This window comes from Elizabethkingia miricola (genome assembly GCF_001675285.1).
In the GTDB taxonomy this organism is placed as follows: domain Bacteria; phylum Bacteroidota; class Bacteroidia; order Flavobacteriales; family Weeksellaceae; genus Elizabethkingia; species Elizabethkingia miricola.
Map to the genome: position 1 here is coordinate 288,356 of NZ_LSGQ01000007.1, position 43,714 is coordinate 332,069.

Below are 43,714 nucleotides of genomic sequence, written 5' to 3' on the forward strand. Positions count from 1 at the left end.
TATTTGCTCTTAATCAGGGTGAAATCTGTACCTGTCCGTCCAGATTACTGGTTCAGGAGGATATCTATGATGCATTTATTGAAAGAGTAATAGACCGTGTGAACAAAATTAAAGTGGGAAATCCGTTGGATCCGACTGTAATGATGGGAGCACAGGCTTCTCAGATTCAGAAAGATAAGATATTGTCTTATATCAACCTTGGAAAAGAAGAGGGAGCAGAAGTATTAACAGGCGGAGATGTGAATAATGTGGGTGAAGGTCTGGAAGATGGATTCTATATCCAGCCAACACTATTCAGAGGAAATAATAAGATGAGAATTTTCCAGGAAGAGATCTTTGGACCGGTACTGGCGGTTACAACTTTTAAAGATGAAGAAGAGGCTATTGCTATTGCAAACGATACCATCTATGGACTAGGAGCAGGTGTATGGACACGGGATGCTCATCAGTTATACCGTATTCCGAGAGCTGTTGAAGCTGGTAGGGTATGGGTGAATCAGTATCATTCTTATCCGGCAGGAGCACCGTTTGGAGGATATAAACAATCCGGAATCGGAAGAGAAAATCATAAAATGATGCTAGATCATTATCGCCAGACCAAAAATATGCTGATCTCTTATAATAAAAACAAATTAGGCTTTTTTTAAATAGTGTGTTTGAGCAACTAAACCCGGAAGATATAAATATTCTGAAAGGTTTAGTTGTTTATTATCCGTTAGTATAATCCGAGTATGATGTAAGAATTTCGGTGCTTTAAAAACAGTATTATACAAATGAATATTTTGTGTTCTTGTATTGATTATGAATTTTTGAATTTTATATAGAATTCAAACTAAAATAAAAGTAAATATGATTCCAAAAACAATGAAAGCAGCGGTTGTCCAGGGTTATGGAGAACCATTAAAGATTCAGGAAGTACCGGTAAGAGAACCCGGCCGTTATGAAGTATTGGTAAAAGTAATGGCGTGCGGAGTCTGTCATACCGATCTACATGCTGTGGACGGAGACTGGCCTGCTAAACCCAAAATGCCATTGATTCCGGGACATGAAGGTGTTGGTATCGTCGTTGCTTGTGGTCCGGATGCTATGGTAAAAGAAGGTGATGCTGTTGGAGTTCCTTGGTTATATAGCGCTTGTGGATGTTGTGATTATTGTATAACAGGCTGGGAAACGCTTTGTGAAGCCCAACAGAATGGAGGATATAGTGTAGATGGTGGATTTGCTGAATATGTAATTGCTGATTCCCGATATGTAGGACATCTGAAATCTAATGTCAATTTTCTAGAGATTGCACCAATTTTGTGTGCTGGTGTTACCGTATATAAAGGATTAAAAGAAACAGAAACCAAACCTGGTGAATGGGTTGCTATTTCCGGAATTGGCGGATTGGGTCATGTTGCCGTACAATATGCAAAGGCAATGGGAATGCATGTCGCAGCTATAGATGTTGCAGATGATAAACTGGAACTTGCAAAAAAGTTAGGTGCAGATCTTACGATAAATGCAAAAACAACCGATCCGGGTACCTACTTGCATAAAGAAGTGGGGGGAATGCATGGTGCTTTGATAACAGCTGTTTCCCCGATTGCCTTTAAACAAGGAATCGATGTGCTTAGAAGAAAAGGAACTATTGCGCTGAATGGGCTTCCTCCGGGATCATTTGAATTGCCAATTTTTGAAACGGTACTAAAGAGGATTACAGTAAGAGGCTCTATTGTAGGGACAAGAAAAGATTTGCAGGAGGCATTGGACTTTGCGAATGAAGGTTTAGTAAAAGCTACAGTAACCTCAGCAAAATTGGAAGATATTAATGATGTTTTTGACAAAATGAAAAAAGGCCAGATCGACGGAAGAATAGTTCTGGATATTGCAGGAAGTCAAAATTAACAGATAAGTATTTAGATTTTTTAATGAGGTAAAAATAGGTTATGATTTCCAGACTGGATATAACAGATAAAGCATTGTCTGTAGTAAATGAGTTAGAAGAAAAATATGGCCCGTTAATGTTTTATCAGGCTGGCGGGTGCTGTGAAGGAACTCAGCCTCAGTGTTTTGAAAAAGGAGGTTTTTTTCCACGGATGAATGATGTTCTGCTTGGTCATATTAAAGAATATGAATTCTGGGTAGACAGAGATTTATTTGAATATTGGCAGTATTCACATTTTACGCTGGATGTTCTGGATGGCTTTGGCCCGGGAGGATTTTCTCTGGAAACACCATTGGGGAAAACTTTTAAAATACATTACAGGTTATTTACTCCTGAAGAACTTGAAAATCTGGAGCCTGTAAAAAGAAATGATGCTTAGATATAAAAAAAAGTGAACCACTTGGTTCACTTTTTTTTATAGTATTAGTTAGTTCCTTTGCGTTTAGGTTCCTTTACCTCAGGCCAGGTTTGTCCTGCAGGCATAGTACGTTTCTGTCTGCTTACCAGTTCGGGTTCTTCCGAAGCCATATAAGCCATAACTGCAGCTGCAATTACATTGTTCTTTACCTCATCAAACATAATTTTGTCGTAAGTATCTCTGTTGGTATGCCATGTATAGCCAAAATAACCCCAGTTAAGAGAACTTAATGAAATCCCCGGTACACCAGCTGCTACAAAAGAAGCATGGTCGGATCCACCGCCACCAGGCATTCCCGGAAACGAAGTTTCAATATGTTTACCCACATTTTTAGGAAGAGCTGTCATCCAACGGGTAAGGTAATCATATGAATCTACAAAACCTTGTCCCTGAATATTAACAACACGGCCTGTTCCGTTATCCTGATTAAATGCTACCTGTGTATTTTTGATAATTTCAGGATTATCTACTACAAATGCTCTTGAACCGTTTAGTCCCTGTTCTTCACTTCCCCAATGCCCTATAATAATAGTTCTTTTGTTGTTAGGGTAGTATTTTTTTAGGATTCTTGCAGCCTCCATCATGGTAATAGTACCTGTTCCGTTGTCTGTAGCTCCCTGTGCTCCGTCCCACGAATCGAAGTGAGCAGAAAGGATTACATATTCGTTTGGTTTTTCTTTTCCTTCAATTCTTGCAATGGTATTGAAAGACTTGGCTGTTCCAAGATTTTTAGATTGTGCATTTACTTTGATTGTCGGTTTTTTACCATTCAAAGCAAGACGATAAAGCATTCCGTAATCTTCAACAGCAATATCTATCATCGGAATGTTTTTGGTTTTAGCTCCAAAAATTCTGTTAGCTCCCATAATACCAGTCCAGTTAGAAATAGCAATACCAGCTGCACCTGCTTTTTCTAATGCTTCGGGAAGAGTATTGTTATCGTAGCCTGTATTTTTAATTAAAGCCCTGAAATCTTCAGCATCTTTATCTCTTTGTGCTTTAAACTTTTCGTACAATTCCGGAGTAGCAAATTCTTTTAGTTGATAGTCAGGGCGGCCAGATCTTTGGTATTGTGCCATCAATACAAATTTGCCCTTAATTCCTTTTAACCATTCCGTGAATTCGGAGGGATTATTCACTTTAGGAAGTATGACCACCTCAGCATCTATTGCTTTTTTGGTGGCAGGAGACCATGCCAACTGCATCGATTCCAGGCTTTTTACACGCGGCGAAGTCATTTCTACCTGTGTAATTCCTCTTTGCCAAGAAGCCCATTCACCAAACTGTTGGTTTTGTGCATCGATTCCCCAGCCTTTATATTTTTCTACAGCCCAGTCGTTAGCTTGCTTCATTGCAGGCGAGCCAACCAAACGTGGACCAATAACATCTAATAATTCAAAAGCCAAATTTTCTAACTGAGAATTATTATTAGCTTCATTTACAATGTTTTGAACTACAGGATTTAACTTTTCCTGTGAGGTTTGCTGGGCCGACCAGAATTGCGCCGAAATAACTAACGCAGAAAGCGTAATTTTTTTGTACATATTCATACTCTTTTCATTTATATATTTCGGAGTCTAAATTAACGAATAATAAAAGTTTTACCAAGTTTATGATGTTTTGTTTTAAAATTATTTTTGATATGGTTAATAAATTATAGTTATTTTTGTTTAAACTTTATAAAATAGATAAAAATAGTAGTGGTTTATGTTTCCAATATTAGTTACCAACAGGTTATTGCTTAATCAGCTTGAAGACACAGATGCAAAAAGCGTTTTATTTCTTCGGTCTAATGAAGAAGTAATACGCTATATCAAAAGAGAGCCCGATCAGAATATTCAGCAGGCTTATGATTTTATCCGGTTGATCAGAGATCGATATGAAAATAAAAGCGCAATAAACTGGGCTATCCGTAAAAAAGAAAACCCTGAGTTAATCGGAGGAATATGTCTGTGGAAAATATCCGCAGATCGTAAGACGGCTGAGGTTGGCTATGATTTAAAGCCCCATTACCATGGTAAAGGAATTATGTCAGAAGCCCTGGTTGCAGTAATTGAATATGGTTTTTCAATACTTGGTCTGGATAACATCGAAGCTTTTACAAGCCGGTACAATGAGGCTTCCAAAAGCTTATTGTTAAAACATAATTTTATACTGAATCCTGAACGTACTGACGAGGATAATCTGGATAATCTTATTTTTGAGCTTCAAAGAAATACTACTCTTCAACAGGCGGATTAAATTTTTCTCCGACTAGCCGGGTAACAACCATTGCTGCTACAGTATCTCCGGTTGAGTTAAGTATTGTAGCCAATGGATCTACAAGTGTACCAATAATAATAACTGCCGGAATAGCTTCTTGCGGAAGGTTATAAGCGGATATCATCAGCATTTCTCCAATGTAGCCTCCGTTGGGAATGCCTCCGGCAACAACACTTACAAAGACTGTGATTCCTAAGGCTATAATAAGGTTATTGAAATCGAAAAAATCCCATCCCAACAAGAGAAAAGCAACATATATTTTTACAATAGAAGAAATAGATGATCCGTTTTTATGAATGGTTGTTCCGATAGGAATAACAACATTGGCAACCGAATCGGGGATTCCAATTTTTCTGGCAGCATCCAGATTGGCTGGCATAGTTGCCAGACTGCTGCAGGTACTGATGGCTGTAAATGAAGGCACAATATTATTCTTCCAGAAAAGCTTAATGCCTTTGGTTCCGTTAGCTACGAAAGCATACAAACTGAAAAATACAAAGAAGTAAACAATTCCAGCTCCATAATAAACACCCAAGGGTTTTGCATAGAATCCAAAAAGCTGAGGTCCTAATGTACCGACTTGGTATGCGATATAAGCGCCGAGTCCTATAGGTGCAGCTTTCATAATTAATATTAGTAATTCCTTCATTACTTCGTTTCCGCCTGCCATAAACTTGCGGAAAGTATCTGTTTTTTCCGGAGCCGACTTACGGATAGCAATACCCAAAAGGAAAGAAAATATCAACATAGCCAGCATGTTCTGCCGGGAAAGCAACATGTAAAATTCTCCAACAGTAAAGAAACGTACAATCCGGTCACTCCAGGTTTCGGTACTGGTAATGTTTTCTGCAATTGTTACGGCTGCATCGGTTGAAGGTCTCGCAGTAGGAAAAAGATATACAGCTCCGATACTAAAAATAGCAGCAATAATGACAAAACACAGAAAGGTAAACATCATGGCGAAAAGTATCTTACCCAGTTTCCCTTTTTGCTCAATAGCCGATACCGAAGTTACAATGGCAAAGAATACCAAAGGAATAACGGTAACGAAAAGCAGGTTAAGAAAAATATCTCCGACAGGCTTAAGATAGTTTACAACATTTGGAAAAAAAATACCGATTATGCTGCCAACAGTAATACCTATCAGAAGGAGAATAATATTGGAATAACTCTGCCAGAAAGAGTGTTGAGTTGTTGTCATCCGAAAAAATATAAAAGTAAAAATACAAATTAATAGGATTGTTTTTTAACAAATAATTGGCCATACTTTTCTTTCATATTCATTAAATTTGAGAAAACATATGTTCTATGGCATTTATTGATTATTATAAAACTCTGGGAGTCAATAAAAATGCGACCCAGGATGACATAAAAAAAGCTTATCGGAAACTTGCCCGAAAAATGCATCCGGATCTTAATCCGGATGATAAAGAGGCACATCATAAATTTCAGGAACTGAATGAAGCTAATGAAGTGCTGAGTGATCCTGAGAAACGTGCAAAGTATGACAAGTATGGTGAGCACTGGAAAAATGGTGAGGAATATGAGAAGTATGAACAAGCCAGACAACAACAGCAAAACTCACAACGGGCTTATTCATCGGGAGGCTTTTCAGGTTCTGATTTTGGTGAGGGAGAAGATTTCTCGGATTTCTTCCAGTCAATGTTTGGAGGTGGCGGCGGTGGATTTAGCTCATCTTCCAGAGGGAGAAGCTCAGGTAAATTCAAAGGTCAGGATCTGCATGCAGAATTACAGCTTTCTTTACATGAAGCAGCCGAAACACACCAGCGTACACTGGATGTAAATAATAAGAAAGTAAGAATTACAATTCCGGCAGGAGTCTATGACGGTCAACAGATAAAACTGAAAGGCTATGGAATGGAAGGACATAATGGAGGGCCAAACGGAGATCTGTATATTACGTTTATTATTCCTGAAGACAGTCATCTTAAACGATCTGGTGATGATCTGAAAACAACTGTAAATATTGATATGTATACTGCTTTACTGGGGGGAGATGTTGAGGTGAAGACCTTAAATGGAAGCGTAAAACTGAAAGTAAAACCGGAAACGGCTAGTGCTTCAACGGTAAGGTTGAAAGGAAAGGGATTCCCAGTGTATAAAAAGGAAGGACAGTCCGGAGATTTGTATGTTACTTTTAATGTACAGTTGCCAAAGAATCTTACAGACAGACAAAAAGAATTACTAAAAGAAATGCAAAAATCCTAAGTTATGGAAGAGAGAATTTCACGCGAAGAACTGATTAAGCTTTACAATATAGAAATGTCATTTTTAGAGTCTTTGGAAGATTCAGGTTTACTACATATCCAGATAGAAAATGAGGTTAAATATGTTTCATACAGCGATCTTCCTGATTTGGAGCGCTTTACCAACTGGCACTATGATTTGGATGTTAATCTGCCGGGGATAGAGATTATCAGCAATCTGCTTCAGAAAATAGAAATGATGCAGCAGGAAAGAAAGAAAATGATTGAACAGTTCCATTTCAGAGGAATTGTATGGGAGGATATTGAATTGTAAATATACCTTCTGAAATATTTTTTTAGAGTTTTACATTAAGTGATATTTCGTGAAACCCTTGTCAAGGTTAATTCAGCACTCATCATTAACCTTGACAAGGATTGTAAACTAAATCTAAATTCATATTATATTAATGTGTTAACAGATAAAATTAATAAGAATCACTGCAGGGTAGACCGGGCTTTACCTTAATTTTGCTTTATGAATATTTATGACCTTGTAATTATTGGTGGTGGGCCTATAGGATTGGCATGTGCACTGGAAGCAGAGAAAAAGAAACTTTCCTATGTTATTCTGGAAAAAGGCACAATAGCCAACAGTCTTTATCACTATCCATTGTATATGCGTTTCTTTTCGTCGGCAGACAGACTGGAAATAGACGGAGTTCCGTTTATTACCACGGCTCCAAAACCTGGAAGACAGGAAGCTCTGGAATACTATCAGGGAATTACAAGACAAAGAAATATCAATATCCGTCTTTACGAAAAAGTAACGGATGTAGTGAAGGAAGGTACATTATTTAAAGTCACTTCTTCTAAATATGAATATATAGCAAGTAACGTTATTCTGGCAACCGGCTTTTATGATATACCTAACCGAATCCATGTGAAAGGAGAGGAACTGTCTAAAGTGAAACACTATTACTCTGAACCTTATCCCTATGCAAAACAGAAAGTTGTCGTAGTAGGAGCGAGTAATTCTTCTGTTGATGCTGCATTAGAAATTTATCGAAAGGGAGGAGATGTTACCATGATTGTCAGAGGTCCGGAAATCGGAAAGAGAGTAAAATATTGGGTACGTCCCGATATTGAAAACCGAATTGCTGAAGGCAGCATCAAAGCTTATTTTAATGCTGAGCTAACCGAAATTAAAGAGGGAAGTATAATCTTCAGAGATGGTAATGGGAACATTAATGAAATAGAAAATGATTTTGTACTGGCTTTAACTGGTTATTTGCCGGATTTTGAATTCCTTGGTAAGGCGGGTGTTTTATTAGAAGGAGAAAGTCTGGTTCCGCATCATAATGATCACACAATGGAAACCAATGTGCCAGGACTTTATCTGGCGGGCGTGGTCTGTGGTGGGAAAAATACCCATTTGTGGTTTATAGAAAATTCCAGAATTCACGCCCAAATAATAATGAATGCTATTGTTGCTAAGAAATTGGGTGTTGCCTGAAAAATAAAAACTTAATTCTTCTGTGGAGAAGAGATAAAATAAAAGACTGACCGGAAAACCCGATCAGTCTTTTTTCGTTATTTTAATTAACCAGATCTAAGGTAAATAAACGTTCGAAATTTTTAGCCTGTGTGGATTTAGGTGTTTTGCGCAGCATAAGATTTCTTATTCGCATCAGGAGTTTGTTTTCTAATTGCGAGATCTTTCCGATTTTCCAGCTGGTATTTACAACATGATGGGCTTTTTCTCTTCTTATAGAAGGGTAGTTTTCAAAAGCCTGCTCCAGATTGTACCTTTCCATTAATCTGAATAAAACATAAGCATCCTCTATTGCCTGGCAGGCACCTTGTCCCATATTCGGCGTAGTAGCATGGGCTGCATCACCCAGTAATATAACCTGGTCTTTCTGCCATTCTGTAATGGGTTTCAGATCCTGTAAATTTGCGGTAAACCAGTTATCTTTTGGCGTATTTATAATCATTTCTCTTACAAATTCCGGCGCATCCTGAAGGTAAACCCTTAAGTCATTCTGCTTTTGATATAGATTCTGATTAACCAGAAAATACCAATAGACATTAGCCTCTGAAATTTCGACAAAGCCAAATCTTTTTCCTTGTCCCCATCCCTCTATTAGCTCATTCTTATATATCGGTGGTAAATTAAAATGGGTAACACCGCGAAAACAAATCTGATGCGCAGCTCTAAGTTGTGTATCGGGAAAAAATATTTTTCTGACTTTCGAATTAATGCCATCGGCTCCGATTATAAAAGTATGATTTGCTTTATTTCCGTTTTCAAAGCTTAGCTCATAGTGTTTATTCTCAATTTTTACAGCGTTCGAAAGTTTGCTGTTTAAAACTATATTTTCTTTGCCTACTTCGTCTGTCAGGATGTGATGTAATTCAGCACGGTGTACGGCAATACTTTTGTGACCAAATTTTTGTTCAAAAGGCAGTAATAGCGTTTCAGTGATTGGAGATAATTTAAAATCGGTTACATTAATACTGTCTACTTTCTTTCCGGCAGCCAATATCTTATTTTCTATCTGTAACTGATGGTATACCTGCATGGCATTAATGCCCAGAATAATCCCTGTTCCAACAGGTTTTAATTCTTCAGCAGCTTCATAAACTTTAAACGGTATATTTCTTCTTTTTAGAGCCAAAGCGGTTGTTAATCCACCAATCCCTGCTCCTATAATAGCGATATCCATAATGCTTTTGTATTAAATTAATACAGCAAATTTCGCTGCTATAGATAGCAAAAACGTTCACTTATGTTAACAAAATGCGGCTTTTTATCCGGGACAAAGATTGTGTTGTCACACCAAGATAGCTGGCTATATATTTTTGAGGTATTTTTTCAATAACTTTAGGTCTGTTGGTAAGTAAATTCAGGTAGCGTTGTTCGTACGTGTAGAATAAAAGCTCCTCAATTCTGCGTTTAGCTTCCAGAAAGCATATATCTGCAACTTGCTTATAGAAACCAATCCAAAAAGGATCTCTTTCCATAAGAAAATGCAAATGCTGTTTTTCTATCAAAACAACTTCTGTTCTCGTTGTTGTCTGTAATTGCCAGTTTGATTTCGTGCCGCTAAGAAAACACTCATAGTCACCAAAAAAATCACTGTCAACTTGTAACAGGAAGCTGATATCTTCTCCTTCCTGATTAATGGTAAAGGTCCTCAGTGCTCCTTTAATAATAAACCCCAGCTGATGAGAGAGTTCACCGTTCTGCATTAAGAAACTTCCTTTTTTGTATTTAACAATCGAAGAATCCTGCATTAATTCCTGCAGACGCTCGGTAGATAAATTGAGTTTTGTTGCCAGTACCTGCAATTTTTCGTTCATATAGTTTCCCTGTTAATTGACTAAAAGAAAGGATTAATCAGTATTTATTGACGAAGATAAGACAGAAAAACAGATAATTCTTTTTCTAATGTAAAAAAGGCTACCCCACGGGTAGCCTTTTTTATTATTCTTTATTCTGGTTCTTATGGTTTGTAAGAATCTTTTAAAGTTACTGTTCTGTTGAAAACAAGTTTTTCATCTGAAGAATCACGATCTTTAGTGAAATAACCAATTCTCTGGAATTGTAAAGGTTCTCCGATTTCTACATCTTTCAGGCTTGGTTCAGCAAAACCATGAGCTGTATTTAATGACTCAGGGTTAATGTATTGTAAGAAATCTGCATCCTTTTCTGCATCCGGCTGTTCCACAGTAAACAAGCGTTCATATAAACGAGCTTCTACAGGAATAGCATGAGGTGCAGATACCCAGTGTAGCGTACCTTTTACTTTTCTAAGGCTTTCTTCAGTACCACTGCCAGATTTACTCTTATCATCGTAAGTTGCATAGATTGTAGTGATTTCGCCATTATCATCCTTCTCTACACGCTCCGCTTTAATAATGTAAGCAGACTTTAGACGAACCTCTCCACCTAGTTTCAGACGGAAGAATTTATTATTAGCTTCTTCTTTAAAATCTTCTCTTTCAATATATATTTCTCTGGAGAAAGGAATTTGTCTGGTTCCTGCATTTTCATCCTCCGGATTATTTTCAGTCTCCACCCATTCTTCCTGTCCTTCCGGATAGTTTTCAATGATCAGTTTTACGGGATCTACAACAGCCATTACTCTTTTAGCCTTTTTGTTCAGATCTTCACGTACGAAGAATTCCAGTAACTGAATATCGATAAGGTTTTCGCGCTTTGCAACACCAATACGCTCGATAAAGTTACGGATAGCTTCCGCAGTATAACCTTTTCTTCTCAATCCGGAAACAGTAGGCATTCTTGGGTCATCCCATCCAGTGACTACATTTTCTGCGATAAGCTTCTGTAGTTTTCTTTTAGAGGTAATCATATAAGTAACGTTCATTCTGGCAAATTCTCTTTGCTTTGGTGCTACTTTATTTTCATCTCTTACCTGTTCAAGATACCAGTTGTATAATGGTCTGTGATTTTCGAATTCCAATGAACAAAGTGAGTGTGATACCTGCTCCAGATAATCGGATTCACCATGTGCCCAGTCGTACATCGGATAAATTTTCCATGTAGTTCCTGTTCTATGGTGTGGTTTATTCAGAATACGATACATAACAGGGTCACGCATGTTCATATTTGGCGAAATCATATCGATTTTAGCACGAAGTGACATTGATCCGCTTTCGAATTCTCCGTTTTTCATTTTTTCAAATAAATCCAGAGACTCTTCTACAGGTCTGTTTCTATATGGTGATTCCACTCCTGGTTCAGCAGGATTTTTACGTTGTTCAGTGATTACCTCAGAAGGCTGCTCGTCTACATAAGCTTTTCCTTCTTTAATCATTTGTACAGCCCAGTCATATAACTGTTGGAAATAGTCGGACGCATAAAGTTCCTTGTCCCACTTAAAGCCAAGCCACTCTACATCCTTCTTAATAGAATCTACAAATTCCTGCTCTTCCTTTTCAGGGTTCGTGTCATCAAAACGCAGGTTAACCGGAGCATTATATTTTTCACCCAAACCAAAGTTGATACAAATAGCCTTTGTGTGGCCAATGTGTAAATAACCATTCGGTTCTGGCGGGAAACGGAAACGGATTTTATCTTTTTCAAGACCGTTTGCCAGATCTTCCTCTATAATTTGCTCAATAAAATTGAGAGATTTTTTTTCTTCTTCCATTGAGATATATTCTAAGAGTGCAAATTTAACCATTTTAATCGGTTCTTCCGAATCTTTATAAAGTGTCCGATTCTGAACAAAGCGTGTCTGATACCGAACACTTATTTTCTGTGTCTTATTTTATAACAAGCTGTTAATTAGCGGTTTATGTATTGTTTGTTTTTTGGTACTCCTTAGGATAGTGTATAAGCAAGAAAATAGAGCTGAAAAATTTTTATCACTAATATTTTAGTTTTAAAAGGATTTTTAGAATATATTTGTATTACTAAATTTTTAGTTATAAAAAGTTACAAGTAAAACTAATTCAATATGAAAAATAGATCAGGCATTTGGGCAGTTGTGATTCTGAGCACATTATGTTCAATAGTACACGCACAGAATACATCGGGCAAAAATTCCGAGAAAGAAATACAAACCGTAAATCTTAACGGTAAAAAGAAGCTTGTAGAAAGGAAGATAGACCGTATGGTATTTAATGTGGAAAACTCAATTGCATCACAAGGAATGGATGGAGTAGAAGCGCTAAGAAATACACCGCTTGTAAAAGTAGATGAAACCAGCGGTATATCTATTGTTGGTAAAAGTAACGTATCAGTAATGATTAATGACAGAATTGTACAGATGTCCGGTTCTGAACTATTGAATTATTTGAAGTCGGTAAGATCCGAGAATATTGCCAAAATAGAAGTAATAACAACACCTCCGGCTAAATATGATGCCCAGGGAAATAGTGGTATCATTAATATCGTTCTGAAGAAAAATTCCAATCTGGGCTGGAGTGGAAATCTGACTACGGCATATATAAGAAAGTCACGGGATGGGTTTGTAAATAACATTGGCTTGAATTATCAGTCCGGTAAGATCAGCAGCTCACTAAAGCTAAGGCATTATGATACCAAAAAGAATTCTACAGAGCAGAATGAGATTATTGCAAATAAAGGACTGAAAAGCCTTGACAGAAGAGTAGACATGCCTAATGGTCTTGGATTGAATTATAGTCTGGATTATAAAATATCAGAAAAGTCTAATGCCGGTGTTGTATACGACTTTGGTTCCGGACATATGAACATGGATATTAATAATAGCTCAGAATATTTTACCGGAAATAAGCAGGATTCGCTTCTGACGACTTATGCTGAACATCGCCAGAAAATTCCTACCCATACCCTGAATGTTTATTACGATCTGAAACTGGATACTCTTGGAAAAAAAATGTCGATAGGGGGAAATTATTTTTCTAATATTCCTGTGAATAATATTGGTTTCAGAACTATTAATCATAATATCAACAAAACAGAAGATTACAGAAGCTATAGTAAAATCAATTATAGTATATGGTCCGGACAGCTTGACTTTACTTTACCTTATAAATTTGCCAATATAGAAACAGGGGCTAAAATGGCTTATTTTCAGAATACTTCAGATTTGGAGTATTTCAGAATAGCGAATGGTAACTCTTTTTTGATGCCCGATGGAAAGAATCTTTTTGAATACAAAGAACAAAATTATGCCAGTTATTTTAGTATTGATAAGAAAATAGATGAACAGTGGTCTGTAAAAGCAGGTATACGTTACGAGTATTCTGTAATAGATGGTTTTAATCCTGTTTCAGGGGGAAGGAACAAGTATAATTATGGCAGATTTTTTCCTACAGCATATGTGGCTTATAAAGCTGATGATGAAAATACTTTTACAGCTAATTATTCAAGAAGGATCAACAGACCTTTCTTCAGAGCTATCAATCCTTACAGATGGTATATTAATCCATATTCTTTTGCGAAGGGAAATCCTTATCTGAGACCTTCTTATAATGATAATATAGAATTGGGATATTCTTACAAAAATAAATTTACGGCTACATTATATTATCAACAGATTAAAGACTCTTATTCACAGTTAGTAACTTTTAATGATGGGATTAAGATTATTGATTATGCTAATATGTTTGATCAGACAAACTATGGAATGAATCTGGGGTATAATGATATTTTATTTAAATTCTGGGAACTAAGCGCAAGTGCTAATCTGTATTATTCCAAAAGTAACGGAATTATTCCGGAAGTGGTAGGACAAAAAGCATTCAATATGTATTACAATATCAATAATACCTTTACCCTGAACACGCAAAAGACTATCGCTTTGTTTGCCAATTTTACCCAACAACTTCCGGGAAGTTCCGGAAATTTCAGATCGGATGGTTATTCTTTTCTGAGCCTGGGAGCCAAGCTGTTTTTAATGGATAAAAAGTTGCAGATCAATGCTTCGGTGGACGATGTTTTCAAAAAAGCCTTCAGCAAAGGCGAATCGATTTTTACAGATTCTGTTATGAAGTATAGAAACTATTATGATTACAGAGGGCTTAATCTTAGTGTGAGTTATACGTTTGGAAATAATAAAGTAAAAGGAGCCAGCCGCAGTGTGAAATTCGATGATAAAAGCAGGGCTAATTAAAAATATAAGTTAAATAAAAGTTAAAAATCTCCAGTATGTGATTTAAAAATGTAATTTAACTAACACTAAATAAATCAAAATATTATGAAAAAATTACTTAAGAAAGACTTGAAAAAAGTCAATGGTGGCGGCCCGCCTTTAGGAGGAATGGCATGTGTTTATTACGATCCGTATCTGAATAAGACAGTGGAAGGTATAACAGACAGCAATGGTGTTTGTCAATGCGTAGTATGTGAATATTAAATAATTTGTCATGAAAAAACTTCAAAGATCACATTTAAAAACAGTAAAAGGTGGCGGGAATGTTTGTGATGAATTTCCAAAAAAATATCAGCACGTTTCATGTAGCGAATATTTTAATATTCCACCTAAGTATTCACATTGTGTACTTGTTGATGTAGAATGCTTTCCTGAATAATCAACCCAAATCTTAATTATTATGAAAAAATTAAATCGTAGCTTACTCAAGCATGTAAGTGGCGGCGGCCGTGTTGCATATGCGTTCTGTCTAATTGATCAACCTTGTCCACGTCCTCCAGGCTTAAGAAATGTAGGTTATTGTGAAGGTGATTATTGTTATTATAATACTCCAGATGGTCCTGGTAATCCAGGTGGCGGATGCAATGAGCCTACAAGATTCTGTACAGATGGAGAGGTGGGTTGTGGATGTGTTTATGTATAAATCTTATAATCTAAATCATTATGAAAAAACTAAATCGTAGTTTATTAAAATATATTAGCGGTGGGCAACGTATTAGTTATGCAATTTGTCTGGAAGGCTATTGTCCGCCACCTCCTGTACCAGGTAAAAAGAGCTATTGTGTTGGACGAAATTGTTATTACGAGTTGCTACCAGGGAACGGAAATGGCGGTGGTGGTGGAACTTGTAATGAACCTACAAGGATCTGTGCAGAAGGAGAAACAGGTTGCGGATGTGTCTACTCCTAACCTATTTTCCAATTTTTAAATGAAAACCAAATAAAAAATATCATTATGAAAAAGTTAGAAAGAAGCTCATTAAAAGCATTAAAAGGAGGTAATCCAAGACCTTCACCAGACGGAAACTGCCCTCCGGGATGGGGATACTGTAGTAACGGGATGTGCTATAGTGCTTCACAATACTGGATGTGCAAAGATAATTAGTATTATCTTTGAAAACAGATAGTTATTAAATCAATTTTTAGAATAAGATCAGTCTGCAAACCACAGCTGGTCGCCTTCTAGTATCAGGCTGGATGGTGTATTATTCGTATATAAAGCTCCGGTGCCCAAACCTTGAGGCATCGGATTTTTTTTTGTGTAGGTATACTGTGCAATAGCATTAAGCCCGATATTGCTTTCCAGAGCCGAGGTAATCCACCAGCCAATATTTTGCTTTTCGGCTAAAGCTATCCACTCATCGGAACCAGATATTCCACCAACCAATGAAGGTTTCAGAATAATATACTGCGGCTTTATGGCTTTCAAAAGTTTTTGTTTTTCTTCCAATTCAGTAATTCCGATAAGTTCTTCATCCAATGCTATCGGGGTAGGAGCGCTGGCACACAGTAAAGCCATTTCTTCAGGATTTCCGGCTTTTATAGGCTGCTCAATAGAATGTATACCCAAGGCAGCTAATTCTTTCAGTACAATTTTGGCTTTTTCAATAGAAAATGCGCCGTTGGCATCTACACGAAGTTCAAGCTGATTTTTAGGGAATGTTTTGCGGAGTTCTTCCAGTACTTTTTTTTCTTCATCCCAGCTAACACCAATCTTTAGTTTTATACAATGGAATTTTTCCTGGAGTTTTAAAGCAATCTGCTCTTTCATAAAATCTACATTCCCCATCCATATTAATCCATTGATGGTAATGCTCTTTTTCCCTTTTGTAAATTCTCCCGGAAAATAAATATGACCACCATATTTCAGATTCAGTATCGCTTGTTCGTAACCGAACCATATAGAAGGGTAGTGCAATAATTGTTGCTGCAGAAAATTGTATTCAGCATTAATATTATCACAAAGCCATTTTAGCTTTTCCTCATAATCCGGAACATCATCATAACTTAAACCCCGAAAAATTCCGCATTCCCCTGTTCCTTTCTTTTCTCCGTCAGAGATATGTAAAAAGTAAGTTTCTTTTTCGGTTAATACACCTCTGGAAGTCCCGCCGGGGCGTTTGAAAATAAGATTGTAACGCTGATATTCTGCCTGCATGATGATAGATTAATGAAAACCTCAGCTTTACTCAGTTGATTCTGATAAAGCTGAGGTTATATGTTTAAAGAAATTAATGTCTTATATATTTACTTCAATAGCATTTTTCATAAACTCTTCCGCCTTTGTTACCATAGCTGCACTACCGCAGAAGAATGGTACACGCTGATGAAGCTCAGTCGGTTCTATTTCCATAATTCTTTTGAATCCATCAGAAGCTTTTCCTCCAGCTTGTTCTGCTAAAAATGCCATTGGATTACATTCATAAAGCAAACGTAGTTTTCCCTGTGGAGATTGTGATGTTGAAGGGTAGATGTAAATGCCGCCTTTCAGCATGTTTCTGTGGAAATCGGCTACAAGCGAACCTATATAACGGGAAGTATAAGGACGGTCGTCTTCTTCTTTCTGACAATATTTAAGATAATCTTTCACACCTTGAGGGAACTTGACATAATTTCCTTCATTGATGGAATATATTTTTCCTTTTGTTGGGAACTTAATATTAGGATGAGACAGATAATAAGTTCCTAATGAAGGATCCAATGTAAATCCGTTAACTCCGTTTCCGGTTGTATAAACAATCATAGTGGAAGATCCGTAGATAACATAACCTGCTGCAATTTGATTAACTCCTTTTTGCAAGAAATCTTTTGGCTGAACAGGCGTTCCCGGTTCGGTTACTCTTCTGTATATAGAGAAAATAGTTCCGACAGAAACATTTACATCTATATTGGAAGAACCATCTAAAGGATCAATAAGTACCACATATTTGCTCATATGTGCATTTTCGCTGGCTTTGATTTCTATGAAATCATCGTTTTCTTCGGATGCAATACCACAAACGACTTCACGTTGTGACAAAGAGTTGATAAAAATATCATTTGCCAGTACATCTAGTTTTTGCTGATCTTCGCCTTGTACATTTGTATTCCCGGCATGTCCTATAATATTGGCAATTCCGGCTTTATTTACTTCACGGTTTACCATTTTAGAGGCCAGTCTTATGGCACTTAACAGACGGGACAATTCACCTGTAGAGTATCTGAAATCCTCCTGTTTTTCAATAATAAACTCTCCAAGTGTACGAAATGATTGTTCAGACATTATATATTGGGTTTAGATTTTTCCAAATTTCGGAAAAATATAGCACATATACATTTTTTTTATTTTTGATTGATTTTTAATACTTTTGACAAATTTTACAGCAAAAAATAAACAGAAAAATATTCAATAATTTATTAATACCTGAGAGTCAATGAAAGTTTTCAAATTTGGAGGTGCTTCGGTTAAGGATGCCGAGGGTGTAATGAATGTTGCCAGAGTTTTGAAAAACCAAGGTTTTGAGCAATGTATGCTTATCGTTTCGGCAATGGGGAAAACAACAAATGCATTAGAAGTTGTTGTGGAAAACTATTTTGCAAAGGAAGATTATAAAGCAGAAACTGCAAAGATAAAACAGAACCATATTGACATCGCCAAGGGACTTTTTAAAGAAGATCATAAAATTTATGAAGAAATTGAAGAATTTTTCTACGATATAGAATCTTTCCTCAGAAGAAATAAATCGCCTAACTATAGCTTTGTTTATGATCAGGTAGTAAGCTGTGGTGAGATGATCTCTTCTAAAATATTATCAGAGTATCTGGTACAGGAAAAACTGGCCAATACATGGTTAGATGCAAGGGATTATATCAAAACTGATGCAAGCTACAGAGAGGGTAATGTAGACTGGAAGCTTACAGAAGAAAATTTTAAGAAATTAAATTCCAATGAATCTTTTGTTACACAGGGTTTCATTGGTTCCGATGATAATAATTTTACAGTAACACTAGGTCGTGAAGGTTCCGACTATTCAGCGGCTATTTTTGCTTATTGTCTGAATGCTGAACAAATGACGATCTGGAAAGATGTACCTGGTGTAATGACAGGGGATCCACGTAAGTTTGAAGATGTGGAGCTGCTGGATAATATTTCATATGAGGAGGCTATAGAAATGGCTTATTACGGAGCTTCGGTTATTCACCCGAAAACTCTGCAGCCACTAAAACAAAAATCTATTCCTTTCTTCGTAAAATCATTCGTAGAAGATGATAAACCCGGAACAAAGGTTTCCGGAGATGAAAACTATCCGAGAAAGGAAAGTTACATTCTGAAAGAAAACCAGACTCTAATGACTATTGCGACACGTGACTTCTCCTTTATAGCGGAAGATCACATGAGTTATATTTTTGCAGAGCTGGCTAAATTCAAAATTAAAGTATCTTTAATTCAGAATACTGCAATCTCTCTGGCTTTATGTCTGGAAGATAAATTTAAAAATAGTGAGAAACTGAATGTAACATTAAACGAAAAATTCGACACATCATTAATAACAGATGTTGCGCTCTTTACAATAAGAAATGCAAACATGAATGATGCTGAGAAATTTTACAAAGACAAAAATGTATTAATGGAGCAGCTTGCTGCTAATACATTGCAAATGGTAACGAAATAAAAAAGAATGAGCTTAGTAAGCAGGGAAGACCTTATTAAGGCCGTCGGACTGGATAAAATCGGATTTCTGAAGAAACCGGTGGCATCCACTATGATGAATATTGTCCAAATCAATAAACTGAATAAACTATACGATAAATTAAAAGACAAGGAAGGAAAAGATTTTTTTGAATCTTATCTGAATGAACTGAATGTAAAATATCTGGTGTTTGCTGAAGATTTGGCTAAAGTACCAAAAACAGGACCTTTTATACTAGTGTCGAACCACCCGCTGGGAGCACTGGATGGAATCCTGATGACTAAGATTATTTCCGAAATCAGACCTGATTTCAAAATTATGGGGAACTTCCTGCTGTCTAAAATTCAGCCGATGAGTCCTTTTGTAATTCCTGTTAACCCTTTTGAAGGCCGTAAAGAAGCTTTCAGCAGTTTAAACGGAATGCGTGCAGCGATGAAGCATCTGGAAGAAGGTGGCTGTTTTGGTGTATTTCCTGCAGGTGAGGTTTCCAACAGAAACAACAGATACAATGAAATTTTGGATAAGGACTGGGAGTCTCCAATCCTTAAACTGATTCAGCGAATGAATGTACCGGTAATTCCGATGTACTTTCATGCTAAAAACAGCCGTATGTTCTATAATATGGCGAAAATTCATCCTGATCTGCAGACTGTAATGCTGCCGTCAGAGATGATGAATAAAAGAGAAAAACCTATTAAAATAAGAATAGGGAAACCTATTTTGTCGAAGATACTGAAGGAGTATGATACACCCGAAGAATTGGGTGAGTTTCTGAAAAATAAGGTTTACATGATGAAATCTTATTTTGATAAGAGAAAACGTGTAACAGATTATCTGAAAATACCTAATCTAAGCAGTAAATTCCAATTGAACCAGGATGAACATGTTGTTCATAATATTATCTCTGAAACGAGCAAAGAACATCTGGTAGACGAGATAAAGCATCTGAGGAATATTGACGGAAAGTTGCTTTTTGCTAATGGTGATTATGAAATCTACTTTGCCAATGCCGATGAGATTCCTTTTGTAATGAGAGAGATTGGCCGACAAAGAGAACTTACCTTCCGTGATGTCGGTGAGGGAACTAATATGCCATTTGACCTGGACGAATATGACAAACATTACCACCATTTATTCCTTTGGGATAAAGGAGAGGAAAAACTTGCGGGTGCTTACCGTATGGCACTGGGAGTTGAGGTAATGAAGAAATATGGGATAAACGGATTCTATACCAGCTCACTTTTCGATTTTGATCAGGAATTACAGCCTTTCTTCCGTAAGGTAATTGAAATGGGAAGGGCTTATGTAATGAAAGATTACCAACAAAAACCTTTACCACTTTTCTTATTATGGCGTGGTATTGTCCATGTATGTCTTAGAAATCCTGAACATAAATTTTTGATGGGAGGTGTAAGTATCAGTAATAAATTCTCTGATTTCAGTAAAACACTGATGATAGAATTTATGCGTTCCCATTATTATGACTCTGTAGTAGCGCAATATATTCATCCTAAAAACGAGTATAAGGTAAGACTTAAAGAGCGTGATAAGCTAATGTTCTTTGAGGGTCTGGATAATGACCTGAACAAGTTCGATAAGCTTATGGACGATTTTGAACCGGAAATGCGTATGCCTGTATTAATCAAGAAATACATCAAGCAGAATGCGAAGGTTATATCTTTCAATGTAGACCCTAACTTCAATGATGCTATAGATGGGCTAATGTATATCCGAATCAGCGATCTTCCGGAAAGCACGATTAAGCCTGTTTTGGAGGAAATGAGTGAATATTATAAAAATTTGGGAGAAAAAAAATGTACTGATAATCAGTAATGTCATACATCTCTTCAAAAAAAGTAATAAAAAAACTTGCATGGTATATATAATGTATGTACTTTTGCAACACTAAAAAACAACGATATAATCGGGGTTTTAAAGTGAATGGTTTCTTAGCTCAGTTGGTAGAGCAATGGATTGAAAATCCATGTGTCCCTGGTTCGATTCCTGGAGAAACCACAAAACCATCTGAAAAGGTGGTTTTTTTGTTTTTAATAGTACATACTCCATTCGGGTAATTTTATTAAAAATATTCCATGAATATTTTCGGTTATATATTGCTAATGTTTTCACTTACAGTTGAATATTGGAAATTCGATAAATATTTAAAGCTTATTTGATTAATTTAGATCAACTAATTGAAATAAAAGCTTGCGTAATATGGATAATATGTGTATTTTTGCACCACTTTAAAAACGAAATTATACGTTTTTGTAGTAATGGTTTCTTAGCTCAGTTGGTAGAGCAATGGATTGAAAATCCATGTGTCCCTGGTTCGATTCCTGGAGAAACCACAAAACCACCTAAAAAGGTGGTTTTTTTGTTTTTATGTAATTTGCATTTGGTGAATGCAAAAAGATGGTTAAATAGAGATGGATAGTAATATGTTTGTTATTTAAAATAGTTCTAAATAAATTACTTTTATTTCACTTTTGTATCTTAAAAATTAATACCTTAGCACTTAAATTAAATTAAATGGGAATAATCCTCAAGCCGATTGATGTTGTAGACGACATTTCTCAGGAAGATTTTCGTGAAAAATACCTGAAGCCGCGTAAGCCTGTGGTTATAAAAAATATGGCTAAAAAATGGCCCGCATACCAAAAGTGGACCATGGATTATGTAAAAGAAGTAGTAGGGGATGTAACAGTTCCTTTATATGATAGCTCTAAAGCGGATCCTGCAGCTCCAATCAATGCATCTGCTGCAGAAATGAAGTTTGGTGATTATATAGATCTTATTCAGCGTGAACCAACAGATCTTAGAATCTTCTTCTTTGATCCTATAAAATTTGCCCCGAAACTACTGAACGATTATATCTCTCCTAAAGATCTTATGGGAGGTTTTCTGGATAAATATCCGAGCATGTTCTTCGGTGGTAAAGGATCGGTAACTTTCCTGCATTATGATATTGATATGCCGCATATTTTCCATACGCATTTTAACGGAAGAAAACATGTGATGCTTTTTGAATACAAATGGAAAGATCGTTTGTATCAGATTCCGTATGCAACTTATGCATTGGAAGATTATGATATAGAAAATCCTGATTTTGAAAAATTCCCGGCATTAGATGGTATTGAAGGAATAGAGTGTTTCCTGGAACATGGTGATACCTTATTTATGCCAACCGGATGGTGGCATTGGATGAAATATCTGGATGGATCTTTCTCTATTTCACTTCGTGCATGGGATAAGAGTTGGGCTATAAAAGCGCATTCTCTGTGGAATCTTACCGTACAGCGTAAATTTGATAACTTTATGAAGTCCCGCTACAAAAAGAGGTATATGGACTGGAAAGAAAAGAAAGCAGTTAAAAGAGCTAATGAGGCACTGAGAAAAGGATTGCCAAAATAGAAAAAAATAATAAATAAACAGACCGGAAGAATTTCTTCCGGTCTGTTTATTTATATTCCTTATTAAGTTTATTTTATCGAAATTAGACAAACAAAAAGACAATAAATGAAAACTAGCCGACCGGAAGAAATAGTTGCCCAATTCAATCAGCTTATTCAAAATAATCTGAATGAATTAATAAATGGTGTTACTGATGAATACCTGGATATTCATAAAATAGCAGACAAAATACACATCAATGCAACTCATTTGAGTAATACAGTTAAAGAAACTACCGGAAAATCGCCATGTGATATATGCAATGAAAAAACCATAGATCTTATAAAAGAATTGCTGGCAACAACTGATTTGTCAATTGCTGACATTGCATTCAAACTTACCTATGAGCCTACAAATTTTACAAAATATTTTAAAAAGCACACCGGAATGCTGCCATCGGTATATCGTTCCAAGTTTAGACAGAAAAATACTTAAACGTTCACCATATCACGAGGTATATACTTCTGTAATTTTGTTTCACTAATCAAAAAATATAAAAATGGCACAAAGTAAAATAGCTTTAATAACAGGCGGAAGCAGAGGCTTAGGGCGTAATGCTGCTATAAAAATTGCACAAAAAGGTATTGATGTAATTATCACTTATATCCACAATGAAGAGAAGGCTAATGAAGTTGTTGAAGAGATACAAAAACTTGGAAGAAAAGCAAAGGCATTAAAAATTGATACAGGAAATACAAAAGAGTTTGATGCTTTTGTAACTGAATTAACCACATATCTTCAAAATGAATATGGTCTTGCTAAATTTGATTTCCTGATAAATAATGCCGGGACAGGCGGACATACTGCATTTGTAGATGCTACAGAAGATGAGTTTGACACAATGGTAAATATTCATTTTAAGGGTGTTTATTTCCTTACACAGAAACTTTTGCCATATCTGAATGATGGTGGCAGTATTATCAATATCTCATCGGGGCTTGCACGTTTCTCTCATCCAAATACATCTATGTATGCAAGTGTGAAAGGTGCTATGGAAGTGGTTACCAGAATTTGGGCCCTGGAACTTGGGCAAAGACAAATAAGAGTGAATATCGTTGCTCCGGGTGCTGTGGGAACAGATTTTAATGGCGGAACTGTTCGCGATAATGAGAAAGTTAATGAGGTTGTTGCAGGACTTACAGCTTTGGGAAGAGCCGGAGTTCCGGATGATATTGGCGGTGTTATAGCATTTCTATGTACAGAAGACGCACGCTGGATCAATGGACAAAGAATCGAAGTCTCAGGAGGAATGCATCTGTAAAAGAATTTGAAAGTAAAAATATTAGAATAAATAAACAGCTATCATATTGATGATAGCTGTTTATTCTTTTTTAGAAATATAAGATTCTGATTCTTAAAAATATATTTATATGCCTTTCATAAATTTAATTAAATTGCATAATAAACTTTTTAATATTTGGTGTAAATGTTTGAAAAACTAATCGACAGCTTCGAGAAACTTTGTTTACAGATTATTATTGAAATATTACTGGTTCCGGTAACTATTTTTAAATTGTTTCAGAAGTCTGCCCGATGTTATGATCTTTCAGTACACGAAATGGAAAAGGAAGAAACAGAGCGTTTCAAGGATTATCTGTCTCCAATAAAATTATCGGTTTATACATCTGTTATCGTTTCCATATTGTTAATGGATTATGGCGGTGAACAGAATTTTGTTTCCAGAATTAAAGGAGTGAGTATGGTGGAGAAGGCACTATTTATTTTTCTGATCAATAATTTTACGGCTGTCCTCTTTAGTGTTGTTTTGCTTTGGTATAAAAGAGAGAAAGTTAATACCATAACATTCCGGACGCTTTTATTTTCTTTTATATATACCACTGTTTATACTTCAACACCAGCTTTTTTATTTACTTTCTCAATGATGTTTCTGGGGCAGACCGTAAATGTGGATGATTATATACAGCATTTTAATCTGGCTGGCAGTGTAGGGATAAAGGAATACTTATTTCTTGTAATTTGCTTAATAACTATAGCGATTGGAGGGCTTGGCGTGATTAAGTTAGTCAGAGCGCTGCATCATATTCTTAAGGAGAACTTCCGGTATCACCCATATATCGTCTGGTTCTTTACATTATTGTTCTTTGCAATACAAGTATTGTATACGATGGAGTTTGTAGGGTAGCTCTGAAGTATAGGAATCATTATATTTCATTCATACAACACCGTAAAAATGCCATAAATAATCAGAAATTGTATTTTTGTAAAGAATATACAAGTACGAAGTGATCTGAAATGATGGAATCTATGTGTTTTAGCTGAAAAAATTATAAGATTAAATTCTGTATTTTTTTGCTGAAACATTTTTCTTTTTATACCTACAAAAGATATATAATTGCAGATGAGGAGCTAGCTGCTCCAAAGAAGAAATATACTGCAAAAAACAGATCATATAACTTGTATTTCAGAAGACGATTAAAAATAAAATACAAATTAAATGATTGAAAAACTACTTGTGAAATCTGTAATAACTGGTTGTGTATTGTTGTCTGTGCTTTCATGCAGAAGTTCGGGCGATGCAGTAAACACAGGAGAAACCAGCGTCAGAATTAATCTTTTAGGCAGTGGCTTTATTCAGGAAGGAATTTTAGGTCCACAGGCCACAGCGAATAATCTGAAAATAAATAATACAAAAGAACAACAGCAGGTTTTAGCACTAAATGAGGACTATAAATTGGTTGCTGTTCTGTCTCCGGATAATTCTCAGTCATTCGACGCTTCTCAGGCTTCCCTGAAAGCTGCTTTACCTCCTTTAAAAGAATCGAATAATTTAGGGTATGGCATTAAATACAAAGTTGTTGTATACGATGGAAATGGTCTGTATATAACCGAAAAAGATTATGTAAGCGGGGAGGAACGGAATGCGTCTCCAATTACAGGGCTAAATGGAGGCTATACTTATACATTTGTAGTCTATTCAATTGGTTCAAAATCGGTATTGCCTTCTGTTACATACTTGGATCAGGCCAATAAAACACTATCCTCGGCTTCTGTAGAAGAAATACCGGGAAGCAGTGATCTGATGTATTTTTCCAAAACAATGGAGATCACTGGAAACAATACCAATTATCTGGACGTTGTTTTTTCTCATCAGTTTAGTCAGATCACCGTTTACCTGGATGCAACACCAACCCAATGGTATAATATTACTAATCTTCAGGGAGTCAGTATATCTCCGCATCATAATAAAGCAAAAATGCTAATGAACAACGGTAGTATAGTACCCGAGCAGCAGGCTGCAGATGGAGGAGTTGTTAATTTTCCGGTACTTAATTCAAAAAGTGTAAAGGCTGATCCTGTATATATTAACACTAACAAGGTTACCAACGGTGTTTTTACAATTCAGACGATTCTTATGACACATCAGAACGATACTCCTGTAAGCCTGCAGAATATTACACTAAACGATCTGAATATAACACCAGGTGTAAGATATAATCTGAAAATTTCTCTGCAGCCGAATGATAAATATCTTTCTTACAGGGGATATCAGGCAGTACGTTTAAGCGGAATGATATGGATGCGTCATAATCTTGGTGCCGATCTGATGGCGGATCCGGATATACCTGCCCAACAGATAAACGGGGACTATTATCAGTTTGGCAAGAAAACTGCAGCAGCAAATGTGACAACACCCGCGAATTCAATTTCGAAATGGGATATTAGCAGTGCTCCTAATGATGCTTGGAATTCAGGGAGTTTCTTAGTCGCTGTAAAAACAGCTAACGATCCATGTCCGGACGGATGGCGTTTGCCAACCAACAGAGAAATCAATGCTCTGGATAAGGGAACAAATAAGTCGACAGCGGGTAGAGTTCAGAATTCAGCAACGAATTATTCTGCGGCTAAAGTATTGACTAGTGTTTTTGATCCAAGCATTAAGATGACGGTTCCTTTTAGTGGTTATAGAAGTGCATCAGACGGAACCTTGCTCTCCAGAGGGGAGAGGGGTGGCTTCTGGAGTGCTACGCCTAATTTTGGTAATACTACTCAGGCTGTACAGTGGGCACTTTATGAAATGCACCCTGTTAATAATAATTATCCATGGGCTACAAAGTCCGAAGCTGTATCAGTACGCTGTATAGCGACTTTTCCATTGGATAGGTGAAATTGGAATTTGGTTATAAATAAAAGCTGCCTGAAGAGGCAGCTTTGTTAGGTATTTTAGATTAGTGAAAGTGGAGAATCAATATTATCTGTTTTTAGTAATTCTGAAGCTTCCACTATAATCATCAAAAGTGATGTGGAAATTGGATAGATATAGTTTGTATAAGATGGTATATCTTATATTTAAAGGATAATCTCCAGGGTAAAATAAAAAAATATCTTTGTGTTTTTCTAAATATTTTTTTTCAAGATCTGAAAAACTATTTTTTATAATATTATCATCTATCTGAAAAATAGGATATTTTCTTTCATTAGATATTTGACCAGATTTTAATACTGACTCTTGACAAAGAAGAGGTTTTAAAAAAGAATAATAAGTATTGTATTCTTTTTTATAGTTATCAACATAAATGTTATGTAATTCTAATCCATTAGTTGCATATATATTACCGTTGTTTAATTTTACAAATACTAATTGAATTGCAGCAGAAGGGGTAGTGGAAATTATGTTTGAGTTATTTTGCCTGTCAATTTCAGAAATTTCTCTAATAAATATGTCATTGATTTGAACATTTGATTTGGGCTTAGAGCAAGAGGTAAGTATGATAAATACTAAAAGTATGTTGATATCAAATTTTAAAAAATTCATTCTAAATTTATTTTAAGATTGTCTTTGTGTTTTTGTATCCATTAAAGATATATAACTTGCACTATTGTAAATATACAATACATAAAATAAGCAGCCTGAAAAGGCAGCTCGTTAGGTTTTTTTATTAATCACGAGTAGTAAGTTATTGAGAGGGTATTATTTTGTATAAATTTTTGAATTAAAAACTATTTTATAAATTTTATAATTGCTGTCGTAATAATATTCATAAACTAAATCTCCAGAATCAGTATATCTATTGTCTATTAATTTGAATATACTTTTATAGTGATCTCCTTCTCTCTTTATAACTATGCTGTCACCGATAAAGTTATTACCACGAGACAATTTATATTCTTTAATGGTAGATAATGACACTCTATGTTCTAAACTATCTTTAGAGAAAGAAGAATCTGTACGATAAAATTCACCTTCTTTTTTTAAGAAATAAAATTTCATGTTTCCAGACAAAGTAGCAATAGTTAACTTCGTATTATGATCTTCCATATTAATAACATATCCATTTTTAGAGGCATTTGGATCTTTTAAAACATAACTATAATCATTATCGCAAGACATTAATAATAATGTGAAAACAATAAAAAGGAATTTAATATTCATTATTTTTTCTATGCTGGATTTAGTATCTGATTAGTACTTCATAAATATAGCCTTTTAATATAAACAAGCTGCCTGAAAAGGCAGCTTGATAAGTATTTTTGTATTTGCCACGAGCCAGTGGCTCGCGCTAGCGAGGCAACCTTTTCTACTCATTTGTCACAGCAGAATACAAATCCGCTTCATTGTTGGCTATATAGTAAAGTTTCATTTTTTAATTGGAGGTGGGGGTATTCTGGTAACTCCATTTTTAGATTTTTTTGCATAATTATTTAGTAACTCAAGTGATTCAAAAATTTCTTTTTTATTAATTAGTGTCTTTTCTTTTTGAAATAAGGAATAATAAACAATTGTCAATAATAGTTTAATGTTTGAATCCCTATTTATATCTTCTCCATAAATAAAGTGTCTTTTCTTGTTTTTATAAACTATAATTGCATAACTGACTAAGGGAGCTTCATTTTTTGAAAAACTTATTTTGTTAGGAGACTTATCTTCATTTTTAACACTTTGATTTATCCAATTAATTAATGTATTATCTAAATTAATTTTGTATGTTTTTTCCTTATTAGCATCATAATAAATTGAATTTCCGTTTTTATTAATCTTTATATCGAAGTCATGTACTCCGTTGCCCTCTGGTGAATTATTATTATATGAGAGGCAGATTCAAGTTTGAAGTGCAATTTTTCAGTGGTCAAATATAGATAAAAAACTTCACTTGGAGTTTTGTATCCTAACTTTTTTCGAGGTCTATTATTTAGGGCTGTTTGGTAGCTTATCAGGTCTTTGTACTCTATGGTTTTTATACAGGTTTTCTTTGGTATATACTGGCGGTAAAGTTTATTCGTATACTCATTTAAGCCCCTTTGCCAACTACTATACGGATCACAGAAAAAGTAATCCGCTTCAAGCTTACTGCTTATCGTTTGATGTTCCGCAAACTCTAATCCATTATCACTGGTAATGGTATATACATTTGTTCTATATGGACTTAACATATTAATAACTGCTTTCTTAACTGTAGATGCCTTTTTATTGTTTACTTTATGAATAAGAGAAAAACCACTTTTACGCTCTACAGCAGTAACTGCAAAACTCTTATGTCCTTTTCCTGAAATCAAATCTATTTCCCAGTCTCCATACCTTTCTCTTAACTCAACAATTTTAGGTCTTTCGGAAAGCATACGTTTATTGGCAATAAATCTATTCTGTCTTTTGCGGGTTCTGCTTTTTCTTTGTCTTACCTGTGTTCTTAAATTCGTCCACAAGCTACCTCCGTTTAGCTTATCAGTATAAACATACTGATAGATTCTTTCATGGCTAACCATCGGAATAGAATTCGCACGACAATAACCTGCTATTTGTTCAGGAGACCAACGTTTTTTAATCTTTCTTTCTACAAAAGCTTTTATTTCTTCTGTAAACTTCCTGTATCGTTTTTTAGATACCCTGCGATCTTCTGAAAAGGATTGAGCTAAATTATAATTATAGCGCCCCTTTGAGGTTTTATTACGCTTTAGCTCTCTGCATACAGTGGAGGGATGTACGCCCAGTTCTTTGGCAATGTAACTTTGAGATTTGTTTTTTTTAATAAGGAAGGATATAATTGTCCTTTGCCCAATAGTCAGCTGATTATACTTTTTCATGTGGTGTTTTATTAACACTTTTTAACAATTCAAAAAGGACGCCGAATATAGATAAAAAATTACCCCATAATTAAATAAATAGGTAGTATATAATACAGTATTAACAAAACTTAAGATCAAAATACGATCAGTGCAGTGTTTTAACAAAAAAAATCCCCTCAATATAAGAGGGGAAGTACTTAAATTATTTTTAAAATTATTGTTTAGTAAAAGTTAAATCAAGTGTTCTAGGGATGTACGATTTGATGTTATCTGAATAATTAGGGCATTGATTTGGATCAATTAATCCACCTGTGGAATGATATTCCCATTTAGCATGATTACTATCTATTTTTTTTAATACAATATAACCTTCACCTATACCACATTCTTCACCTTTATAATCAAAAGCTACACTATTTTTATCTGAAGAAGTATATGTACTTATAATATTCGAAGTTGTAATCGCATTATTCATCGTACTAGCTAATTGATTTCCATTGGAATCTGTTATGGTATATCTCATAAATAAAACATCACTATAATAGTTAGTATTCAATAATTTTAAAGGGTGATTTTCTATTTTGTCAGATATGTTTAATGTTACTTGCTTTCCTTCAAAATTAGCAATCCATGTTCCGGTAAATAATGGTAAAGTATTATCTATATCCTTCAAATATGCTCCATTAGGTATTTGTCCAACATAAGAAGAAATTGAAATTGTTTGAGCTTTTATGCAAAAAATTGATAAAAAAACGGTCAATATTATTATATTCTTTTTCATATTATATTAATTTTTACAAGGGTTGGTATTGTTATTATTTATTGTTCCATCTGAATTCTTAGTTATGGGGTAATTATTGCCATTTATTTGTTTTATTAAACTTACTTTCCCACTCAGTCCCATTTTATCTAAATAATCAAAAAATAATTTTTGCAAAACTTGATCAGTTATTTTAACATTATGCATCTGCATATCTTGAATATCTCTCCTAAAAGATGTCTGATATCCGTTAACAACACCTGCTCCATACATAGGAGGTATATCATCTTTCGTGCCATTAAATATCATAAAGTAGTTATAGTCTGGTGTTACAATTCCTAAGAAAGCTTCCCCAGTTTTATCTGTTGGATCATTTGGATCTGGTGGATAATTCTGCACTCTTGCGGTATTTATAAACGAATTAATGTCATGTGGAGGAAACATTGGATAGCCTAATTTATCATGATTGTGTACTGATCCCTTGGTATAAATATCAGGAGAGAATTCAACATGATCCTGCTTTCCTTCTTTCACATCTGTATTTCCATCTTTTTTTATTACATGTAACTGTTCATTGTTGTTTGGCCTATTTGGATCATTCATTCTGTCTTTCAAGTTCTGTATAGCGCTCTTTACATTAGCCGCAGATAAAGCTCGTTGTGCACGGCTACAAGGGTCTTGTAAAGGTTCTATAAAACCACCTCCTCCTTCTCCTGGTGCAATACAATTAGCATATTCTTGGCAACCTCCACCACCGCCACCTGGTCCTGATGGGTTTGTTGTTCCCGGATTAGGTCTTGGAACAGTAATAATAACTTCATCAATACCACAGTCTGTCCATTCGCCATCTTCTTTTCTACATCCAAATCCTGCAACTGGATTAATGCTTGCACTAAGTGCCAAAACTTTAAATTTCTGTTGAAACTTGTTTAATGATTCTTGAAACGCAACTACATTTAGTTTATACAACTCATCTTGTTCATTATAATTCTGGTATCTCACATAAGTCCCTTTTTCAGTAAGGCTTGCAGATACTAGCCCAATAACTCTATTTCCTTGGACTTTTGGAAATACAATCCACTTATCTCCATTTTGTTCTGTAATAATTTGGGATTTAACATTAAACTCAACATAGGATTGTCCATCTTGAGTGATAGAAGCGGTTTTATCTGCATTTGCTATCGTTCCAATTATTGGTTTATTATTAATACCAGATAAATTAGTTTTATGTAAACCATCATATCTTTTCATTAGAAAAGCAAAACCATCAGCATAATTAACCGATTTTCCAGACTTAGGAACAAATACCGCAAATCGTTTATCTTCTACTTGTTTTTGAGTTATTGCACCATCTTCCGTACGACAAGAAGATAATGTAGACAAAATTAAGACGCCCCATAACAAGGGGTGAAATAGATTTTTCTTCATAAAATGTATTTTTTATAATTTATTGTGTTAAATATAGAATAATATTTTAATAATAAAATACGGTTTCTCGTAAATCATTGCCAACTTAACATAATACGACAACAAAATACCCACCTCCGTATAAGAAGTGGGCAAGATACAACCAAGTATTAATCGGTAAAGGAGGGTAAGATCTTAAAACAATTCTATATGTTTAAAATCTGGGAAAAGGAGGTATAAACGAACCACGGGAAAACGTTCCTACAAATTGTCCTGATCTACGGTTATAAGCTTCAAAATGTGTCCAGTTTCTGTATTTGTAGGATTCCCCGCTGGTGCGAGCGTCTCGCTCGCATCAATATAAATATACTATATTTAAAAAATAAGCTGCCAGAAAAGGCAGCTTGATAAGTATTTTGTTAGTCACGAGCCGGAGGCTCGCACTAGCAGGGGGGCGGGGGCTGTGGGCTATTTACTTATACCCAGGTTCCGTTGAATTGTCTCTAATTATTTTATAATTGTATTTTTCTTTATTCTTAAATAAGAATGACACATCCCCTTTAAATGATTTTGAAAAATTATAATCTGTTTTTGAAGGAGTTATTTTGTAAATAATTCCTTTAATTGCCCTAGCTTCGAAGTTATCATTATAGGGCACCGTTAAGATATCACATGGCTTAATGTCTATTCTTGTTTTAAGTATATTATACTTTGCCTGATATGGCTTTGAAACTATAAAATTCTTTTGAGCAAATTTTATACATCCTGTTTTTTCAATATATAATAAAGCTTTATTGATATTTATAGGAGATGCCTCTAGAATTATTAAGCTATCTCTATTTTGAAGAATATAAAAAGAACTATCAATATTTTTGCTTTCATACAACTCAAGAGTAGCTTCGTTAATAAGTTTATTCATATTATTGCTTTCAAAAATTCCTGTGTTCATAATTGCTGATCTAGCAGCACAGCTAAATAAGAGCAATATAGTTCCAAAATAAATTAATGTTTTCAATATCCTAAAGTTTTAAGGTTTAACGATTTAATTGGTCCGATTTTTCTTTCACCTCCAGCATTAATTTCTCTTCCATTCTTTTTTGTTGGAATTGCCCAGTATTTCCAAAGTGTCATTCCTCCTTGATTGGGTGCGTGCAACATAAAATCTAATGGGTAGTTTTCTGACTTTTTATTACCTGTCAACTTACTATACGCTTGATTTTTTGTAGCTGCAGCATCATAATCATCAGGAATTAGATCGTGTTCACTTGGCGAATTTCTTGTTTTGTGTGAGTGAATAGAAAAAGCAAGAGATCCTAAATTTGGTAATAAAGACGCTCCAGGTGTTAAATCTGAAATGTGGGCAGTATATAGAGAGAAAGACCAGTTGTTATTATTATAGAAACCACTCATACCCCATTCGACGTTAGAGTTTTTAGCGGCAAAAGTATAAACGCTAAAAGCATCAGTTGCATTGTTTGTACTACCATAGCTTACACCATTTGGAAAATTAGCAATATTATTAACAGTATTATTTGCTAAATCTTTAATAATACTCCCATCACTTGCTTTTTCTTTTTCTACTGTAACACTTTTTGATTTATCCACATTATTATTTTTATCAGTTGCATATAAGGTATCTGATTTATCATCCGTTTTAGTAATTAAATCAATTGTTCCATCTTGGTTTAATTTATAATCATCATAGTTCATACCATTAGAATCAATCATCATAATAGGGTTATTTCCAGTGAAATGATAAGAGGACATTAGCTGATACTGTTCCGCCAGCGGATCCACCACACCCCAACGTCCCAATTCCGGCATATACATTCTTGCCCCGTAGTCATACATTCCTGTTTCCTGTAGTTCCTTACCATTATACTTATACTGATACGCATTATTAGCTAAACTGCTTGTATTATATCCCTGATGTTTTAATCCAAACGGGTAATAGTTATTTTCTTCAATGATCTCCGCTCCACCAGAAGCACCTTTAGTGTAGCTTAATCTTACATTTCCAAGGTGATCTGTATAATTGTAAATATACTTATTTTTGGTAAGATCATAATAACCTTCCGAAGTTGGTACAAATTGTAATACACCATTTTCATATTGGAATCCATCCAGGTAATCTGTTGTTTTACCCCTAAATACCTTTCTGACTTTAGATCCATCTGCGCGGTATACATAATCTGTATTCCCTATAGAAGCTGTAATACTGCTTGGCAGGTTCAGATAATTGTAAGCAATATTCGAAATTCCTTTATCCAGATGATTCACCATATTGCCGTTAATGTCATAAGCAATTGTATTTCCACCTACCGGATAACCTGCTGCATTTCCCGAAGCATCATTTACTCTGATTAGTTTATTACTGTTTCCGGACTGATCATACGTATAACTGAGCTGATCCATTACTCCGGCACCCTGACCGGTTCTTTGCAATCCCGTAATATTTCCGTTCAGATCATAATTCAACTTCTCCGCATAAGATCCACTGGCAGCTCCGGCATTGTCCGAATAGTTACCTTCTTTTAAACGGTTTACTCCATCATATTGGTAGCTATAACGTCTTAATGTTCCGTCACTTTGTGTAGCCCAGTCAGTTTCCGCAATATTGCCATTGTACTTTTTAGAAGTTCCTGCTGGATTAATATACTTCAGTTCAAACCCGAAAAGCTTATTCATCAGATTCTTTGGATCATTCATTTTGGTTAAAGCCCCCCGGATGTTGTATTCGTTTTTGATGGACTGAATACCATTTCCAATGTTTCGGGATTCTAATTGTCCCAGCTCATTGTAGATATTCTCCGTCAAAACTTCCACAGGACCACCATTTACCTGATGGGTATGTTTTACCAGACGATTCTGATGATCATAAGAAAAATCCTCCTTCATGACCACTTCCCCGGATGAAGCATCTCTTTTATGATAGGTTGTTGTACTGGTGGGTACTCCTGAGAAAGCTAATACAGAACTTGTTCTGGTATAACCACCAAGATGGTTCTGAGATTCTGTGGATACAGGTCTTGCTTTATCATCATACCAGGTATAGGATTTTGTCCAGCCATTATCCTCGATATTCTTCACCATAGAAGCGACCGGAAGACCTTTTGTACTTCTTCCGTTTACCGGAACAGAACCCAGAACTGAAGCACCATTGAACACAGCCGGACTTCCCGGTGGATATTCATCATAATAGTTAACGGTTAACAGAGTAAAGTTACCAACAGGGTAGGCTGAACTACTGTAATAAATAGTTGTTCCGTTTTGTGCAAAACCTGTAGTACTTCTTTCTTCGTTATTAACACCAAAATTAACCATATTGCTTTGTTGGGCATCTCTTCCCGGAGCACTGTCCAATAATCCTGTATAAGCCACTCTTCCGAATTTATCATACTTGGTAAAAAGCCATTTATTCTGCTGGCGGAGTTTCCCATCCTGGGTTAATACCAGTCTGTCTTGCCTATCATAGACCATATACTCCCAGTCTTTTCCCGGAAGCTTCTTTTCCACGAGTCTGTTCTGACCATCATAACGGTATTGATAAGCCAGCTCATTAAGGAGTGTAGCATCAACACCTTTGTGAATGGCTAAAGGTGGAATAACAAAAGCAAGCTGATTGTACTCATTGTATACATAATAAGTATCCATATCATGAGAGCCATCATTCTTCCGAACCAGAAGAGTTTGTCCCTGTCCGTTTTTAAACTCTATTGTTGAATTTCCATCTTCATCGGTAATGACATTCTTGTACAAACTATTGGTTCCATAGGTACCACTTAAACCCAGAACAGAAACTGTTGCATTATTACTCCAGGAAGTACTGGTGGTATAACGGTAGACTTCACCATCAGCATTGGCTTGATATTGATATTGAACTTTTTTACCATCCCAGTCAGAACCAGGAGCAGCCTGAGCGAGTACTCTGTCCAAAGGAGAGTTTTCGAGTGTTTTTTCTCCATAAGCCAATGGATCTGTAGATCCATCAGCTTTTTTGTAATAGCCAGAAGCGGCTGTCTGAACACCGGACTGGATATTTCCATTTAGAGTGTTCATTGGAACCGGAAGCCAGGACTGTACCTGACGGCCGAAATTGTCATATGGAATGTCGGATACTAAATCCTGACCATTGGGTGTGGATTTAATAGAAAGCTCCTGCTTGGGTCTGCCGAGTCCGTCGAAATAGGAGATACTCTGCTGCTGAGGAGCAGCAGGATCTGAGGAAGAGCGAGGTGCCAGATAAGTACGCGAGTAGATGTAATTCTCATTCACCGATATGGAAGCTGTCGGATTTGGAGACTCATAATTTGGCGTAGGGTTGGGGTTGGAAGAAGCTCCCAGAGAAGCCCTGAAGCTATTGACGGCAGGTGAAGCGGCATTGAACCCTGGCAGGAGCCTGATGCTGTAAGGATCAGTAACAGACTTATTTTGCTCCGTTACCGGATTGGTGAGAATAATCTGGGCATGGGATGAAAGAGTCCCTGCCATGAGAATACCCATGGTATAAAAATGTTTGAACTTAAACATAACGATTTGGTTTTTAAAGATTAATAATTACTTTTTGCGATTTTTTGTGTTTTTGTTTTTCAGCGATTCAGTTGTAGGGATTTAAGTTATAAGACTAATTAGTTATAAGGTTAAAGAAGTTATAGAGGTTAGAAAAGAAGCAATAAGTTATAAGTCCGGACATTAAATGTCTAACTTCTAAAGTCTAACCTCTAACTTCTTATCTTGAAGCAAATGTCCTGATTGGTGACGCCAAAACTTGACGCATTTAAAAAAAATGTTTCTTTTGAAAGGTTAGTAATAAGAACTACCAAAGGTTCAGTTATAAGGTTATAGGGGCTGGCTTCTAAAATCTAACCTCTAGTTTCTAACTTCTAATTAAAGAGAAGGCTGGTGATGAAAGTACCAACCTGCTTTTTTCTCTCTTAATTTCAGTATTTTGCACCTCGTACTTCGTAATTCTAACTTCCGATTTCGTACTTAATTCTTATATCGGTACTGATATTCTTTCAGTAAGTTTCCGTTTACATCTTTTACCGATTCCAGTCTGTTGGCTGAATCATATTTATAGATCTCACGTATTCCTGAAGGTGGGGTAATACTCGTTACTCCTATCAATGGATTATAAGTATAAGTTGTAATCTGATAAGCAGACAATGCGGTATTGTTTCTTAGAATATCCAATGTTCCGATTAAAGTCTGTTCAGACTGATCAGTTCCCTGTGTGTTATCTGCATCCGAAGCGGTAATAATAGCAGATACATAAGCAGAAACCTGGTTGTAAGCAGCACCTTCGATCTTAGCAATAGGTTGTGTCTGATTGTATCCCCAAATAACAGTTACAGGTTTTCCTTTTACCGAATACTGAAGAATATTTCCTTTGTTGTCATAGAGGTCATAAGTTATTTCAGTTTGTCCTGAATTATTCTGTAAATCGTATAATAAAACAGAAGTTGGAAAAAGATTATTAGGATCATCATATTTACTTTCTGATTTTGAAATTATCTTTTCACCGTTATCTGTGACATTAAAGTTACTTGATAATAGAGGGGTAAGAATATTTGCATTGACTAATTTTAATACTCCTGTTTCAAAAGGATAAGTATATGATTTCTTTTGTTTTGTTCCTCCAAGATTATTTGTTTCATCTTTTAATACTAAAGGATCATTGATGTTACTATTATATTCTCTGGAAATAATATCTTGAATATGACCTGAAGAAAAATAATTGGATGTTGTCTCCTTTATATTTTTAATAAAAGAGTTTGCATAGTTACTAAGCTTATAGTTTACTTTATATTTTGTGTAAATACTTCCTGTACCATACACATATGGGCTTAATGATATATCAAAATTGATAAATCCTTCTCTGCTATTGGCAGATAAACTATTTTTAACGGTATCATATGCATATTCATATACTGTGTTAGACTGCAATTTACTGTTGTTATTGTATATTTTCTTTGAAGTTAATAAAGTGTATTTCCAATCTTCATCCACAGATCTGAAATTTTCGTAAATATTAAAATTTCCAATCATGTTTTGAGGGATATTGAATTGGTAATCTGTAAAGCCTTTGTTTTCTGTAACAACTCTAACATTATTATATTTTACAGATTCAAGAGTATTGGATATTCCTGAAAAAATATTGTTTGTAATAGTATAATGAGTGGCTGTATTTGAATCTGAATATTCATTATTCATTAAAGGATATGGAGTGATTGACTTACTTATAAAATTATTATTTACATAATTTATACCAGATGATATATTAGTTAGATTTTGAGGTGTATTTATATCAGGAACTGTGTAGTAATATTTTGTGTAATAATTACTAGTAATGTCAGAAAAATCAATTTGTTTTACCCTTAATCCTCCTACTTTAAAATTAGAAGTATTATTTGATGTTTCTTCACTCGTATATCTTATAAAAATATTACAAGAACAATCTCCCATTTTTTCAATTTCGAATTTGAATCTATTGGTAGAGATTTTATTTGCATAAAAACTCATGTCAATTTCTTCATTCTTAAAGGGAAAAACCAAATGTAAAGGCTGAAGAGCAGAAACGTAACAATTTATCATCATCATGCACACATCAAATGTTAATTTTTGAGTGCGGATAACATTTAACATGTTAATTTTGCCGGATTTTATTCGAATTAAATATTCATTGAATGAAGTAGAAAATTACATTTTCACCTATTTTGACAGAAAATAACTATTTCCTCCTATCAAATGTGATACGGAGGTTATCCTGTTTGTTTTCCAGATGCTTTGTATTCCAAAATTTTTACATAGCCTTCAAGTAGCCCTATCTTATCCTCGAGTAGTCGTTTGTTTTCTATTAAAAAAGAGTTTTCTTGTTTTAAGAACTTTATTTCTGATTCTAGTTTTTGAAATTCTTGATCATAACTAGTGAAGAGATCTGGAGGCATGAAGATTTTATCATCTAATAAAGGCTTTTCTTTACTTGTTGCTTCAGTTGGTAACAATTTATTTACATTTGGAATGTTACTATTATTGTTACCATTATTGTTACTATTTTCATCAGTAACAAAATTTTCACCTTTCGTTTCAAAAAAATAATAAACATTTTTGTTTATCGATTGAGCGATATTTAACAAGAAGGATACCTTTATATCCTTACTTTTAAGCTTACTCTGGAGATCTTGCGGTGAAATTTTCATTCTCCTCGCAACTTCAACTAACTGAAATCCAGATTCTTCTATTTTTTTTCTTATAAAATCGCCATTCAAAATAAATAATTTTGTTTATTGTAAATAAAAGTGTTTATATTTGTAGTGTGTTAATGCTACAAAATTATACAAAATGGAATCACTGGCAAATAAAATCCGGAAAACAGTTAAAACACCTTACCAAATCATAGGTGAACAAAAGGGAGTGTCTGCTAAATATGTAGGCATTATTGCACGTGGGGAGCGTGTCCCAGTCAGAGGTAAAGGCTTGGAAGTACTAAAGGCCCTAAAACAATTAACTCAAAATAATTAAGATATGAAAAAGCTTGTTAAAAGGATTCTTGAGAAGTTTATCAGAATCGATGTTGTTCCATATTACTATAGAGGTTACAACACAGAGTATAGAATGATGTTCCTTTTCGGTCACTTGTTTTCTACTATGCAGATCGTAGATAATAAGATTGAAGATGAGCAGAGTGAATATCTAGGGATCTTAAAATAAGTATTCATCATGAAGAAGCTTAAGAAAAGGTTAAATATTGAAAGTGCTACTTCATTTAAACTAGAGTATTATGAAGGAGGCAAGGAGTTAAAAACTAAGATTTTCAAGACTTATAAAGCAATGGAACAATTTCACCAGCGTCAAACTGATTTCATGTATCTGGATTGTAATAGATACGCTTTAATAAGAAATGAATGGCAGCGTTTTATAAAGATTCCTTCTCCTATTATTTTCGAGGAAAACCTTGAATTTATTATAAAGAGTTTTAATGAAGTTGTTGAAGCTAAAAATCTTCAAAACTTCAAAATTGAAGATTAATTTCTTCATAAAAATACAAACCACAAACAGATAACATTCCCTTGAGCTCAACCCGAAGCTTGGGACAGACATAGTCTAGTTGCATAAGCCTTTTGTTTGTGGGTATGGAATTGTGGAGGTTTAAACTAGACACGGGCGAGGCTACTGCGAGAGTGTAGCAATCAGATCAGTGGCGGAACTGGAAGACGCAAAGGGTACTCCCTAAAGATGTAGGTTCAAATCCTACCTGATCTCCAATTAAATTTTTTGAAAATGAAAAAGTTATTAAAAAAACTTCTCGCACCGGTGATACGAGAAGTATTAGACGAAAGAGAACGTCAAACCACGGAAAATGTTCTGGCTATTCAGACAAAGTTTCGGAAGATTCTTTCGGAACATAAATATACCCATCCAGCTTCTGCCGCTGCTCCTCAGTAAGTGGGTAAGTAAGAAGAAGTTCTTTACATGATTTTAATAATTCATCAACAGACTTCTTTTGTTCATCTGTTAGAACATTTCTAATAGCATCGATTTTAAAATTTAGCGCTGTAAAAGCGAAATCAAATTCATTCATGTTACTATATTTTATTGGTTAGAACTTCAAATATAGTGATTTTCTCCCGGCAGGCAGGCACTTACGTTCGAGTCGTAAGCGGGAACAAAGCTTAAAAAGCAATAATAAAAAATGAATCTACAACCTACAGACATATTATTAAGACAATCCGGTGGCCGTGAGAGCATTTGGCTTTCTCAGCGTCTGATTGAAGAAGTCTGTGAGGTGTCAGATAATCAAATACGTAAAGAGCGTACTCTATACAAAAAAACAGTACGTGCATGTGACCTTGCTAAAGCAAAGGATTTCATGCCAGATTCTGGTCGTTCTTGGAGATGGGGTAAGCAGAACGGGCAGTTCTATTACTGTTTAGACAATATTCCAGATCGTAAACCGGTATATTATCGTTCTTTATTTGGAGATTCAGAGGCGCTTTTAGACATGTACAGATCTGTCTGTAAGAGTAAAGATTTAAGTAGCCTTGAAATACGCTTTAAACGCTTTTTAAAGGACAATTTTCGCAATTATCTGGAGTTTTACACAGATACTGACGAAATTCAGCGTGTTGCCCTGGCTAAAGCATGTGCCACTTTAGAGTTCATTTTGAACGAAAAAGAGGACTATCCAGGCACTAAAAACAAGCTTTATAAGGATATTGCACCTATTTTAAAGGTCAATGATATCAGATATTTCCCTCATAACCCGCTTAGGATAAAAGAAAAAGTGGATATCCTAGAGGATACTGACCATGCAATTATAGAAATCATTCGACTTCCACGTGTTGGAAACTCAAATGCTGAAGTATACAATGATCCTGTTGTGTTTAGTTGGGCGATGCAGCTTCGTATGATGTCACAGAATTATACTGATGCACATATTGCAAGAACAATCTGGGATGCATGTGACAGAACCGGCAGAAAGAAGCCAACCCGCAGATGGTTTGGTATGCAGATCTTCGAACAGGCAAAGACTAAGTTCTTAACAGGTGAAAAACGTTTCGGCAGCAGTCGAAAAGCACAAATATTTAAAGATCGTATCCCTTTTGCAGATGCTTTATATGCCGGTGATACATGGCAAATTGACTCTACAAGGGTTAATATTATTGCTCACAGATCCGCAGACGGCTCAGACAGATATCTGAATGTAATTGCTGTACGTGATGTGATGAGTGGTGATATTCTGGGACATGCTTTTGACTATTCGGAAAACAGCGATGTATATCTAAGAGCTTTAAAAATGGCAGTTCAAACTTCAGGATATCTCCCTTATGAGATTGTAACTGACCGTTTCCCTGGTCACAATACTGATCTGATCAAGAGATTATTTGCCAGAATGGAAGCTTTGGGTGTTAATATTCAAATTACACATAATGCAAACGGAAAAGCAGGCATTGAACGTTGGTTTGGAACTTTCCAGAGCGTTATTTTAATGGGTAGTAAGTATTATTATGGTGAAGGGATCCAATCCCGCAGACTTACAGCTCATAGATCACCGGAATACCTGAAGGAAGTTAAAAAAGAAGCTAAAAAGGCAGGTTTTGACCTTGTTGCAGCATATACAGAGTGTGAAACCTTAGTAGAGCAATTTAGAGATATCAAATACAGCGTTTACAGCCGTAAACATGAAAGTTTACACAAATCACCGAAAGAACTACATCAGGAAAGCGAAAAGCCGTTTGTAAACTGGATTTCAGCTATGCAAACATCAATGCTTTTCGATAGAAAAACAGAAATTACTCTTTCCGGAAAAGGATCCTTTGTTAAAGAGATCGCCGGAGTTAAGATTACATACAAAGTTAGCCCTGATTATTATGATGTTATTTCGTCTTACCACGGAAAAAAAGTGGTAGTGTCTTATGATCTTGACGATTTAAGCCAGGTATATCTATGGGAGGAACATGACATGCTATTAAAATCACTTTGTCCTGCTGACAGATTCGAGGATATTATGATCCACGGACCTAAAAAAGAACTTGGAAGACTTTCCCAGGCTAAAGCAAGAGAAAGACAGATTGACGCAATGAAAGAGCAAGAGCTTTCGGATATCATTAATGTAGGAGAAGATTCTATGATGATGGGTATTTATACCAATAAAACGAAGGTTAATGAATATGAAGACAGTTACTGGAATCATGAAGAAATACAGGTTCCGTTAAAAAAAGCTTCCGGAGACGGCTTATCCCCAGAAGATATCGAGAATGCTGTTTTAAATAACATCCACGACGAATTTTAAAATTAATATAGTATGACAAATCTACAAAAAAATGAGATTGTAAAGGCTATTAAAACAGAAAAAGACCGGTTAGGTAGCTACGGACAAGTAGCTACCAAATCCGGAGCTTCAACTGCTACCATCAGCCATATGGTGAATGGTAAGTGGGATCTGATAACGCCTGAACTATGGCTAAAAGTTGGTGCTGCACTTGGTTACAGCAGTGACGAATGGCAGATTGCTGAAACTTTAAACCTTAAAAAGGTGTGCAAAACGCTTTCAGATGCTAAAAGATTCAATCTATTCATGTTTATCAGTGATAAAGGAGGAAAAGGTAAATCAGAACCTTTAAAATACTACTCAAGTATGAATATCGACAACGGAGTGTTCTATATCCGTTGCAGAGAGTGGGCAAAGAGAGAGTTTTTAACTGAAGTATGTACCCAATTAGGTATAGACATCGGAAAATCAATCATTACCATTGATAAATTAGGAATGTTAGTAGTTGATTTCTTTAGAAAAAGAGCCACAATTAAACCACAGCTGATCATTGATGAGGCAGATAAATTAAAAGATTCTGCGCTTCGTTGGTTCATTCACCTTTTCAATGAAAGAGAGGATGAAATGTCTTTAATCGTTGCCGGATCTCCACACCTGGAAGAACGGATCGAGAGAGGTGTGCGCCTTAAAAAATTAGGTTTTGATGAGATTGCAAGCCGTTTCGGACGTTCGTATCTGTCTGTTATGGGGGCAACAATGGATTGTACTAAGAAAATTTGTGAGGCAAATGGAATAACAGATCCGGCGACCTGCAAAAGAATTTTTACTGATGCGAAACCAATGTATCAGGAGATCAGAATTTCTGAGACTGAAGTTGCGAATATTCAAGTTATTGATGATATCCGCAGAGTTAAACGCCTTGTTATTAGAGAAAAACTCAAAATATAGCAGTCATGCAGCTTTTAGATCTATTTCCGGAGGTGGTTCCAGTAGAACAGTCTCCAAAAGAGAGAAAGATCCGCCGGAAATGTACCAGATACAACAAAACACAGAATAATAGGCGATATAAACTGCATAGGAAGGTCAGAAGCTTAGAACTAGAGCAAGTAAAGCTTCACGTACGGAAAAGAATAATAGAATTACCGGTAATGTT

At 35.5% G+C, this 43,714-nt stretch carries 41 protein-coding genes, 3 tRNA genes and 1 pseudogene (1 of these 45 only partly in view); 28 read left to right on the top strand and 17 right to left on the bottom strand.

Annotated features, from left to right (window positions below):
* The 3 genes from ATE49_RS09540 to ATE49_RS09550 form a co-directional block, all read left to right on the top strand.
* On the top strand, positions 1-647 hold the final stretch of the coding sequence (locus ATE49_RS09540; RefSeq protein ID WP_065081976.1) for an aldehyde dehydrogenase family protein. Its footprint begins 886 nt before the window's first position; the window shows 647 of its 1,533 coding nt (coding positions 887-1,533); the start codon falls outside the window, past its left edge; the stop codon is at positions 645-647.
* Positions 648-849: 202 nt separating this feature from the next.
* Complete coding sequence (gene adhP, locus ATE49_RS09545; protein ID WP_065081977.1) at positions 850-1,887, top strand: alcohol dehydrogenase AdhP; 1,038 nt, start codon at positions 850-852, stop codon at positions 1,885-1,887.
* Between the two features lie 41 nt (positions 1,888-1,928).
* Positions 1,929-2,306, top strand: coding sequence for a DUF779 domain-containing protein (locus tag ATE49_RS09550; RefSeq protein ID WP_045183880.1), 378 nt, complete (start codon positions 1,929-1,931; stop codon positions 2,304-2,306).
* Positions 2,307-2,350: 44 nt separating this feature from the next.
* Here ATE49_RS09550 and ATE49_RS09555 read toward each other — a convergent pair whose 3' ends face one another.
* Positions 2,351-3,895, bottom strand: coding sequence for a M28 family peptidase (locus tag ATE49_RS09555; RefSeq protein ID WP_179124361.1), 1,545 nt, complete (start codon positions 3,893-3,895; stop codon positions 2,351-2,353).
* Positions 3,896-4,052: 157 nt separating this feature from the next.
* On the opposite strand from ATE49_RS09555, the gene ATE49_RS09560 reads away from it, so the two are divergent.
* Positions 4,053-4,586, top strand: a complete 534-nt coding sequence (locus tag ATE49_RS09560) for a GNAT family N-acetyltransferase (RefSeq protein WP_065081978.1) — start codon at positions 4,053-4,055, stop codon at positions 4,584-4,586.
* Here the strand turns inward: ATE49_RS09560 and ATE49_RS09565 are convergent.
* On the bottom strand, positions 4,564-5,808 hold the full coding sequence (locus tag ATE49_RS09565; RefSeq protein ID WP_045183884.1) for a dicarboxylate/amino acid:cation symporter: 1,245 nt from the start codon (positions 5,806-5,808) through the stop codon (positions 4,564-4,566). The genes ATE49_RS09560 and ATE49_RS09565 overlap by 23 nt on opposite strands.
* A gap of 107 nt (positions 5,809-5,915) precedes the next feature.
* Between ATE49_RS09565 and ATE49_RS09570 the strand changes: the two genes are divergently transcribed.
* The 3 genes from ATE49_RS09570 (at position 5,916) to ATE49_RS09580 (ending at position 8,327) form a co-directional block, all read left to right on the top strand.
* On the top strand, positions 5,916-6,836 hold the full coding sequence (locus tag ATE49_RS09570) for a DnaJ C-terminal domain-containing protein (protein ID WP_065081979.1): 921 nt from the start codon (positions 5,916-5,918) through the stop codon (positions 6,834-6,836).
* Between the two features lie 3 nt (positions 6,837-6,839).
* The gene (locus ATE49_RS09575; RefSeq protein WP_065081980.1) at positions 6,840-7,148 is read left to right on the top strand and encodes a chaperone modulator CbpM; all 309 of its coding nucleotides are present in this window, start codon (positions 6,840-6,842) and stop codon (positions 7,146-7,148) included.
* Positions 7,149-7,349: 201 nt separating this feature from the next.
* On the top strand, positions 7,350-8,327 hold the full coding sequence (locus tag ATE49_RS09580; protein WP_065081981.1) for a YpdA family putative bacillithiol disulfide reductase: 978 nt from the start codon (positions 7,350-7,352) through the stop codon (positions 8,325-8,327).
* Between the two features lie 82 nt (positions 8,328-8,409).
* Here the strand turns inward: ATE49_RS09580 and ATE49_RS09585 are convergent, their stop codons facing one another.
* The 3 genes from ATE49_RS09585 to ATE49_RS09595 form a co-directional block, all read right to left on the bottom strand.
* Positions 8,410-9,540 (bottom strand): FAD-dependent monooxygenase, encoded by a 1,131-nt coding sequence (locus ATE49_RS09585; protein WP_065081982.1) that lies wholly within the window; start codon positions 9,538-9,540, stop codon positions 8,410-8,412.
* 61 nt (positions 9,541-9,601) lie between these two features.
* Positions 9,602-10,177 carry a Crp/Fnr family transcriptional regulator gene (locus ATE49_RS09590; RefSeq protein ID WP_059155279.1) on the bottom strand — a complete coding sequence of 192 codons (576 nt, stop codon included), beginning with the start codon at positions 10,175-10,177 and terminating at the stop codon, positions 9,602-9,604.
* Positions 10,178-10,320: 143 nt separating this feature from the next.
* Positions 10,321-11,991 carry a glutamine--tRNA ligase/YqeY domain fusion protein gene (locus ATE49_RS09595; protein WP_065081983.1) on the bottom strand — a complete coding sequence of 557 codons (1,671 nt, stop codon included), beginning with the start codon at positions 11,989-11,991 and terminating at the stop codon, positions 10,321-10,323.
* 309 nt (positions 11,992-12,300) lie between these two features.
* On the opposite strand from ATE49_RS09595, the gene ATE49_RS09600 reads away from it, so the two are divergent.
* The 5 genes from ATE49_RS09600 to ATE49_RS20345 all read left to right on the top strand — a co-directional run bounded on the left by ATE49_RS09600 (position 12,301) and on the right by ATE49_RS20345 (position 15,585).
* Entirely contained in the window at positions 12,301-14,442 is a 2,142-nt protein-coding gene (locus tag ATE49_RS09600) for an outer membrane beta-barrel family protein (protein WP_065081984.1), read from the top strand.
* Between the two features lie 84 nt (positions 14,443-14,526).
* On the top strand, positions 14,527-14,685 hold the full coding sequence (locus ATE49_RS20195) for a hypothetical protein (protein ID WP_155604362.1): 159 nt from the start codon (positions 14,527-14,529) through the stop codon (positions 14,683-14,685).
* Between the two features lie 10 nt (positions 14,686-14,695).
* The gene (locus ATE49_RS20200) at positions 14,696-14,860 is read left to right on the top strand and encodes a hypothetical protein (RefSeq protein WP_155604361.1); all 165 of its coding nucleotides are present in this window, start codon (positions 14,696-14,698) and stop codon (positions 14,858-14,860) included.
* Between the two features lie 324 nt (positions 14,861-15,184).
* Positions 15,185-15,409 (top strand): hypothetical protein, encoded by a 225-nt coding sequence (locus ATE49_RS09605; RefSeq protein ID WP_155604397.1) that lies wholly within the window; start codon positions 15,185-15,187, stop codon positions 15,407-15,409.
* Positions 15,410-15,435: 26 nt separating this feature from the next.
* Positions 15,436-15,585, top strand: coding sequence for a hypothetical protein (locus tag ATE49_RS20345; RefSeq protein ID WP_166460597.1), 150 nt, complete (start codon positions 15,436-15,438; stop codon positions 15,583-15,585).
* Between the two features lie 48 nt (positions 15,586-15,633).
* Here the strand turns inward: ATE49_RS20345 and ATE49_RS09610 are convergent, their stop codons facing one another.
* Both ATE49_RS09610 and fbp read right to left on the bottom strand, forming a co-directional pair.
* Entirely contained in the window at positions 15,634-16,638 is a 1,005-nt protein-coding gene (locus ATE49_RS09610) for an o-succinylbenzoate synthase (RefSeq protein ID WP_065081985.1), read from the bottom strand.
* Positions 16,639-16,719: 81 nt separating this feature from the next.
* The gene (fbp, locus tag ATE49_RS09615; RefSeq protein WP_059155284.1) at positions 16,720-17,742 is read right to left on the bottom strand and encodes a class 1 fructose-bisphosphatase; all 1,023 of its coding nucleotides are present in this window, start codon (positions 17,740-17,742) and stop codon (positions 16,720-16,722) included.
* Positions 17,743-17,893: 151 nt separating this feature from the next.
* Here fbp and ATE49_RS09620 point away from each other — a divergent pair, with 151 nt between their 5' ends.
* From ATE49_RS09620 to ATE49_RS09660, 9 genes are all read left to right on the top strand, one after another.
* Positions 17,894-19,132 carry an aspartate kinase gene (locus ATE49_RS09620; protein WP_059155285.1) on the top strand — a complete coding sequence of 413 codons (1,239 nt, stop codon included), beginning with the start codon at positions 17,894-17,896 and terminating at the stop codon, positions 19,130-19,132.
* Between the two features lie 6 nt (positions 19,133-19,138).
* Positions 19,139-20,983 carry a lysophospholipid acyltransferase family protein gene (locus ATE49_RS09625; RefSeq protein ID WP_065081986.1) on the top strand — a complete coding sequence of 615 codons (1,845 nt, stop codon included), beginning with the start codon at positions 19,139-19,141 and terminating at the stop codon, positions 20,981-20,983.
* A gap of 110 nt (positions 20,984-21,093) precedes the next feature.
* Positions 21,094-21,166, top strand: a tRNA-Phe gene (locus ATE49_RS09630).
* A 262-nt stretch (positions 21,167-21,428) separates the two neighbouring features.
* Positions 21,429-21,501 (top strand) — tRNA-Phe (locus ATE49_RS09635).
* 181 nt (positions 21,502-21,682) lie between these two features.
* Entirely contained in the window at positions 21,683-22,564 is an 882-nt protein-coding gene (locus ATE49_RS09640) for a cupin-like domain-containing protein (protein WP_059154143.1), read from the top strand.
* 105 nt (positions 22,565-22,669) lie between these two features.
* On the top strand, positions 22,670-23,038 hold the full coding sequence (locus ATE49_RS09645) for a helix-turn-helix domain-containing protein (RefSeq protein ID WP_065081987.1): 369 nt from the start codon (positions 22,670-22,672) through the stop codon (positions 23,036-23,038).
* Positions 23,039-23,102: 64 nt separating this feature from the next.
* Positions 23,103-23,864 carry an SDR family NAD(P)-dependent oxidoreductase gene (locus ATE49_RS09650; RefSeq protein ID WP_065081988.1) on the top strand — a complete coding sequence of 254 codons (762 nt, stop codon included), beginning with the start codon at positions 23,103-23,105 and terminating at the stop codon, positions 23,862-23,864.
* 165 nt (positions 23,865-24,029) lie between these two features.
* Complete coding sequence (locus ATE49_RS09655) at positions 24,030-24,746, top strand: hypothetical protein (RefSeq protein ID WP_059154140.1); 717 nt, start codon at positions 24,030-24,032, stop codon at positions 24,744-24,746.
* A 312-nt stretch (positions 24,747-25,058) separates the two neighbouring features.
* Positions 25,059-26,729 carry an FISUMP domain-containing protein gene (locus ATE49_RS09660; RefSeq protein ID WP_065081989.1) on the top strand — a complete coding sequence of 557 codons (1,671 nt, stop codon included), beginning with the start codon at positions 25,059-25,061 and terminating at the stop codon, positions 26,727-26,729.
* 84 nt (positions 26,730-26,813) lie between these two features.
* Here the strand turns inward: ATE49_RS09660 and ATE49_RS09665 are convergent, their stop codons facing one another.
* The 9 genes and pseudogenes from ATE49_RS09665 to ATE49_RS09705 all read right to left on the bottom strand — a co-directional run bounded on the left by ATE49_RS09665 (position 26,814) and on the right by ATE49_RS09705 (position 39,058).
* Positions 26,814-27,377: a hypothetical protein gene (locus tag ATE49_RS09665; protein ID WP_065081990.1), complete on the bottom strand. Its 564-nt coding sequence runs from the start codon at positions 27,375-27,377 to the stop codon at positions 26,814-26,816.
* A 156-nt stretch (positions 27,378-27,533) separates the two neighbouring features.
* Positions 27,534-27,995 (bottom strand): hypothetical protein, encoded by a 462-nt coding sequence (locus ATE49_RS09670; protein ID WP_143349689.1) that lies wholly within the window; start codon positions 27,993-27,995, stop codon positions 27,534-27,536.
* A gap of 687 nt (positions 27,996-28,682) precedes the next feature.
* Positions 28,683-29,641, bottom strand: a pseudogene (locus ATE49_RS09675) (IS30 family transposase).
* Between the two features lie 196 nt (positions 29,642-29,837).
* On the bottom strand, positions 29,838-30,404 hold the full coding sequence (locus tag ATE49_RS09680; protein WP_065081993.1) for a DUF6705 family protein: 567 nt from the start codon (positions 30,402-30,404) through the stop codon (positions 29,838-29,840).
* A gap of 6 nt (positions 30,405-30,410) precedes the next feature.
* Positions 30,411-31,811, bottom strand: coding sequence for a hypothetical protein (locus tag ATE49_RS20590; RefSeq protein ID WP_260256172.1), 1,401 nt, complete (start codon positions 31,809-31,811; stop codon positions 30,411-30,413).
* A gap of 451 nt (positions 31,812-32,262) precedes the next feature.
* On the bottom strand, positions 32,263-32,805 hold the full coding sequence (locus ATE49_RS09690) for a hypothetical protein (RefSeq protein WP_143349688.1): 543 nt from the start codon (positions 32,803-32,805) through the stop codon (positions 32,263-32,265).
* Complete coding sequence (locus tag ATE49_RS09695) at positions 32,802-36,320, bottom strand: DUF6443 domain-containing protein (protein WP_081278450.1); 3,519 nt, start codon at positions 36,318-36,320, stop codon at positions 32,802-32,804. The genes ATE49_RS09690 and ATE49_RS09695 overlap by 4 nt, the downstream gene beginning before the upstream one ends.
* 459 nt (positions 36,321-36,779) lie before the next feature.
* The gene (locus tag ATE49_RS09700; protein ID WP_143349687.1) at positions 36,780-38,312 is read right to left on the bottom strand and encodes a hypothetical protein; all 1,533 of its coding nucleotides are present in this window, start codon (positions 38,310-38,312) and stop codon (positions 36,780-36,782) included.
* A 239-nt stretch (positions 38,313-38,551) separates the two neighbouring features.
* The gene (locus tag ATE49_RS09705; RefSeq protein ID WP_065081996.1) at positions 38,552-39,058 is read right to left on the bottom strand and encodes a hypothetical protein; all 507 of its coding nucleotides are present in this window, start codon (positions 39,056-39,058) and stop codon (positions 38,552-38,554) included.
* Positions 39,059-39,131: 73 nt separating this feature from the next.
* Here ATE49_RS09705 and ATE49_RS09710 point away from each other — a divergent pair, with 73 nt between their 5' ends.
* The 4 genes from ATE49_RS09710 (at position 39,132) to ATE49_RS20205 (ending at position 40,052) form a co-directional block, all read left to right on the top strand.
* Positions 39,132-39,311, top strand: a complete 180-nt coding sequence (locus ATE49_RS09710; protein WP_065081997.1) for a hypothetical protein — start codon at positions 39,132-39,134, stop codon at positions 39,309-39,311.
* 3 nt (positions 39,312-39,314) lie between these two features.
* Positions 39,315-39,500, top strand: coding sequence for a hypothetical protein (locus ATE49_RS09715; protein ID WP_065081998.1), 186 nt, complete (start codon positions 39,315-39,317; stop codon positions 39,498-39,500).
* 9 nt (positions 39,501-39,509) lie between these two features.
* On the top strand, positions 39,510-39,818 hold the full coding sequence (locus tag ATE49_RS09720; RefSeq protein ID WP_065081999.1) for a hypothetical protein: 309 nt from the start codon (positions 39,510-39,512) through the stop codon (positions 39,816-39,818).
* A gap of 163 nt (positions 39,819-39,981) precedes the next feature.
* Positions 39,982-40,052 (top strand) — tRNA-OTHER (locus ATE49_RS20205).
* A gap of 106 nt (positions 40,053-40,158) precedes the next feature.
* Here the strand turns inward: ATE49_RS20205 and ATE49_RS09725 are convergent.
* Entirely contained in the window at positions 40,159-40,371 is a 213-nt protein-coding gene (locus ATE49_RS09725; protein WP_065082000.1) for a hypothetical protein, read from the bottom strand.
* Positions 40,372-40,482: 111 nt separating this feature from the next.
* Between ATE49_RS09725 and ATE49_RS09730 the strand changes: the two genes are divergently transcribed.
* From ATE49_RS09730 to ATE49_RS20450, 3 genes are all read left to right on the top strand, one after another.
* Positions 40,483-42,582 (top strand): Mu transposase C-terminal domain-containing protein, encoded by a 2,100-nt coding sequence (locus ATE49_RS09730; protein ID WP_065082001.1) that lies wholly within the window; start codon positions 40,483-40,485, stop codon positions 42,580-42,582.
* A 12-nt stretch (positions 42,583-42,594) separates the two neighbouring features.
* Positions 42,595-43,509 carry an ATP-binding protein gene (locus ATE49_RS09735; protein WP_065082002.1) on the top strand — a complete coding sequence of 305 codons (915 nt, stop codon included), beginning with the start codon at positions 42,595-42,597 and terminating at the stop codon, positions 43,507-43,509.
* A 5-nt stretch (positions 43,510-43,514) separates the two neighbouring features.
* Positions 43,515-43,714: hypothetical protein (locus tag ATE49_RS20450; RefSeq protein ID WP_221407067.1), on the top strand; the 200-nt coding region annotated here is incomplete at its 3' end.

Coding starts and splice junctions, on each gene's coding strand:
- adhP (WP_065081977.1), top strand. CDS start 850: ATGATTCCAAAAACAATGAAAGCAGCGGTTGTCCAGGGTTATGGAGAA.
- ATE49_RS09550 (WP_045183880.1), top strand. CDS start 1,929: ATGATTTCCAGACTGGATATAACAGATAAAGCATTGTCTGTAGTAAAT.
- ATE49_RS09555 (WP_179124361.1), bottom strand. CDS start 3,895: ATGAATATGTACAAAAAAATTACGCTTTCTGCGTTAGTTATTTCGGCG.
- ATE49_RS09560 (WP_065081978.1), top strand. CDS start 4,053: ATGTTTCCAATATTAGTTACCAACAGGTTATTGCTTAATCAGCTTGAA.
- ATE49_RS09565 (WP_045183884.1), bottom strand. CDS start 5,808: ATGACAACAACTCAACACTCTTTCTGGCAGAGTTATTCCAATATTATT.
- ATE49_RS09570 (WP_065081979.1), top strand. CDS start 5,916: ATGGCATTTATTGATTATTATAAAACTCTGGGAGTCAATAAAAATGCG.
- ATE49_RS09575 (WP_065081980.1), top strand. CDS start 6,840: ATGGAAGAGAGAATTTCACGCGAAGAACTGATTAAGCTTTACAATATA.
- ATE49_RS09580 (WP_065081981.1), top strand. CDS start 7,350: ATGAATATTTATGACCTTGTAATTATTGGTGGTGGGCCTATAGGATTG.
- ATE49_RS09585 (WP_065081982.1), bottom strand. CDS start 9,540: ATGGATATCGCTATTATAGGAGCAGGGATTGGTGGATTAACAACCGCT.
- ATE49_RS09590 (WP_059155279.1), bottom strand. CDS start 10,177: ATGAACGAAAAATTGCAGGTACTGGCAACAAAACTCAATTTATCTACC.
- ATE49_RS09595 (WP_065081983.1), bottom strand. CDS start 11,991: ATGGAAGAAGAAAAAAAATCTCTCAATTTTATTGAGCAAATTATAGAG.
- ATE49_RS09600 (WP_065081984.1), top strand. CDS start 12,301: ATGAAAAATAGATCAGGCATTTGGGCAGTTGTGATTCTGAGCACATTA.
- ATE49_RS20195 (WP_155604362.1), top strand. CDS start 14,527: ATGAAAAAATTACTTAAGAAAGACTTGAAAAAAGTCAATGGTGGCGGC.
- ATE49_RS20200 (WP_155604361.1), top strand. CDS start 14,696: ATGAAAAAACTTCAAAGATCACATTTAAAAACAGTAAAAGGTGGCGGG.
- ATE49_RS20345 (WP_166460597.1), top strand. CDS start 15,436: ATGAAAAAGTTAGAAAGAAGCTCATTAAAAGCATTAAAAGGAGGTAAT.
- ATE49_RS09610 (WP_065081985.1), bottom strand. CDS start 16,638: ATGCAGGCAGAATATCAGCGTTACAATCTTATTTTCAAACGCCCCGGC.
- fbp (WP_059155284.1), bottom strand. CDS start 17,742: ATGTCTGAACAATCATTTCGTACACTTGGAGAGTTTATTATTGAAAAA.
- ATE49_RS09620 (WP_059155285.1), top strand. CDS start 17,894: ATGAAAGTTTTCAAATTTGGAGGTGCTTCGGTTAAGGATGCCGAGGGT.
- ATE49_RS09625 (WP_065081986.1), top strand. CDS start 19,139: ATGAGCTTAGTAAGCAGGGAAGACCTTATTAAGGCCGTCGGACTGGAT.
- ATE49_RS09640 (WP_059154143.1), top strand. CDS start 21,683: ATGGGAATAATCCTCAAGCCGATTGATGTTGTAGACGACATTTCTCAG.
- ATE49_RS09645 (WP_065081987.1), top strand. CDS start 22,670: ATGAAAACTAGCCGACCGGAAGAAATAGTTGCCCAATTCAATCAGCTT.
- ATE49_RS09650 (WP_065081988.1), top strand. CDS start 23,103: ATGGCACAAAGTAAAATAGCTTTAATAACAGGCGGAAGCAGAGGCTTA.
- ATE49_RS09655 (WP_059154140.1), top strand. CDS start 24,030: ATGTTTGAAAAACTAATCGACAGCTTCGAGAAACTTTGTTTACAGATT.
- ATE49_RS09660 (WP_065081989.1), top strand. CDS start 25,059: ATGATTGAAAAACTACTTGTGAAATCTGTAATAACTGGTTGTGTATTG.
- ATE49_RS09665 (WP_065081990.1), bottom strand. CDS start 27,377: ATGAATTTTTTAAAATTTGATATCAACATACTTTTAGTATTTATCATA.
- ATE49_RS09670 (WP_143349689.1), bottom strand. CDS start 27,995: ATGAATATTAAATTCCTTTTTATTGTTTTCACATTATTATTAATGTCT.
- ATE49_RS09680 (WP_065081993.1), bottom strand. CDS start 30,404: ATGAAAAAGAATATAATAATATTGACCGTTTTTTTATCAATTTTTTGC.
- ATE49_RS20590 (WP_260256172.1), bottom strand. CDS start 31,811: ATGAAGAAAAATCTATTTCACCCCTTGTTATGGGGCGTCTTAATTTTG.
- ATE49_RS09695 (WP_081278450.1), bottom strand. CDS start 36,320: ATGTTTAAGTTCAAACATTTTTATACCATGGGTATTCTCATGGCAGGG.
- ATE49_RS09700 (WP_143349687.1), bottom strand. CDS start 38,312: ATGAGTTTTTATGCAAATAAAATCTCTACCAATAGATTCAAATTCGAA.
- ATE49_RS09710 (WP_065081997.1), top strand. CDS start 39,132: ATGGAATCACTGGCAAATAAAATCCGGAAAACAGTTAAAACACCTTAC.
- ATE49_RS09715 (WP_065081998.1), top strand. CDS start 39,315: ATGAAAAAGCTTGTTAAAAGGATTCTTGAGAAGTTTATCAGAATCGAT.
- ATE49_RS09720 (WP_065081999.1), top strand. CDS start 39,510: ATGAAGAAGCTTAAGAAAAGGTTAAATATTGAAAGTGCTACTTCATTT.
- ATE49_RS09725 (WP_065082000.1), bottom strand. CDS start 40,371: ATGAATGAATTTGATTTCGCTTTTACAGCGCTAAATTTTAAAATCGAT.
- ATE49_RS09730 (WP_065082001.1), top strand. CDS start 40,483: ATGAATCTACAACCTACAGACATATTATTAAGACAATCCGGTGGCCGT.
- ATE49_RS09735 (WP_065082002.1), top strand. CDS start 42,595: ATGACAAATCTACAAAAAAATGAGATTGTAAAGGCTATTAAAACAGAA.